A 56,189-nucleotide genomic window follows, 5' to 3' on the forward strand; every position below is an offset into this window, starting at 1 on the left:
CTGGCCGTCGTGGGCTGGCGGCGGCGCGCGCGAGACGGCGGGTTGATGTTCTGCGTGGCCGCGTCCGGTGTCACCTACGCGCTGGCGTATTTCCCCGTCAGCGTGAGCGCCGAGTTCCGGTTCTACTACTGGACGGTCATCGCCACGTTCGCCGCCGGAGCCCTGTGGCTGGCCCAGCCTCCGTCGCGCCAGACGTGACGGCGTGTGTGGGCTTCGGGACGTCTTCCCAGGGAGACCCGGACTCACAGTGTCGAGCCGTGCGCGGTGAGCCTGGCAGGCGCTCCCGCTCGGGCACGACGCGCTTGGATTTACCAGCCTGGCCTGACAGGTTCCTCGCGTACTTTTTCACGATGAGGGCGCGTCACCATGGGGATGGAAGTTCGGCCAGTGTCGGAGTCGGAGCAGGCGGCGCCTGTTTCAACTGAGCCTCATTCCCAGGTCGAGGAGGTCGCTTCCGGCAACGCGCCCGTCGGGCGGCGTCTGCTCGAGGCGTTGGGGCACTGGCATGTCCGGCTGTTCCTGACGCTCATCTGGGGCGTGCTGTTGTTCGTGGGTTTCCAGCCCGGACTGATGTCGAGCGACTCGCTCAACATGTTGTGGCAAGGGCGGATGGGGGAGTACTCGGACTGGCATTCGCCCTTCGTCTCCTTTCTGCTGGGCAAGGCCTTCCTGCTGACGGGTTCGACGTGGCCGGTGCTGGCCCTCCAGCTCCTGGGGCTTGCGCTGGGACCCGTCGCATTGCTCGGGGGCGTCGCGGGACGACGCGGGCTGGCCGCGCTCATGCTGCTGGCCGTGTACTGGGTCATTCCCAGCACCTGGGCGGTGGGGGTGACGCTCTGGAAGGACGTGTTCAACGCGGTGGCCCTACTGTGGGCAGTGGTGCTGCTCGCCCGCGGGCGACCGGGCTGGGCCTTCGCGTGCCTCATCGCCGCGACGTTGACGCGGCACAACGCCATCACCGCCAGCATGATGCTGGTGCCCATGGTGGTGGCGCGCGTGCCCATGCTGATGAAGGACCGGGTCCGACCTGTCATCGCCGGCGTGTTGCTCCTCGCGGTGCTGGCGGGTGCACCGGGCTTCGTCGAGCGCGCCGCGAGCGTGCAGAAGACCTGGATTGGCGGCGCGCTCCTGGTGTTCGACGTGGCGGGTGTCTATGCGCGCGAGCCTGCGGCGATGGAGGGCTCACCCCTCGTGGCGCGATGGAAGTGGGATGCTGCGAAGCTGGGCTACTTCTATGAGGCGCGCTCGGTGTCGCCGATGCTGTGGGGAGACCCTGAGCGGGGCGCCCTCACTCCAGGGGAGGTCCTCGCGGCGAAGGAACCCCTGACGCGGGAGTGGCTCCGCCTCGTGCGCAACTACCCGGGAGCCTATCTGCGGCATCGGTGGGAGTCGTATATCTCGACCCTCGGCCTGGTAGGCTTCTCCGACAATTACTACTGGGAGCGCGGGAGCTACCACCGCCTCATCGATCCGAATGACCTGGGCCTGAAGCTGCGAACGCACACCGCGGTCCACCTGGGCCTGGTGGCCATGCGAGAGGCCTGGCCTGATGTCGTCGCGCGTGGAGCGCTGTGGCTGGTGCTGACGGCGGCACTGGCCGTCGTGGGCTGGCGGCGGCGCGCGCGAGACGGCGGGTTGATGTTCTGCGTGGCCGCGTCCGGTGTCACCTACGCGCTGGCGTATTTCCCCGTCAGCGTGAGCGCCGAGTTCCGGTTCTACTACTGGACGGTCATCGCCACGTTCGCCGCCGGGGCCTTGTGGCTGGCCCAGCCTCCGTCGCGCCAGACGTGACGGCGTGTGTGGGGCTTCGGGACGTCTTCCCAGGGAGACCCGGACTGGCAGTGTCGCGCCGTGCGGGGGCCGTGGGCTCGACTGAATAGGCGGGAGGAGGCCCCGTCAGACTGTACAGAACGCGGCGCAACCCGCTGCGAAGGAGGTCGTCATGTACAGCAAGCTGATGCGCGTCCTGGTGGTGTGCTCCCTCACGGTGGCTTCTCCTGTCCTCGCGCAGTCGGTGCATGGTGCCTCCCCTGTCACGACCCCGGGCGTCACCGAGTGGGTTCGCGACCAGCGCCTGGATTCGCGTTCGAACTCGGAGCGTGCGCGGCTGGAGCGCGACCGGGCGGAGCGGGAGCGGCAGGTGCGGCTGGAGCGCGACCGGGCGGAGCGGGAGCGTCAGGCGCGGCTGGAGCGCGAGCGGGTGCAGCGCGAGCGTGAGCGGCAGGCCCGGGTGGAGCGTGAGCGCATCGAACGTGAGCGGGCTCGAATCGAGCGCGAGCGTCTGGTTCGGCTGGAGCGTGAGCGGGCGGAGCGCGAGCGTCAGGCGCGGGTGGAGCGGGAGCGTCGTGAGCGGGCGGAGTGCGCGCGCTACGGGCATGCGCGCTGCGGCGCATACTCCCGGCATGGTTAGGTGGCACCGCGTCATGAAGGCCGGGGGTTGAAGTCACTCGCCCTCGGTTGACGCACGGAAGGAGCAGGCGTCTGCTTGCCCCATGTCAGACCCTGCTTCTTCCGCGCCAGTGCAACTCGCCGATGCCCGCCCGGTGGACACCTCCGAGCGGGTGACGCTGCTGGATGCGCTGCGCGGGTTCGCCCTGTGCGGCGTCTTCGTTTCCAACAGCGTCTCCTGGTTCAGCGGTCGGGTGATGATGCCCCGAGAGCAGGCGCAGGCCCTGGCGGCGCCGCTCCTCGAGACGGTGACCACGGGCCTCTACCAGTTCTTCGTGAACCAGAAGTTCGTGACGCTGTTCTCGTTCCTCTTCGGGCTGGGCTTCAGCATCCAGCTCGCCCGAGCCGAGGCGCGAGGCTCCTCGATTGTCCGGCTCTATGCGCGACGCCTGCTGGTGTTGCTCGCGATAGGGCTGACGCACCAGTACGCCATCTGGTGCGGAGACATCCTCCACACCTACGCGATGGTGGGCTTCGCGCTGCTGTTGTTTCGGAACCGCTCCAACACGACGGTGCTCATCTGGGCCGTGGCGTTGATGGCGGTGGTGCCGCTGTTGATTCCGGCCCTGGAGCGCTTCGTCCCCATCTGGCTGCACGGCGCGGAGGCGGCGGGCGAGGCGGCGAAGGCGGCGCGGGCCTTGGAGACGGCGTCGCGAACGCGGCTGTTGGAGGCGCTCTCCAGTGACTCGTTCTGGACGGCGCTCGTGGGCACCGCCCGCTTCAACAACGAGTCCTACCTTCGCATCAACAGGCTCGTCTGGATGAGCCTCATCCTGGGGCGGTTCCTCTTCGGACTGCTCGCGGGACGCCTCTTGTTGCTCCAGGACCTGGACGGCAATCGCCGCCTGCACCACCGGCTGTTGTTCTGGGGGTTGTTCCTGGGCGTGATTGGCAATGGGTTGGGGTTGCTCGTCTGGCGGCTGCGCGCGATGGGAATGGGCGACTTCGTGAGCCGCGACTGGATGATGGTGCTGACGGTGGTCCAGGAGCTGGGCTGCTTGACGCTGGCCGCGGCCTACGTCGCCCTGTTCGCGCTGCTGTCCCGCCGTGGCTGGGTTCAGCGCGTCTTCAACGTGCTGATGCCCGTGGGCCGGATGGCGCTCTCGAACTACCTGCTGCAGTCGGTGGTGAGCGTCTGGGTCTACAACGGCTGGGGTCTGGGGCTCATCGGAAAGCTGCCACCTTCACGGAGCATCCTGCTGGCACTGGGCATCTTCGCGGTGCAGATTGTCCTCAGCCACCTCTGGCTGGCCCGCTTCCGCTTCGGTCCGGCTGAGTGGCTGTGGCGCTCGCTCACCTATGGCCGGGCCCAGCCCATGCGACTGCCCGCGGGGCACGGCGAGGTGGGGGCGGCGCCTTCTTGAGCGGACCGGGTGGGACTCGGGCATTCGGGGCGGGTGGAGACATGCTGCTATCGTGTCGGGGCCACCCGTCCTCCCGTCGCCACAGCCAGGCCCGCTCCATGAGAGACGCTCACCCGCGACGCTGCCGGAGCCCGTGACACATCTCATCGTCCCGGCGGCAGGGGGGCTTCTGGTGGGGCGGTTACGGAGAGGTGCGGTGGAGGGCGTGGTGACGCGAGGCGCTTTCCTGGCGCGTCCGGGAGTTCCCGGCGTGCCCTGACGTGGAGGTCGTGCCATGACGCTGCGAACGCGAGACGTGGTGCTGCTGCTGTCTGTCGTGGGGCTCGTTGCGTGTGGAGGCTCGGTGGAGGGGCCTTCCTCGCCTCCGCCCGAATCGCCGGGAGTCATTGAGGCCGCCGTCGTGCCACCCTGCACGGGGACCAATGCGTGGGCCACGATGGGGCATGACGCACGTCGCTCCTTCACCTCGGATGGTTGTGCGTGGCATCCCTTGCGCAAGCTCTGGGAGTTCGCGCCCACCGCGGGGACGGGGCGCTCCGTGCAAGGCGTGGAGCGGGCGGTGGCGGACACCGACGGCGTCTACCTGGCATGGAACTCCAATCCCAACTACGTCGGCTCTGGTGGCAGCCCCGCCCTGGAGAAAATCGCCCCAGCAACGGGCGTCAGCGTGTGGAGCGTCGACCGGCAGCTCAATGACAACCGGGGACATTGGCCCTCCTTCTTCGCGTATGAAAAGCTTGTCGGCGGCGGTGTCTATGAGGCACGCGACGGCGTCGTCCGCAACGACGACGGTATCCGGACCTGGAGCAAGCAGTTCGGCGCGAACTACTATTCCGGTGGCACCACGCCGTACGCGGAACAGGAGCAGGCGAACAACGACAGTTGGGGCCAGTCGCTGTCGGACGGCACGCGCCTGTGGGTCTACAACCAGCTCCACTACCACGGCCCCAAGCTGGGCCTGCGCTCGCTGGACAAGCGTGGCAACCTGCTGCTCGAGCTGAACACCTACGGTTACTACGGCGGCACGCGCGTCTTTCCGCAGCACCAGTGGGACACAGCGGAAGACCGCCTGGGCTCCATCGCCACCGACAACGGCTTCATCTACCTGGCCGCCATCTACAACTTCCAGTGCTCCACGAACTGCGACGTGAACGAGCCCCGTCCCTTCGCCTCGGGCCTGTTCGGCTGGGACCTGGCCACGGGGACGCCTCGCTGGCCTCGAGTCGCGCTGGAGCCCGCCAGCAACATCAGCGTGTCGGGCAATCGCATCTACCTGCTGGAGCGCGATCTGGGCACTGGCACGGTGACGTTCAACATCCGCAACGCGGGCTACAACGGCGCGAGTCTCTTCCGGTCCCCGCCGTTTCCCAGCTCGCAAGTCACCGGCTATCAGGCGCCCGTGCTGGTGGCGGGCCGGGCCATCGTCGCCGCGCAGGAGAGCTCCGGTCCCAACGCCGGCACCGTGCTCTATTCCTTCGATGCCCTCTCCGGTGGCACGCCGCTGACGGCGACTCTTCCGGGCGTCTACGATGTCATCGTTCCCTACTACGGACGTGACCTCCTGGATTTTTCCACGACGCCCTTCGCGGGCAAGCGCAGCACCTCCATCGCCGCGGCCTCGGGGACGAAGGATGCGTCCGGTGTGAGCATCCCCACGCTCGTCATCACCTCGCGTATGGGTTTGCACGTCGTCGCCGTCTCGACGCTCTCCTCGCTGTGGAGCGCCACCAAGCTGGCCCTGGTGGGGACGTCGGATGGCGGCTCGCTCAGGGACCCTGTCATCGTGAAGGACCGGGTCTATGTGGTGGACCGGAACAAGGTATACGCCCTGGGGCTGTAGCCGAGGCGATGTCGCCCGGACGGATGAGAGGAAGCACGATGCGACGGTGGGTGTTGCTGGTGTTCTGTGTCTCCACGCGCGTGTGGGCGCAGGACTATCGGGCTTGCAAGGAGCTGTTCGTGTCCCCGCTGGCTGCGAAGGTCGGGACGACGAACTCCAGTGGCGCGTCCTGGGACGAGGGCTCCGCGCCGGACCCGGAGCTGTCGGCGATGGCCGTCGACGTCGAGGGGGCTTCGCCCACCGTCATCGGTCCGAAGCAGGAGGACGCCGGCACCCTGCTGTGGAACAGCCTCTTCCTGGAAGAGACGCGTTCGGGAGCGTGGCTGCCCGTGGGAGTGGGCGGCTCGCTGAGCCTGCTGCTCACCGACTCGGACGAGGGCATGTCGGACTTCATCGGGGCCTTCACCGTCACGGTGCCGGAGTCGCTCGCGAGCGCGGGCATGGCGTTCCTCACGGTGCCCTCCAGTGGCGCGCAGCAGGTGCCGCTCGCGCTGCGCATCTCCGCCTCCGATGGCAAGCGGCCGTGCGCGGGGCTGGAGAAGGCGGGGCCGGCCCGCTACGAGCTGCCCACGCCTTCGTTCACCGCGCGGGTGGACTCGGCCCTGTTGGAGAAGCTTCGCGGGGCCCAGCGCTGCAAGGCCGGGAGCACCCAGGCCGAGTGCAAGGCGGAGAGCTATGAGGTGCTCTACACGCAGGAGCTGCTCAAGGACACCTGGGTGACGCTGGTATCCGGAGGGCCGTTCGACGGCAACCCGGGCAAGGTCTTCGCCGTGGCGCTGGGCATCGAGCCCGCGCGTCGACAGGTGGCGCACGTGGGGCGCTGTGACGCGGTGAAGAAGGCGCCCTCGCTGGGTGACGCGCTGGTCTGCCAGCTGGGCACCAAGGGAACGGTCATCTCCGTGGAGAAGGGCAAGGCCCGGACGCGGCCCGCCACCGCTCGGGAGCTGGAGGCGGTGAAGGACGACGCCCCAGCGCCCGCGCCTGCTCCCGCGCAGTGATGTCGTCGAGGTGAGCGCCGAACACGACGGCCGGAGCGAGTGGCTCCGGTCGTCAACGCTCCGTCAGGGTTCAGACAGGCTTCAGGCTTGTGGCCGCATCGTGGCGAGCACCGCGCCGATGCCGATGAGCGCGATGCCTGACAGTCGCTCGCGCCAGACCAGGGCACGTGGTGAGCTGGAAACCCGTCCGCCCGCGACACCCAGCCAGGCGTAGACGGCGAGCACGGGCACCTCCACCACGATGCAGGAGATTCCGTACACGGCGAACTGCAAGCCCGCCCGTGGGCCCGGGTGGATGAACTGCGGAAGCAGCGAGCCGAAGAACAGGATGGACTTGGGGTTGGCGAGTTGTTTTGCGAACCCCTGCACGAAGGCCCCGCGCCACAGGGGTGGCTTCGGACGCTGCTCCAGCGTGAGAGCGTACTTCGCGGCGAGCAGCGTCCTCACGCCGAGGTAGACGAGGTATGCCGCGCCCGCATAGCGGATGCCGTAGAAGGCGAAGGAGGAGGCGGCCAGCGCCGCGCCCAGGCCGGCGACGGAGATGAGGAAGTACACGGCATTGCCCGCCTGAATGCCCAGCGCGGCGCTCATTCCCGTGCGAAAGCCTCGCGACATCGCTTGGGAGACCACCAGCAACACGGCGGGGCCCGGGGTGATGGCGAAGAGGGTCATGGTCAGCGTGAAGGTGGCCCAGAGGGTGAGGTCCATGGAGTGGCCGCGTGACCGGAAGACGCTCCGGCCCGGACGAGGCCACCCTACGGACGGGACGGTGTCACGGCAAATGACGCGTGCGTGACGCCCGAAGGGCGGGCTCCACGGTGACACAGGGCCGGCATGCCACCGTTCTTGAAGCGGCGTCGGAATGACGACGTTTCACGGAGTGTCATCCACGGATGACCTGAATCGCCGCGGCGAAATCCCGGCGTTGAATCAAGCCGCACTCATGGTCTGCTCCGGCTTCGGATGAGGCCTGGGCTCGTCATGAGGAGCGTCACACGTGAAGAAGACGTACGTTGGGAGCTGTCACTGTGGGGCGGTCCGTTATGAAGCGGACGTCGACCTGAGCCAGGGCACCTACAAGTGCAACTGTTCCATCTGCACCAAGGCGCGGCTGTGGCACGCCATCATCGGGCCGGAGGACTTCCGTCTCCTGGCCGGTGAGTCCTCGCTCTCCGAGTACCAGTTCCACACCAAGCAGCTCCATCACCTGTTCTGCAAGCACTGCGGCGTTCATTCCTTCGGCTGGGGTGACGACGCGGACCTGGGGAAGTTCTACACCATCAAGGTCAACTGCCTCGACGACGTGGACCTCGACGAGCTGCTGCGCTCCCCCATCACCTACGTCAACAAACGGGACAACGACTTCAAGAAGCCGCCGGCCGAGGTCCGTCACCTCTGAACCTGCTGGCTCGAACGGAACGCTGCGCATGAAGCTCTATGACGAACTGGCGGAGTGGTGGCCCCTGGTCTCTCCTCCGAGCGACTACGAAGAGGAGGCGTCCGAGTACCGCCGCTTGCTTCATGCCGGCGCGACGGGCCCCTTGGTGACGGTGCTGGAGCTGGGCAGTGGTGGTGGCAACAACGCCAGCTTCCTCAAGCGCGACTTCCGGCTCACGCTGGTGGAGCCCTCGGAGGGCATGCGCAAGCACAGCCGCGAGCTCAATCCCGAGTGCGAACATCTGCCCGGTGACATGCGGACCGTGCGCCTGGGCCGCGAGTTCGACGCCGTGTTCATCCACGACGCCGTCGAATACATGACGACGGAGACGGACCTGCGCTCGGCGCTGGAGACGGCGGCGATGCACCTGCGCCCAGGTGGAGTCGTCCTGGTGGCGCCGGATGCGACGCAGGAGAGCTTCGTGCCGGGCTCGAGCACGGAAGGGGGCGACGAGCCCGAGGCTCCGGGCCGGGGCTCGCGCTCCCTGCGCTACCTCATGTGGACGCTGCCGCCGAAGCCGGGGAGCAACACTTCGGAGACCCACTTCGCGATGTTGCTGAAGGAGCGTGACGGCAGCGTCCGCTCCGTCCACGACGTGCACCTGAATGGCCTCTTTTCGAGGGCGACGTGGCTGCGCCTCTTCGACGAAGTGGGGCTCGACGCCCGCCTGGAGACGCGCACCCTGGAGGGCGCGCCGTACGACACCTTCGTCGCCGTGAAGCGGCGCGAGCCGCGCGATGCCTCGTCCTCGCCCGGAGTTGGCTCACGGCGCGGGACGTGAGGACGGGGGCATGAAGACCTCTTCGTCGTAGCGAAGCCGGAAGGTACGCCGAGAGAACTTCCAGTGTCCGTCCTGCTTCACGAACTGGTCGGAGTAGGTGCCGACAATCCTCCGGTCCAGCCCGGTTTGTTTGAAGCGCAGGACTTCGTCCAGGGTGGACCTCGCGGTGGCTCGCTCCGGGCTCTCGACGTGGACGACGATGGGGGTCACGCTCTGGACCCGCAGGTCGATTCTCTCGGCATTGGCGGCCATGCCCTTTCGGATGGCGTCGCGTCCCTCGAAGGTCCAACCCAGCGGTGGGGGCGCGAGGACCTCCCACACCGCGTCCTTCGCGAACATCTCCTCCGTCGCGGCCCAGTCCTGGTGATTCGCCGCGTCCGCGAAGCGCTCGATGAGCGAGCGCAGGGCGAGGTGGTCGATGGGGTACTCCTCGACATTCGAGACGCCCGCGGTGGCGATGCGCGAGGACATGGCCGAGCCCTCGTGGGTGCTCGCGCAGCCGAGCAGGGTGAGCAACGACGCCGCGAGCGGCGCGAGTTTGTGCGTGTGCATGGAGAGTGTCCTCGGGTCGGTGCGAAAGCCCCGGGGTGGAGCGCGAGGGTGACCCGGACCTCGCGATATCGGGGCAGGCACGGCGGAATATGTGAGGGGGCATCGATTCGGTCGAACGCGTTGTTCCCGTCAGATTGTTAAGGCAGGCTGAATCGATGCCGAGCCCGCTCGTCGAGACCCGACATCTGCTCCTGCTCTCTGCGCTCGAAGAGGTGGGCAGCCTCAACGCGGCCGCACGCAAGCTGCACCTGTCCCCATCGGCGCTCAGCCAGCAGCTCCGGGAGCTGGAGGACCGGCTCGGAGGCGCGCTGTTTCATCGGCAGTGGAGGCGCCTGGTCCTGACGGCGGCGGGCCAGCGGCTCACGGAGGCCGCGCGCTCCGTGCTGGGGGAACTCACGCGCGCCGAGGCCGAGACGCGCGAACTCCTGCGCGGCGCGAGTGGCACGCTGCGAGTGGCGACGGTGTGTCTCCAGTCCTATCGCTGGCTTCCGGAGCTACTGAAGTCCTTCTCGCGGGACTGGCCCGGGACGGAAGTCACTGTGGTGACGGAGGCGGGGGTGGCGCCCGCCGAGTGGTTGCTCGCGCGCAAGCTCGATGTTGCGCTCGTGGCGGGGGAGGTCCGAAAGAGCCCCCGCATCCGCATGGAGCCGCTGTTCCGGGACGAACTCGTCGCGCTGGTGGGACGGGAGCACCCCTGGGCTTCCTCGCGTCAGCGGCAGATCGACGTGCGGACCTTCGCGGACCAGCACCTGTGGCTCGATGAGGGCGCGCTCCGAGCCGATGCACCCCTGGGGAGAGCGCTCGCGAAGGCGGGGGGCCTCTCGCCTCGCAAGGTGACGCTCATCCCGATGACGGGGGGCCTCCCTGTCGAGATGGTGCGTGCGAACCTGGGGGTCACCGTGCTGCCTCGGTGGGCCGTGGCGCCCCAACTGGACGATGGCGGCTTGCGGGCCTTCCGTATCGGCCCGCGTGGGCTCTGGCTGGACTGGGCCGTGGCCACCCGGGAGGGAGAAACGGAGCCCGCGCTCACCGCTTTCGTGGCGGCCCTGCGCGCGCACCACCCGGGGCCTCGGGGCCGGCAGATCCACCGGCGGTGATACATGGCTGAGACAAGTCACTGAAATCACGAGAAAGTGAAACCTTCTCGCAACACGGAACTCCCTCGTGGCGATAATCCCGAAGCGCGCCGTTCACGCTCTCCATCGGGATCCCCCACCATGGCCTCCAAGATCAGCGACCCGCCTCGTCCACTCCCTACCGCGACGACGCGAACCCCGGCCGCGAAGGCTCCCCAGCCCTCGGAGACGAACAAGGTCAAGACGCCCGACCTGAAGTGGAACAAGGACTGCTTCGAGCCGGGCAACGCCCAGCCGCTGCCGCTCCCCAAGCCCCCGGTGTCGCTGCCCCTGCCGCTGCCCAAGCCTCCGTCGCAGCTGCCGACGGACCCGAAGCCGCTGCCGCTGCCCCAGTTGCCGACGGACCCGAAGCCGCTGCCGACGGACCCGAAGCCGCTGCCGCTGCCCCAGTTGCCGACGGACCCGAAGCCGCTGCCGACGGACCCGAAGCCGCTGCCGCTGCCCCAGTTGCCGACGGACCCGAAGCCGCTGCCCACGGATCCGCAGCTGCCTACTGACCCGAAGCCGCTGCCCACGGATCCGCAGCTGCCTACTGACCCGAAGCCTCTGCCGACGGATCCGCAGCTGCCGACGGACCCGAAGCCTTTGCCGACGGATCCGAAGCCCCTGCCGCTTCCCGAGCCCGGCCCCGTGGAGCCCGCGCCCGAGCCGAAGCCCGAGCCCTCCATCACCGACTCGGACCCGATGACGCACATCGCGTACCTCGCCTCGGACGAGCTCCAGGGCCGTGACAGCCCGTCGGCGGGACTCGACGCGGCCTCCGCGTACGTTCAGGCGCACGTCGAGAAGTACGGCCTCGTCGGCCCCAACTCGAACAACGCGGAGAACCCTTTCCAGCAGAAGTTCGACGTGTTCTCCTTCGTCGGCAAGCCGGAGACGTCGGCGACGGGTGACGCCCGGGAGCACGACCACGCGGCGCACAAGGAGTTCGGCCACCAGCTCTTCCAGGAGGGGTTCTACCTGGAGGACGGGATGCCCCGCGAGACGCTGGAGATGCTCAACAAGAAGTACGAGAGCACGATGAAGGCGGAGGGGCAGCCGCTCGCGCCTGCTCGCAGCGGAGACCTGCGCAGCGTCGAGGAGCTGCGCGCGCTGGCCACGGCGTCTGGCCAGGCGGTGAACACGATGGCGCTACTGCCCGGCACCGGGCCGCACAAGGACGAGGTCATCGTGGTGATGGCCCACCTGGACCACGTGGGCACGGACCGTCGCGGCAACGTCCACAACGGCGCGGACGACAACGCGTCTGGCAGCGCGGTGCTGATGGCGGCGGTGCCGGAGCTGGCCGAGGCGCAGAAGCGCGGCGAACTGGACCGCTCCATCCTCTTCATCTGGACGGGCGCCGAGGAGAAGGGGCTGGTCGGCTCGCAGTACTTCGTCGACCACCCGATTCCGGGGCTGAGCACGGAGCAGATCTCCGGCGTCGTCAACGTGGACATGGTGGGTCGCTGGGATGACCAGCGCCTGTCCGTCGTGGACACCGACCGCAGGGGCCAGGCGAACTACTTCCGCGACGTGGTGGACCAGGCCAACGCGCAGCTCGCGGACCCGTTCGACCGCATCAACCGCGACATCAACGTGTACCGGGACCGCCAGGACGGCGCCGTCTTCGGCCGCAAGGGCGAGGACGTCCTCTTCCTCTTCGAGGGCCTGTCCAATCCCAAGGGCGGCGGCGACCTCATCCCCGAGTACCATGAGCCCGAGGACGACATCGACCTCATCCTCCGCGACAACGGCGGCGAGAAGCCGCGCCGGGTCAAGGACCTGATGGTCAACGTCATCGAGCTGGCCGCCAACCGCACCACCGCCAAGGAGTAGCGCCCGCTCGGGCGTGAAGGCGCCGGCCTCGAAGTCCTCGGGGCCCGGCGCACACTCCAGGGGGCTTGTCCCCAGGCCATCACCCGCCGAGACTCGAAGCCATGTCCGCAGGTACTCCTCCGCCGCGTCCGTGGTTCGCCTTCTCCGTCGACCTGTCCCCCGCGACGGCGCGTGAGCGCCTTCCAGGTCTCCCCTCCGCGCCCGCGTTGCCTGATGGCGAGCCGGCCGAGGCGCTGGACGTGGACGTCGTCTACGACGTGCCCTCGCTGGCCTGGGGCGGCAAGGTGGCCCGGCTGGTGGACGCCCCGGGCAAGACACTCCCCGGGCTGCTGCGGCGCGTTTCGCCGGAGACGTGGGACGCCGTGAGCCGCCTGGAGTCGGTGCTCGCCGAGGCCACCGCGTCACGGCCCGTCAAGGTGCGCACCGCCACTGGCGCCGTGCTCTCCGCCCACGCCTTCACCGCTCCGGCCCGAAGCGGCCCTCCCGCCACGGGCCCCATCAGCGAGGCCTTCCTCGTCACCGTGGCCCTGGCCGCCGAGCGCACCGGCCTCCCCGCCGACTACGTGGAGCGCCTCCAGGCCGAGGCCCACATCGTGGGAACGATCCAACAGGCGAAGGCGGACGCACGCTCCGTCCCAGGCCCGTCCGCGAAGAAGCCGTGATCGCAACTTTCTGGAAAAAAGGCGGGGCGATGACGCAACCCGGTGTCGCCTCCGACCGACCATAGCTCTACCAGGGCCTCACTCCGTTCCTCCCCTGGGCGGCCCAAGGATGCCTTCCGCATGACGACGCTGCGACCCACTGCTCGTGCCAGCACCCCGTCCCCCGCCACGGTCGCCACGGCGGACGCCGCGCCCACCAACGTCGTGGCGCCGAAGGGGGGCAGCTGGAACCGCTCCACCGCTCGCGAGGTCCCCATCGCCGAACTCCAGGCGAAGTTCGGCTGGACCGAGCAGAGCTGGGAGACCGGGCTGCTGAAGGCGGCGGATGCGGCGGGTACCAAGACGCGCGGTGGCAACGGCCAGGTGTCCGCAGCGGAAATCCAGGCCTACCTCTCCGCGCCCACGGACGGCAAATACCTCACCTCCACGGCGCTCCAGGCGGGTCGCTCCGCGGTGGAGGCGAAGGTCGCCAAGGGCGGCGGCACGCCCGTGGACGTCGACGCTTTCGACACCAAATGGCAGGACGGGCTCGCCAAGCGCGCCGACCTCCTGGGTGGCAACAGCGATGGCAAGGTCAGCCAGGATGAGCTGGCGGCCTACATCCAGAAGTCCAAGGCCAACCATGTGGACGGCACGCGGTGGGTGCCGGACCAGCAGATGGCCGTCATCCAGAGCCGCGTCGCCGAGTCCGCCGGAGAGGTAGACCCGCTGCGTCCCACGGGCGGCGAGGGCAAGGGGATGGAGCTGGTGAAGCAGTACTCGCGACTGACGCTGGATGAGGGGAAGAACCTCCCCACCTTCGTGAGCTACATGCTGTCCGCCGCCGACATCAAGGAGACGCCCGCCGAGGTGAACCGCACGAAGAGCTCCTTCGTGAGGGACCCGCTGCTGGGCGCCAACGGCGTCTCGGACTCCGACTACGACCACACGGGCTTCGACCGTGGGCACATGAAGCCCGCCGATGACTCTCCCAACCAGGAGGCGATGAACGAGAGTCACCAGATGACCAACATCGCCCCCCAGTACGGCAACCACAATCAGCAGGTGTGGAAGACGCTGGAGCAGGCCGTGACGGGGCTGGTGAAGGAGACCGGTGGCAAGGCGCACATCATGACCGGCAACCTGTTCCTGGACGCGGACGGCAAGCCGCTGCCTCAGGAGTCGGTGCAGACGACGGGCGCCAAGGACCGCAAGATTGGTGTGCCCACGCACAACTTCAAGACGGTGCTGCTGGAGCTGCCCAACGGCAACGTGACGATGTTCGCGTACATGGTGCCCAACGTGAAGGACGGGCCCTCGAAGAAGGACGCCATCATCCCGCTGCTGGAGTCCTCGCGCGTGCCGGTGGACCAGCTCGAGAAGCTGCTGGGTCAGGACCTGTACGCGCAGCTTCCCAAGAGCGTGCAGGCGAAGCTGGAGAAGGACACGTCGGCCCCTGGCGCCTTCCAGCTCCAGGGCAGCAAGTACGAGTCCGCCACGCTGCTCACGAAGCGGTAGTCCCTCCCGAGCACCGGGCCCTCTCTCACGGGCCCAGTGGCGCGCTGTCTCCGCCCTCAGGGCGCGGGCAGTGAGATGTAGTGCCTGCCCAGCTCGTTCAGGACGCCGGGCGCGCCCAGGAGGCTCGCGAAGCACGGGTCATTGGTCCACCGTCCGGTGAACCACGCGTAGCGGAACACGTCCGCCCGGCGCTCGCAGACGGCCACCATCTCCGTCATCTGCGCCTTCGCCTTGGCGACCGAGTCAATCTGCGCGCCATCCTGTTGCTGGTGGCAGTTGGCGAACTCGGTGACCCAGAACGGTTTGCCGTACTTCGTGAGCCGGTTGAGCTGGCCGTCGAGTCCGTAGTCGTACCAGTGGAACGCCAGGTAATCGATGCGGGGCTCACGGTTGGCGTTCTCCGCGCGGTAGGCGGCGTAGAACGCATCCAGCCAGACCACCGGGTCCGAGTACCCCGACATCGTTCCCCAGTTCATCGCCGGGCCCACCAGCTTCACGCCCGTGTTGGCGGCGACGCTCTCGTACCGGGGCCACAGCCGCGCGGCGGCCTGCGGCGACATGTTCGCCTGATCCGTCAGGTTGGGCTCGTTGAGCAGCAGCAGGTATTCGATGTGGGGATTGTCCCGGAGCATCGTCTCGGTGCGCGCGGCGTCGAATTCGCCGTTCCAGAGCATCGGGATGAAGTCCATGCCGTAGCGGGTGCGGAAGTCCGTGGGCACGTTGGTATGGGGACGGGGGCTCCAGTTGTACCACCAGCTCACGCCCGGAGAGACGGCCGCCAGGTCCTCGGGCGTCGCCAGGTCGAAGGCGATGCCGCGCTTGGCGCTCTTGATGAGCGGAGGCGTCTGGGTGCCCGCATCGTCCGTGGAAGGGCGGCCGGGTTTGATGGGGTCCGCCGGGTCGCAACCCAGGAGCAGGAACAACGCGATGTAGGATGGCGCGAGCCAGCGTCTCATGTGCCGTCACCTCCGCCCGCGAGGGCGCGTGGAGACGGTCATCCTAGTGCGAGGAATGGCGCGGTGCGGCTCTTCGATGACGCGGCGACCTGGGCGGGTGTGCCGGCCGCGACGATGTGGCCGCCTTCATCCCCGGCGCCGGGCCCCAGGTCGATGACCCAGTCGCTCGCGACGACGACGCGCATGTCGTGCTCCACGAGGATGACGGTGTTGCCCGCCTCGACGAGTCCATCCAACTGCGCCATGAGCTTGTCCACGTCCGCGGGGTGCAGGCCGGTGGTGGGCTCATCCAGGACGTAGAGGGTGTGGCCTCGCTGGGTGCGTTGCAGCTCCGTGGCCAGCTTGATGCGCTGGGCCTCGCCGCCGGACAGCTCCGTCGCGGGCTGGCCCAGGCGCAGGTAGCCCAGGCCCACCTCGCGCAGGACGCCCAACGCGCGCTGCACGTGGGGCTCCTCGGTGAAGAACGCATGGGCGGTGTCCACCGTCATGCCCAGCACGTCGGCGATGTTCTTCCCCCGGTAGCGAATCTCCAGCGTCTTCGCGTTGTAGCGGGCTCCATGGCAGGTGGGGCAGGGCGCATAGACGCTGGGCAGGAACAGCAGCTCCACGCTCACGAAGCCCTCGCCCTCGCACGTCTCACAGCGGCCCTTGGCCACGTTGAACGAGAAGCGCCCGACGTCGTACTTGCGAGACCTCGCGGCCGGCGTCGCGGCGAAGAGCTTGCGGACGTGGTCGAACAGGCCCGTGTACGTCGCGAGGTTGGAGCGTGGCGTGCGGCCAATCGGCTTCTGGTCCACCCGCACCATCCGGTGGATGTCCTCCAGTCCCTCGGTGATCTTCCCGCCCGTGGTCAGGACGAGGGTGCGCTCCAGCGGCTCGCCGTCCTCCTCTTCCTCGGGAGGCTCGTGGCCCAGGTGCGCGGCCACCAGCTCTACCAACACCTGACTCACCAGGCTCGACTTGCCGGAGCCGGAGATGCCCGTCACGGTGGTGAAGACGCCCAGCGGAAAGTCGGCGCTCAGCCCCTGCAGGTTGTTGCGGGAGACGCTTCGCAGGCGCAGCCACCCCTTGGGAGTGCGCGGGGGGCGGGGACGAGAGGGCTCGGCTCCGAAGAGGTAGCGCCGCGTCTGGGACGCCTCCACGCCCTTGAGCCCGTCCAACGGACCGCTGTAGAGGACCTCTCCGCCTTGCTCTCCGGCGGCCGGGCCCACGTCGATGACCCAGTCCGCGTGGCGGATGACGTCCATCTCGTGCTCCACCACGAAGAGCGAGTTGCCGGAGCCCTTCAGCGCGTCGAGCGCCCTGAGCAGCGCCTGGGTGTCCGCGGGGTGCAGGCCCGCGGAGGGCTCGTCCAGCACGTACACCACGCCAAACAGGTTGGAGCGCACCTGGGTGGCCAGCCTGAGCCGCTGCAGCTCACCCGGGGAGAGCGTGGGCGTGCCGCGCTCCAGTGAGAGATATCCGAGGCCCAGCTCCAGCAGGACGTGCAGTCGCTCCACCAGGTCCTTCGCGATGCGCTCCGTGACGAGCGCCTTCTCGGGGTGCTCTCGCGTGAGCTTCTTCAGGGGCGACGCCGTCCCCTCCGCGTAGGGCTGGAGCAGGGTGGCGACACGCTTGAGCGGCAGGCGCGACAGCTCTCCGTAATCCAATCCCGCGAAGGTGACGGACAGGGACTCAGGGCGCAGCCGCTTGCCGTGGCAGACGCGACACTCGCCGCTCTCCATGTAGCGCGACACCCGCTTCTTGATGAGCGGGCTCTGCGTCGTGGCGAAGGTCTGCAACACGTAGCGCCGGGCGCCGGTGAAGGTCCCCATGTAGCTGGGCGCCGTCTTGCGCTTGAGCGCCTGACGCGTCTCCGCGGGAGTGAAGCCCGCGTACACCGGGACGGTGGGCTGCTCGTCCGTGAAGAGAATCCAGTCGCGGTCCTTCTTGGGCAGGTCCCTCCAGGGCGTGTCCACGTCGTAGCCAAGCGACACCAGGATGTCGCGCAGGTTCTGCCCGTGCCACGCGGGCGGCCACCCGGCGATGGCTCGCTCCCGGATGGTGAGCGAGTCGTCCGGCACCAGGGTCCGCTCCGTCACCTCGTAGACGCGGCCCAGGCCGTGGCAGTTCGGGCACGCTCCCGCCGGAGTGTTCGGGGAGAAGGCATCGGAGTCGAGATGCGGCTGATGCGGCGGGTAGGTGCCGGCGCGCGAGTACAACAGGCGCAGGGAGTTCGACAGCGTCGTCACGCTGCCCACCGACGAGCGTGTCGTGGGGGCGCCCCGGTGTTGCTGAAGCGCGACTGCGGGGGGAAGACCCTCGATCGAGTCCACCTCGGGGATGCCTGCCTGGTCGATGAGGCGCCGAGCGTACGGGGCCACGGACTCGAAGTAGCGCCGCTGGGCCTCCGCGTAGAGCGTCCCGAATGCCAGGGAGGACTTGCCGGAGCCGGAGACGCCCGTGAAGACGACCAGCGCGTCGCGGGGCAGGTCCACGTCCACGTGCTTCAGGTTGTGCTCGCGGGCACCCCGGACGCGGACGAAGCCCGTCCGGGTGTCACCGGACGGTCCTGCGAGGTGAAGACGGCGGGGTCGGCTCATGAGGGACGCTCCTCCGGGCGTCCTACCGAATCTGGTGCCGGGAGGCGCGGAGGAACAGGCTCCGACCGACGGAGCCCGTGCTCGAGTCTCTGCGCGGGCCGCCGGGAACGTGCGCCCTAGCCATGCCGGAGGCGGTCGACGGCGTTCCTCCACCGCCCTATCACCCAGCGGACAAAGATGGCGCCCAGCGCCAGGGCTCCCGAGGCCATGACCGCGCGGATAGGCATGAAGATGAGGGCGATGGCGGCCTGGGCATCCTCGCCCACATGGCTCCAGACCAGAGTCTGTCCGGCGAGGAGCAGCACGGGCGCGCTGACGGCGCCGGTGAGAAGCCCCCAGGTCACCGGAGGAGTCCTGGGCACTCCGTAGGCAACGACGACACCCACGGTGACGAAGCAGACCAGCGGGACGGCGACATACGGGGCGAGCATGAACATGGCGCCCTGGTTCTGAGGACCGATGTCCGAGAAGAGGCGGGCCAGCTCCGCGCCCAGTGGATTGACGATGACGCTGAAGAGCGCGGCGGCGGCCAGTGCGAGCAGCGATTTCATGGGTCCCCCTTCTTCCTTCGGGCGACAGCCACCGTACCGGGCTCCCATGAATTCCGTTGGGAACTAATCGAGCCTCGGTCAATCACTCCCTGTTATCGATGACGCCGGGGAGGAGGGCGCTCGTGGGGCCACGGCTCCTGACGGAGCCGCCTGCCGTCAGTCGAGCAGCTGCATCAGGTCCGCGCGGGTGATGGCGCCGCCACCGGAGGCTCCACCCAGCGCGGACTCGAACAGCGCGCGCTTCTTGTCCTGGAGCGTGAGGATCTTCTCCTCCACCGTGCCCTGGGACACCAGCCGGTACACCATGACGGGGCGCTGCTGGCCGATGCGATGCGCGCGGTCCGCAGCCTGGTTCTCCACGGAGGGATTCCACCACGGGTCCACCAGGAACACGTGGTCCGCCGCCGTGAGATTCAAGCCCGTGGCGCCCGCCTTGAGCGAGATGAGCATCACCGGCGGACCCTTGGGGTCCTGGAACGACTCCGCCACGGCGCCGCGATTGGACGTGCTTCCGTCCAGTCGGATGAAGCCGATGTCCGCTTCCTTCAGCGCCGGCTCGATGAGGTCCAGCATGGACGTCCACTGCGAGAAGACGAGCGCCTTGTGTCCGTCCTCCACCGCCGTGCCGAGCGCCTCCAGGAGCGCCTGGACCTTGGACGACGTCTTCGCGTGTTGCCCCGGGACGAGCGCGGGATGACACGCGGCCTGACGCAGCCGCAGCAGGGCCTCCAGCGCCTTGAGCACGCTGCCGCCCGCCTCCAACTGGGACACCACCTCCTCGCGGGTGGCGGAGTACACCGCGTCGTAGACGGCGCGCTCGTGCTCGCTGAGCGTGACGTGACGCACGGACTCCGTGCGCGGAGGAAGCTCCGGGGCCACGTCCCGCTTGAGCCTGCGCAGCACGAACGGACGGATGCGCGCGCGCAGTCGCTCGGCGGCGCCCTTGTGGTTGTCACCGACGGGACGGGCCCAGCGCTCCTCGAACTCCTTGCGCCCGCCGAGCAGTCCCTGGTTGGTGAAGTGCATCAGGCTCCAGAGTTCCTCGAGCCGGTTCTCGATGGGCGTGCCGCTGAGCGCCAGGCGGAAGGTCGCCTCCAGCCCGTACGCCGCGCGAGCCACCTGGCTGTCGGGATTCTTGATGGCCTGGGCTTCGTCGAGCACCACCATGTCCCACGTCTTCGCGCCGAGGACTTCCGCGTCCAGCCGCATCAGCGCGTAGGTGGTGAGCGTCACGTCGGCCGTCTCGTCCAGCGAGCGTCCGGGGCCGTGGTACACGGACACCTTCAGCGAGGGACGGAAGCGCTTCACCTCCGCGTGCCAGTTGGGGAGCACGCTGGTGGGCGCGACGACGAGCGTGCCCTTGCCCACCATGCAGATGGTCTGCAGCGTCTTGCCCAGACCCATGTCGTCCGCGAGCACGCCGCCCAGGCCCGCCTGACGCAAGAACGTGAGCCAGCTCACGCCCTGGAGCTGGTAGGGCCGCAGCGTCGCGGTGAGGTCCGCCGGGAGCCTCGGGTCGGGGAGCTTCTCGAAGCCCTGCACCAGGGGCGCCAGCCGCTCCAGGCCGGGTGGGGACGGGTGCTCCAGCGCCTCGCACAGGTCCGTGAGCTGGGGGATGGCGTGGTTGGCGAGCCGTCCATCCGAGCCGCGCGCCGCCAAGAGGTCCGTCACGCGCTGGCCATGTGACTTCAGCCACGCGGTGGGAAGCGGAGCCCAGCCACCTCCCTGCAGGGGCACCAGGCCGAGTCCTTCTTCCCACGCCTTCATCACCGCGCCCGCGTCCACCGTGCGAGGCGCATCCGGTCCCGCGCCCTCCACCTGGAAGTCGAACGAGAAGTCCACGCGCGGGGCACCCGCCTCGGTGGTCCCCGCCTTCACGTCGAGCATGGGGCGCAGCTTCACGTCGGGGCTGACGAAGCGCGCCGCATCTCCGGTGAGCCCACCCCGCCAGCGCCGCAGCTTGTCGGCGAGCTGCAAGGCCTCCTGTCCCTGCACCGTCACCCGGCGACCGGGGACCATGTTCAGCTCGTCGCGCAGGCCGTGGATGAGCTGCTGCTCCGCGGGCTCGTTGCGCACGGGCACCGCGCCGGTGAGGTACACCATGCGCCCGTTGTCGATGCGCACCGTGGGCGGTGAACCGTACACGAGCGTGGGCAGCACGGAGAGCCCCGTGCCCAGCGGGTCCAGCTCCAGCGAGATTCGCGGCTTGAGCGTGCGGTCGATGCGCGGCAGCCGCTGGCTCTTCACGTCCACGGGCAGACGCCGCGCCATCTCCGGCAGCACCTTGCCGGTGAGGTCGCCCATCTGGTCGGGCGAGAAGACGCGCTCCTGGGGTAGGTTCTCCCACCGCGAGCCGGTGAGCGACTGCTCGCCCATGCGGAAGAGGATGCCACCGCCCACCGCCACGCCGGGGCTGACGACTTCGGTGGCGCGTGGGTCGCGGTCCACCTTCAGCACTGTCTGCTCGCCCCGGTCCTCCACGGTGACGCGAGGCAGGAGCAGCTCGCTGGATATCGAAACCAGGTTACCGTCGAAGAGCACCGTGCGCGCGGGCTCCAGCGCGCGCAGCAGCGCCTCCAGTCGCTCGGGTGGCAGGGCGCCGCGCGTGGGCTTCGCGAGCAGTGCGTCAGCGACGCGGTCGCACGGCTCCACCTGGATGCGAGCGGCCTCCACGGGGTTCGTCAGCAGCGAGGAGAGGCTGCGCGCCAGGAGTCGGGCGGTGTTGTCGGGCCGGACCACCAGGCGCTCGAGCTGGAGGCCCCCGTCCACGCGCTTGAAGCGGTACACCATCCGCTCCGGCTTGGGCGCTGTGCCGGGACGCGGGGCGGAGGGGGCTGTTGCGCGCGTGGGCGCGGAAACGGGTGGACGCGCGGGCGCGGCGGGGCGGGCTGGCGCGGCCTTCTGCGAGGAGTGGTGGAGGAAGAGGGCGGCGGCGACCACATGCTCACAGGGGTCCACCTTCCCCTTGCAGTCGCACTCCCAGATTTCGTCCTCGGGATAGAGGACGGTCGTCACTGGCGCGGGACGGCCGGTGGCGCGCACGCGCAGCACCGTCTCCTCTTCACCGACGGACTGCACCGAGACGGCGCCAGCACGAGCGAGGCCCATGCCGGCGGACCAGGTCTCCTGGCGCGCTTCCTCCTGGATGGCTTCGAGCAGGTCGGCGGTCGCGGACATACGAGGACCGCCTCCCTAGCTCCGTTGGAGGACCCGGCGCAATGCTCGCCTGCGCCGGGCCTGTAGGCGCGTGGCTACGGGTAGGTGTCCAGGTACGCGCGGTGGCTGTTGGAGAACTCGAAGTTGGTGAACTTGTCCCAGTTGATGGACCAGGTCATCAGGCCCTTGAAGCCGGGGTAGCCCGCGGTGTTGCGCAGGACGTACGTGCCTCCGAAGGACTGGCCCTTGAGGAGGTAGTCGAGCGCCTTGTGTACGTTGGCCGGAGTGGTGTACCCGCCGCCCGCCGCCTGCGGGGAGGAGGGCAGGCCGATGAGAATCTGGTCGGGCCGGAGCGCGGGGAACATCGCGCTGGTATTGCCGCCGACGGGGAAGCCTCGCAGGAGCATCTCCGCCATCGCGACATGGAAGTCCGGCGTGCTCTGCGCGTAGGCCCGGCCGTCGAGCGCGGTGACAGTCCCGGTGTTGTAGTGCTGCACGTGCAGGTACGTCAGTCTGTCGCGCAGCGCGTGGATGACGGGCAGGTACGCGCCCCAGGGGCCGCCGTATGCGGCCATGCCACCCTGCACATAGGCCGTCTCCGGCGCCATGGTCAGGATGAAGCCGGAGCCATTCTGGTTGAGCAACTGGCGCGTGGCCTGGATGAGGTTGGAGATGCGCGGCGTGGTGGGATTGCGGAAGTCGGTGTCTCCGCCATTGAGCGACAGCGAGCTGCCCTCCAGGTCCAGGTCGAACCCGTCGAAGCCGTAGGTGTCGATGAGGCCCTGCATGGTGGTGACGAAGTTCTGCCGGGCGGCGGCGTCATCCAGGTGCACCGTGCCATTGGCTCCGCCGATGGAGATGAGCACCTTGCGCCCCTGGCTCTTGAGCAGGGCGACGTCCGCCTTGAAGTCCGCGACGCTGGAGTTGTACGGCGTGAAGGCCATGTTGCCGGAGCCGGCGCCGCCCACGGGCTCGGCGAACGCGACCTGGATGACGTTGAACTTCGCGGAGATGTCGCGCAGCCGGATGTTCGTCGACCCGTTGTCGAAGTTGTGCCAGTAGCCGACCAGAATCTTGTTCCCCACCGGCTGCGTGCCCGTCGTCGTCGCGGAGATGCTGTTGCTCGCGGTGGAGCGGTTGCCCGCCGCATCGCGGGCCTTCACGGTGAAGGTGTACGTCGTGTTCGCGGCCAGCCCCGTCACCGTGACGCTGGTGGCACCGGAGGTGGTGGCGGACGCGGACGCGCTTCCATTGACGAACACCTCGTAGCCGGTGACACCCACGTTGTCCGTGGACGCCCCCCAGGACAGCGACACGCTGCTGCTGCTCACGCTGGTGGAGGCGAGGTTGGCGGGAGTGGAGGGCGCCACCGTGTCGTTCGCCGGGCGGGGTGACGTCGTCACGCTGTGCGCGGTGCTCGCGGAGGAGCGGTTGCCTGCGGCATCACGGGCCTTCACGGTGAAGGTGTACGTGGTGTTCTCCGCGAGGCCCGTCACGGTGACGATGGTGGCACCGGACGTGGACGCGGACGCGGCGGCGCCGCCGTTGGTGAAGACCTCGTAACCGGTGACGCCCACGTTGTCCGTGGATGTGCCCCAGGACAGCGACACGCTGTCGAAGGTCTTCGCCGTGGACGTGAGCGAAGGTGGCGTGGAAGGGGCCTGGGTGTCGGGTGGTGGATTCCCCGTACGCTCCAGCCACAGGGCCAGGACGTTGGGGGGCTCCCAGCCCACGAGGGAGAAATGGGACTGACGGCAGTCGTAGGCCTTGCCTCCATAGGAGGCGATGTCGCCCACGGTGTACTGCGTATTGGGGGCCCAGGCCCCTCGGTCCGCCGCGAAGGCGGAAGCGGGAAGCAGGGTGCTGAGCAGGGTGACGAAGGCCACCAGGGCGATGAGTGCCGCCCGGGGGAGGTGTCCTGGAAGCTGCATGGCGTCTGCCTTTCGGCTGGGAGAGAACGAAGAGAGCGGACCGCCCCATTTTTCGGGTCAATCCCTTCTTTTCGTTCTCTTCCCTCACGCCGCGCGCGGCCTCGTGGTTATCCCTGAGGCGTGAGGGGCTTGCCGGCTTCCTGGAGGTGGTCCCGCATGCGCGCGTTGGCGTCCTTCAGCTCGGGTGTGGGCCCGGTGTCGAAGTCCGACAGCTCGTACACGCGACGCAGCTCCAGTTCGACTTCGCCGCGCCCGTCGATGGAGGGCCAGCGCTTCAGCCACTCGATGGCTTCTTCCTTCGACCGCACGTCAATCATGGTGAAGCCCGCGATGAGTTCCTTCGTCTCCGCGAAGGGCCCGTCCAACACCCGGGGCTGGCCGCCCGAGAACTTCACGCGCGCACCCTGGGCGCTCGGATGGAGTCCCTCGCCGGCGACGAGGATGCCGGCCTTCATCAGCTCCTCGTTGTATTTCCCCATCGCCGCGAGCAGCGCCGCGTCCGGCACCTCACCGGCCTCCGTGCTCGCGTCGGCCTTGCGCAGAATCAAGAATCGCATCGTCGTCGGTTCCCTCGTGGCGGGACGGTGGGGCTTTCGGGCCTTCCGTCTCGGGTGGTGCTGGAAGAACGAACGGACGTTGGTGAAATCGACGCGCGCTGGCGCCCCTCGCTTCAGGGGAGGGATGCGCTCCTCGCCACCGGACCGGGCGAGCGACCGGCTCCATGATTTCTGGCGACGCACGCCCCAATTTCCAGAGAAGGACGCGGGGCGGCCTGTCATTTCACGGGGTTGAAGGCGGCGCACAGAAAATTAAAAGGCCGTGTCGATCTCCCGCGAGCCTGTTCGACGAAGAAGTAGAGCCCGGGACAACGGGCACGAACGAACCTCGGGAACCCGAAGGAGTCCGACATGCGATTCATGGTGCTGGTCAAGGCGACGAAGGACTCGGAAGCCGGAAAGATGCCGGACGAGAAGCTGCTGACCGCGATGGGGAAGTACAACGAGGAGCTGGTGAAGGCGGGGGTGCTGCTCGCGGGCGAGGGACTCCACCCCAGCGCCAGGGGCGCGCGGGTGCGCTTCTCTGGAACGAGCCGGACCGTGGTGGATGGCCCCTTCACGGAGACGAAGGAGCTGGTGGCCGGCTTCTGGCTGTTCCAGGTGAAGTCGAAGGAAGAGGCCATCGAGTGGGTGAAGCGCTGCCCGAACCCGATGTACGGCGAATCGGAGATTGAAATCCGCCAGGTCTTCGAGATGGAGGACTTCGGTGCCGAGCTCACGCCCGAGCTGCGTGCGCAGGATGCGCGTCTGCGTGAGCAGGCCGCGAAGAGCTAGGCACCCCGCACCGCTTCCCCACACCCCCGCTGGACACGCACGAGGCCCCACTTTGATGGGGGCTCATGCGAGACATTCTATTCCCCGGTGTGAATGGCATGGTCCGTGCCGCCGGGAAAGCCTGTCGCGAGAGCCCTCGGCTTGAGCGATGGATGTGTTTTAAATCATTGATGCCACTCCGTCAGGTCTTGTATGGCCATGGAGGGGAGACGTGTGTCTGGAGGGGTTCGCGTGCGTGTGTATTCCGCGGCGTGCTCATTCCCTCGCCGTGGCGTTCTCGAGGAATTCCTCCCAGCGCTGACGAGAGCGAACGCGCGCGGTGAGTGATTCATTTTCGCGGGTGCGTATTCCCGCGAGTCTGTTTGTTCCTGATTGCGTGTCGCATGTGGTGGGTTTGAGAGGCAATGTCAGACCCCTGATGCACAACGCACGTGGCTCATTCATCTCCATGCGGTTCTTGAATTGTGAGGGTTCAGAATGTCCCCGTCATTTCATCAGGGTTCCGGGTCGCTGACTCAGGTCCTGGAGCAGATTCGTCGTTGCGCGGCGAGTGTCACGCGGTATCCGCTCGACATCCTCACGGCGGAGGCCCAGCTCGAGGATGAGCTGGGTATCGACTCGGTGAAGCTCGCTGAGATTGCCGCGGTCGTCGCGCGGGAGTTCAACCTCGCGGCCGACCGACTGCCGCGCGGAGCGAAGGCGCGCACGCTGGGCGCCATCTCCGAGCGCGTGGTGGAGTTGCTGGCGGAAGGGGCGCCCGCGTCGGTCGTCGCGCCGATTCCACCAGTGGCCACTGCTCCCGTCGCGGCGCCCGCTCCCGTTGCTGTCTCTCCTCGGGTGGTTTCCCCCGCGCCCAGGGAGTCGTCGGACCTAGAGTCCCAGGTGCGGTCCGTGTTCGCGCGGGTGACGCGCTATCCGGTGGAGTTGTTGACCTTGGAGGCGGACCTGGAGGACGAGCTCGGCATCGACTCCGTCAAGCAGGCGGAGGTGCTGGCCGTGCTCGTCAAGGAGCTGGGGCTGGAGGTGGGCCCCAAGCCCTCCCAGCGACTGCGGACGCTCTCCGCCATCTGCGAGGCGATTCGTGCGTCGCGAGGGACGGTGACCGCTCCTCGTCACCCGGTAGAGGAGTCCGTGCGGGCCTCGCCGCCGCCTGTCGTGGCTCGGCTTCCGTTCGAGGGGAAGGTCGCGCTCATCACGGGCTCGGGCAAGGGCATTGGCAAGGTGGTCGCCATGCGGCTGGCCAGCGCGGGGGCGACGGTGGTCGTGAACTCGTTCCACTCCCGGGACGAAGGGGAGCGGACGGCCCAGGAGATTGTCGCGGCGGGAGGCAAGGCGCTGCACCTGTGGGGGTCCGTCGCGCAGGAGGAGCACCTGGAGCGGTTGTTCTCCTCCATCGAGGAGCGGCTCGGTGGATTGGACTTCCTGGTGTGCAACGCGTCCAACGGCCTGATTGGACCGTTCGACCGGATTGCGCCGCGCGACTGGGACAAGGCGTTCCGCACGTGCGTCACCGGCACCTACGAGTGCGCCATGCGGGCGCGTCCGCTGATGGCGCGGCGAGGAGGCGGGGCCATCGTCACGATGTCCACGTCCATGTCCCAGCGGTACATGCATGACCTGGGCTGCCAGGGCGTGGTGAAGGCGGGCGTCGAGTCCCTCACGCGCTACCTGGCCGCGGAGCTGGCGCCCGAGGGCATTCGCACCAACTGCGTGTCGGCGGGGCCGGTGCACGGTGAGCTGCTGGGAATGTTCCCCAACGCCCCTGGCCGCGTCTCGCGCTGGGAGGCGGCGACGCCCGGCGGGCAGCTCTGCACGGCGGACGACGTGGCCGACGTGACGGAGCTTTTGCTCGGACCGAAGACGCAGCGGGTGAACGGGGCCATCTGGGTGGTGGACGGCGGGCTCTCCGGCACGGTGGACGGCCTGTTGCCCGTCGGCCGGCAGCCCTCCAACGGACACGATGTACGGGCGCTGCTCGCCCTCGACTCCTGAACACCTTCGACGGGGAGAACGCCATGGGTTACTTCGCTGTCCCGTACGTCATCCACTTCGATGACACGATGGCCTACGGGAGCCATCACTTCCTCACCAACTTCAAGTTCCAGTGCGCGGGGCGCGAGCACCTGCTGTTCAGCCCGCACTTCTTCGAGGTGCCCGAGTTCCGTCGGGACTTCGACCGGGTGCTCCTGCTCACGTACGAGGGGTACTCGCGCAACCTCGCGCCCGCGAACCTGGGTGACAGGTTGGTGGTGCTGACCTCGTTCGAGGAGCGGGGCGAGGTGTCGGTCCGCTTCTGCTTCCGGACGTTGAAGCAGGACGGCACGCCCGTGGCCTGCGGCTACCAAACGGTGCTCTGCGCCGACAAGGAGACCGGAGCCCTGTGCCCGTTCCCTGAATCGTTTCGTCCGTGCTTCGAGTCGCTGGCTGGCATGTTCGAGCCCGCAGCGGCGATGAGCTTCCGTGAGCGCGCGCTCAAGGGAGGCTCCGCCATCGCGGAGCTGTTCTCGGAAGGCGTCCGGGGGCTGGCGAAGCAGTTGCTCGCGGACGCGGCCACGTTGGGGGCGGCCCGCCTGGTGGATATCGCGCCAGCAACTCCAGAAGGTTGGAAGGAAGCGCCGACGTTGGGGCTCCTCGCTGGACCGGTCACGGTGGGTGCGGCCCGCTCGATGGACGTCGCGCTGGCGTCCCATGGGGCTGCTCCGACGGCTCGGACGGAAGTGCCGACGGCGGGGCTCCGCACTGGTCAGGCCGCGTCAGGCTCTGTCCGCCCGATGGACGTTGCGCTGGCGCCTCATGGGGCTGCTCCGGCGGCTCGGAAGGAAGCGCCGACGCTGGGGCTCCTCACTGGCTCGGCCGCGTCGGGCTCTGTCCGCTCGATGGACGTCGCACTGGCATCCGAGAGGTTCGCTACAGAGGGGCGGAAGGAAGTGCCGCCCTTGACGCTCCCCACGGGGGCCACCGCGTTCCTCTTCGCCGGGCAGGGCTCCTTCGAGCCTGGGTTGTTCGCTCGACTGAGGCTCTTGCAGCCGGAGCTGCGCGACGAACTCGCGGCGGTTGAGGAGGCGGCGAGGCGTCACGGGTTCGACGCGGGGCCCCTGCTCGCGGCGCGCGACGCGGACGAGGTGCGGCGTGCGCTGGAGAAATCGCCCCGGTTGGACCAGCTCGGCATCTTCCTGGCGGGGGTGCTCGGTGCCCGGTGGCTGATGCGCGAGGGGCGGAGCCCCGACATCTTCGTCGGGCACAGCTTCGGGGAGATTGCCGCGATGACCGCGGCCGGAGCGCTGGACCTGCGTGGGGGCGCGGAGGTGGTGTGTCTGCGCAGCCAGGCGCTCCAGATGGTGTCGGACGACCTGGGCACGCTCGCCGCTCTCGCGCTGGGAGAGGCGGAGACCGCGCGCGCCATCAGCGATTGTGGTGCGGCCGGGCTGGTCATCGCGGGACGCAACCACGCGAAGCAGACCGTCGTGGCGGGGGCTCGCGCGGAACTCGAGCGACTTCGGTCCTGGTTGGAGCAGCAGGGTCAGGGGTTCACCTTCGTCGTCAGTCGGTATCCGTTCCACCATCCAGGGCTACGGCTCGCGGCGGAGGCATTTCGCACCGCGCTCGCACGCGTCGCGATGAAGGCGCCCCGCGGGCCCATCTATTCGCCGATTGAGCGACGTGTGTATGCGGGCGCACCGGGCGAGCTGGCGGAGGCCCTCGCGTCACATCTGATGCATCCGTTCGACTTCCTGGGCGCGGTGGAGTGGTTGTCGCGCTCGGGCTGCACCCGCTTCCTGGACTGCGGAACGGAGGGGCGACTGGCGCGCATCGTTCAGCGCATCCTGCCCTCGGCATCCGTCACCGAGGTCAGCGCTATTTCCGGAATGCTGCCTTCCGAGGGGGCTCCCGTGGAGCAGGCAGGTGCTCGGGGTCAGGCGCTGATGCCTCTCTCGGAGGCTGCTGCCATGGGGCAAGCCCATGCAGGTGGAGAGGCGCGGATGCCTCCTTCGGAGGGGACTCCTGTGGAGCAGGCTGGTCGTCGTGGCGAGGCGCTGATGCCACCCTCGGGGGCTGCTCCCTCGGCGCAGACCCGTGCGCGAGGTGAGGCGCGGATGCCTCCCTCGGAGGTTGCTGCCATGGAACAGGCCCAAGGGCGCGGCGAGGCCGCAGGGGAAGACCCGGCGATTGCCATCGTCTCCCTCGGGTGTTTGTTCCCAGGCGGCGCGACGGACCCGGAGGCGTACTGGCGCAACATCCGGCAGGGCGTGAGTGGCATCGTCGATCCGGGCGCCAACGAGCCTTCCTTGATGACGGACTTCGTCGGACCCACGGGGACGCCGGACCGAGCCTACACACTGCTCACGGGCGCGGTTCGAGACGCTGACCTGGTGGCACCGCGAGGCATCGATTCGGTGCGCTTCCAGCGGTACGTCCGGGAACAGAAGCTCCTGGCCATCGCGCTCGCACAGGGGATGGTGGGGCTGGAGGAGTTCGCCGCGCGCTCACCCGCACGCATCCAGTGCCTGCTCGGCTCCACAGCGGAAGGGTCCTCCGAGTACGACGCGGCACTCAGCCTGGAAGCGGGCGAGTCCCTTCTCCGCGCGAAGGGGATGCTGGGGCCGGACCTCGCGTTGCTGGCGCAGGCGGCTCGCTCGGTGATGGGCGTGACGGCCCGGTCCTCCGAACTCGCGCCACATCCGACCCTCCAGACGGTGGTGACGGATGTGGTCGGGCGCGGAGTCTCCACGGTGTTGCTCGATGCCGCGTGTGCATCATCGCTCTACGCCATCGCGCTGGGGATGAAGTCGCTTCAGCAAGGGGATGCGGACCTCGTCCTCGCCGGTGGCGTCTTCTCGCCGGGACCCGGCAACAGCTGCCTCTTCTCCCAGTTCAATGGACTCTCCGCGACGGGGAGCCGCCCATTCGACGAGCGCGCGGATGGCGTCATCTTCGGCGAAGGCGCGGGCGTGGTGGGCCTGATGCGTCTGTCGGATGCGCTCTCGGCGGGACTCCAGGTCCGCGCCATCGTCCGGGGCACGGGGCTCTCCAGTGATGGTCGCAGCAGCTCCGCGAACGTCCCGCGCGTCGAGGGACAGGTGGCGGCGATGACCGCCTGCTACACGACGGCCGACATCGACCCCGCGACCATCCAGTACCTGGAGGCACACGGCACGGCCACGCCAGCGGGTGACGCCACCGAGCTGAAGTCGATTGCGCGCGTCTTCGGAGGCAAGCGCCAGGGCATCCAGCTCGCCAGCGTCAAGGCGCTGATTGGCCATGTGGGCTGGGCGGCGGGAGCGGCCTCGGTCATCAAGCTGTGCAAGGCGCTGGAACATCGACTCATCCCCAGGCAGGCGAACTTCGAGCGACCCGGCGCGGAGCTGCGCGCACTGGGCCCCGACTTCGAGGTGAGCCTGAGTGAGAAGCCCTGGCCGGAGAACGGAGCGCATCCGCGCCGCGCCGCCACGAATGGCTTCGGCTTCGGGGGAACGAACGCGCATCTGGTGCTCGAGGAGTACCGAAGCGGGCCCGTCGTCCCGAGGTTCCCTGCGCGTGCTGGCAAGCGGAGCGAGCTGGTGGTGGTGGCCGCCGAAGGAGTGTTCCCGGACTCGAACGGCGTGGCGCGAGTCGGTGTGCCATCCGAGGTTGGTACTCGCTTCAACGGAGGGGATTTCCGTCTGCCGTCGTCAGTGCGGCTGTTGCCGGATATCTCCGAAGACATGGACCTGACGCAGGCGCTCGCGCTCACCGCGGCCAGCGCGCTCGTCCAGAAACTGGCGGGCTTCGATGGGCTGCGCACGGGAACGGCCATCGTGCTGGGGCTTGAAGGAAAGACCCGGCGAGGGGTGGAAGCCATTCAGCGCGTGCTGGCCGCCTCCACGCGCCGCAAGCTGCGAGAGCGTGTCCTCCAGGCTCCCGGGCAGGCCGCGTTGCTACCGTTGGCGGAGCGCTTCCATGACGTGGTGACGGGAACGCTGCGTCCCTCGGGGCCCTACACGCTGCAAGGGATGATGGCGAACGTCACGCCGGGACGGGTGGCGGGGGCGCTGGACGTCAAGGGGCCCAACTTCGTGGTGGATGCCGGAGGCGCTTCATTGGCCGCCGCGTTGAAGGCCGCGCGCGGAGTGCTGGAGACGGGCTTCGAGCTGGTGCTCGTGGGCGGCGCGCACGTCCTTCGGCCTGGGGCTGTCGCCAGTGGGTCCCAGCCAGAGGAGGGCCTGACGTTGCTCGCGGTGACCACCGCCGAGAAGGCCGCCCAGCGAGGGCTCAAGGTGTTGTGCCGCCTCCGGATGTCGGAGGCCACGGACTCGAGAGAAGATGCAGGCCAGTCGTTGCCACCGCATTCGGCACGAGAGGCCCTGGCGGTCCTGCGCGCCGTGCAGACAGCCGCGGAGGGACGCCCCACCACGCTGCGCTTCCATCCCGAAGCCGCGAGCGGTGCCCGCCTGGAGCTTCAGCTCCTTCCGGAAGCGTCCATCCACCCCGTGGAGTCCAAAGCCGAGGCGCATCTGCCTCTGGCACAACCGCCCCCGAAGCCTGGTGAGGTGGCGACTGACGAGTCGACGAGTGGTTTCGACCACAGCGCGCCGATTGGGTACTACACGCCAGTGCTCGTCGAGCAGCAGGTCCGGTCGACGCGGCCCGTGCGGCTCGAAGGGCGTCGGGTCCTCTTCATCGCTGGGGACGAAGCGCAGGCTCACGAGTTGGAGGCGCAGGCGCGCCGACTGTGTGGGCCCGAGTACTTCGTGCTCTTCGCGGGCGCCTCGGAAGCAACGGGGCGGGTTCGCGGCATCGACCTGACACGCGAAGAGACGGCCGACGCGGCACTGGAAGCGCTGGGTTTCTCGCCCCAGCTCATCCTCGCGGTCAGTCGAATCGAGCCGGACGCGAGCGAGGCCGAGGTGGTCTCCGACACGGCGCTGAGCCATGAGGCGCTGGAGTTGCTCTTCCTCGCGGCGCGGCGCTCCTACGAAGGACTCCTCGCCGGTGAGGTGGAACTCGCGAGCCTGTGCGTGGGAGGCGTGGGCCCTCGGCGTGTCCTGCACCCGGTGACGGGACTGTTCGCGGGAATGCTCAAGTCGATTGCTCGCGAGGTGCCGGCGCGAAACGTCCGGGCCATCGCCACCTCCCAGAGAACGTTGCCGGAAGCCCTGGCGCAGGCCCTGTCCGAACTGGTCTCGGACGCAGAGGGCGGTCCGTCGGTGGAGGTCTGCTTCGACGGCGTGACTCGCTGTGTCCGGAGACTCCGTCCGTCGGCCACGCCCGCGAAGGGCGCTTCCACGCTCGATGCCAGCTCCGTGGTCCTGCTGACTGGCGGCGGGCGAGGTGTCACGGCGGTGCTCGCCGGAGCGCTCTTGAAGCGGTACGGATGCACGGTGGTGCTCCTGGGACGAAGCGACCCGGAGGCCGCTCCCGAGCGAGTGCTCCACGCCTTGGAGGAACAGCTCCCCGTCGTGGAGCGGGAGTTCTACGCCTCGGAGCTCGCGGCGAAGCCGGGCACGCGGATGCCTGAGCTGCGAGCGCGCTTCGAACGGCACCTCGCGGTCCGGGAGCTGCGCTCCACCCTGGTGGGCCTCGCGCGGCTGCCAGGCCGGATGGTCTACCGCGTCGCGGACGTCACGAGTCCCGGCGACGTCGCGCGGGTGATGGACGAACTCACGCGAGAGCACGGGCGTCTGGACTTGGTGGTCCATGGGGCGGGTACGCAGACGTCCAAGAAGCTGAACCGTCGGCGCCTCGCGGAGCTGCGGACGAACCTGGACACCAAGCTGCTCGGGCTCCGCAACCTGCACGCCGCCTGCGCGAGCCGCTTCGCGCGTCCCGTGCCGTTCCATGTCCTCACGTCCGCATTCAGCTTCATCGGCAATGACGGACAGGCGGACTACGGAGCGGCGAACGAGGCCCTGGACCGGCTGTGTGCCTGGTCCAGCGACGCCCATCCCGACGTGCCCTGGTGCAGCGTGGGGTGGCTGGCCTGGGATGGCATCGGAATGACCCGAGGCTCCGAGTACCGCGTGCTAGGCGCCAGCCGGAGGCTGCGTGGGATTCGCGCGGAGGAGGGCGAGGCACTGTTCCTCCAACTCCTCGAAGGCCCCCTGCGTGAGTCCATCCACGTGCAGCTCACAGAGAGCGAGCGTTCCTACTACGGCCTGGAGTTGCTGCCCGCGGAGCCCCTGCCGGCGACGGAGCCGTCCGCCGTGCTGAAGGACCTCATGGTCGATGCCGCGAGCGTGCCATGCCTGGAGGACCATCTGGTCCGAGGCACGCCCACGCTGCCCGGAGCCTGGGCGTTGGACTTGATGCTGCGGGCCGCGTTGGGAGACGGACGACCGGAGCTGCGCACCGTCACCATCGAGGATGTGAGGTTCTCCCGCTTCATCCGCGTGAAGCCCGGTGGACATCAGGCCCTGCGGGCCGAGTGCACCCAGCTCACCGACGAGCCCGGTCGTCACTGCGTGCGAGTGAAGCTGCTGGGCGACATCGTCCATGCCTCAGGCGTGGTGCTCGAACGAGACCTCGTCTTCGCGCAAGCCCGCTTCACACTGTCGGCCCAGCCGCCCCGAGGCACCCCGGGGCTCGATGCGGCGACACCCTCGGGGCGTGGGCTGTCCGCGGAGGATCCCCACTGCGCGCGGGGAGGGCCCATCGAGCTGTCGAAGATGTTCGACTGCCTGGAGGACATCCGCCTGGAGCGCTCGGCGCGCTTCGCGAGCGTGGGGCTGCCAGCGCGGCGAGAAGACGCGGGGACCGCTGTGCCCGCGCTCGTCCTGGACGCGGCGCTGCGCCTGAGCGCGATGCACGTGGATGGTGTGTCGAGCGCCGTCTTCGCGCCCATCCAGTTCGAACGAGCCACCTTCGACCGGGGACTGGTGGGCAAGACGGATGCACCGCTGCGACTGTCATTGAAGGCGCTGAGTCCCCGGCTGGACGGGGACATCCTCCAATGCGGCACCGTCGCGGCGGTCGACGAGGCGGGACGACTGCGAATGCTGCTCGAGGGCGGCCTCGCGCGTCCCATGGCTTGAACCCTCTCTCCATCGGGTGAACACAATGCACTCCACCGCACTTTCGACGGCGACCCTGCCCATCGATGACCCCAAGCCGCTTCGCGCGGAGCTTCGCCGGGTGATGCCTCCCGAGTCCTTCGAGCCTCAGCCCCACCGGGGCGTCATCGCACTGGCGCTGGTGCCGGTGATGATGGCCCTGATGGGGCTGTTGGGCTGGGGCGGCCTTCCCTGGTGGCTCTGTCTGCCGCTCTCGTTCCTGCTCGGGCAGATGGTCACCACCGTGGGGCTGGCCGCGCACGAGGCGCTGCACCACGCTGTCTTTCGCAGCCGGCGCTGGGAGGAGGTGCTCGGGTGGGCGGGCTTCAGCCCGTTCCTCGTCACGCCCGGCAACTGGCGCGCCTGGCACGTCCAGGCGCACCACAGCGCCGCGAACATCCACCAGAGGGATCCGGACATCCTCCCGCGTCAGCAGGACCTGGACACCCAGCGGTTCGCGCGCCTGTTCCACGCGATTTCACCGGGCTCGGGCACCTGGGTCAGCTACATCAGCTTCGGCCTGTTCTTCACCGCGCAGGGACAGGCGTTCCTGTGGCACCACATCAACCAGCCCCAGCTCCAGCACGTGCGCATGAATCGCACGAAGGAGCGGCTCCTCACAGTGCTCGTGACAGGGGGTTGGTTCGCGCTGGGCTGGGCCATGGGGCCGCGAGGGGCGCTGTTCGCGCTCGTCATTCCCCTCATCGTCGCCAACGTCACGCTGATGATCTACATCGCCACCAACCACTGGCTGCTGCCGGCGTCCGAGGACCGCGACAACCCCTTCGTGAACACCGCCAGCGTGGAGACGCACCCGGTGATGAACTGGGCCCATCTCAACTTCAGCTATCACCAGGAGCACCACATCTTCCCGGCCATGAGCCCGCGCTTCGCACCGCTGTTGCGTCAGCGACTGCGGGAACTCCATCCGGGAGCCTCCGCCGTCTTCCCCCACGTCCACGCCTTGCGCACCCTGTACTCGCGCCCGGCGCTCTATTCGCCCACCGAGGGGACGATGCTCGTGGGCAGGGACGGAACGCCCGCGGTGAGCACGGACGAGCTTCGAAGGCGGCTCGAAGCCCCCCGGGGTGTCGCGTCGTGAGCCGCGATACCCTGGTATCTCCGATACAATAGAATCGCGAGATACGATTTGCCGGTCCGGGAGTGGGGGGCGTTGACGGGCTTTGACTCGGGGCTGCCCTTTTCGCGCAACCAGACGGACAGCAGGACTCGATTGTTGGCGTCGGGGTCCTTGGACTCGCCGGAGCCCCTTGCCTGGGGCGCCCGGCGAGGTCGAGTTCACCATCCCTCGAAATCTGTCCACGACTCCGCCCCCCGCAGCCGGCATGGGAGGGCACTTGCCTGCCCGGTCGGGTGCTGGCCTGCTGGCATGCGAAAATCATCGCGAGGGAAGCGACGGCCCCGCGCACCAGGCATCCGAGGGCCCAGCCTCCTCTGGCTCACACGTGGGAGATGCACCACATGGCAGGACTGTTCGACCCCCTGGAACTCCGTGAGAATGTCGTCGCGCGCAACCGAATCTGGCTCGCGCCGCTCACGAACCAGCAGAGCCACGCCGATGGCACGCTGTCGGATGCTGAACTCCACTTCCTGTCCCTGCGCGCGGACGGAGGCTTCGGGCTGGTGGAGACGTGCGCGGCGCATGTGGAGCAGGACGGCAAGGCATGGCCCGGCGAGCTGGGAGTTCACGACGATGCGATGTTGCCGGGCCTGCGCCGTCTGGCCGCGCGGATCCACCAAGGGGGCGCGCTCCTGTCCGCGCAGCTCTTCCACGGAGGACTGCGCGCGGACCCCGCCGTCAGCGGGCTGGAGCGCTGGAGCGCGAGCGCGCACACCGACGCGGCGGACCGGTGCCGGGAGGGAACCGAAGAGGACATCCAGGGCGCCATCCGTGCCTTCGCGAACGCGGCGAGCCGCTGTGCCCAGGCGGGCTTCGACGGCGTGGAACTCCACGGCGCGCATGGCTATCTGCTGTCGCAGTTCCTGAGCACCGTCTACAACCGACGTGAGGACCGCTGGGGCGGCTCTCTGGAGAATCGCTCGCGACTCATCCGCGAGACGGTGGCCGCCGTCCGGCGCGCGGTGCCCGAGCGCGTGCTCGCCGTCCGGCTGTCGCCCGAGGACTTCGGGCAGGCCAAGGGCCTGGACCTGGATGAGACGCTGGAGGTCGCGCGGATGCTCGCGGACGGCGGCATGGACGTCCTCCACCTGTCGCTCTGGCGCTCGGCGCTCAACACGAACAAGCGGCCTCAGGAGCACGCGACGGCGCTCTTCCGCGCGGCGGTGCCCTCGCGGGTGAAGATTGTCGTGGCGGGCGCCATCTGGACGAAGGAGGACGCCGAGGCGCAACTGGCGCTCGGCGCGGACGCAGTGGCCCTCGGCCGCTCCGCCATCGCCAACCACGACTGGCCCGAGCGCGTCCGGCGGGGCGATGCCATCCAACGCCCACCCTTCCCTGGAGCCGTGTTGCGTGCGGAGGGCGCGTCAGCGGGCTTCGTCGACTACCTGCGCGGCTGGAAGAACTTCGTCGTCCCCTGAGGGCGGCACCGTCCGGGAGCGCACGGGACGGGGCTCAGGAGGGGCCGGGTCACCTGGAACCCAGCACTTTTGTGGCCTTGTTACTTTAAATATGTGACGAGGACGTGCGTCTTAATGCGCGTCCGACACCTTGAGGGTGTGGGGCTCAACTTCTCACCACTTCTTTTCGGGACCCTCGTCATGAAAAGCCGCACCCAGATGATGCTGTGCTCTCTGTCCTTTGCGCTCGTTGCTTCTCCGGCCCTGGCTGGCGAGACCTTCCAGATGCAGGATGACTCCGCTCAGGAGGGTTACTCCGAGGAAGGTTATGCCAGCGAGGAGTCGGCGGCGGACGACTCTGGGGGCGGCAAGGGCTTCGCGCTGGGACTGAGCTTGGGGTACGGCGCGCCCTACGGCGAGCTGGGCTCGGTTCAAGCGGACGACGACGATACCAACAAGGTGAGTGACCTGGTCACGGGCGTCATCCCGATTCAGTTGGAGGCCGGTTACTTCTTCAACCCCAACGTATACCTGGGCGCGACCTTCCAGTACGGCATCGCGAGCTTCAATGACGAGAACGCCAATTGCGAGGACCAGGGCGCCGTCAGCGTGAGCTGCAGCGCGAGCCAGCTCCGCCTGGGCGTCAACGTGGCCTATCACTTCAATGTCACGCCCAAGATCGACCCCTGGGTGAGCGTGGGTGTCGGCTATGAGTTCCTCAACACGGCCGTCAAGGGCGAGCAGAGTGGTGAGTCCATCACCGCCAAGGCCTCCGTGAAGGGCTTCGAGTTCGTCGCCGCCCAGGTGGGGCTCGACTACCGCATCTCCCCGAAGTTCTCGGTGGGTCCGTTCGCCACCGTCACCGCGGGCCAGTACTCCTCCACCTCGCTGTCCGTCGATTCGAGCGTGGAAATCCCTGGCAGCGACGAGCTCGATGAGACCGAGGACCTGGAGACGAAGAAGATCCACGGCTTCATCTACGGCGGCGTCCGCGCGCAGTACCGCTTCTAGTCGTCAGCTGTGAGACGTCGGGCCGGGACTCACCGGCCCGACGTTCCCCTGTTCGGGACGCGGCCTCAGATGTACTCGTCGAGCCAGTCGAACATGCGGTGATTGGCGACGGCCTGAGCGCCCTCCTGGCAGTGCAACAGTCCGGTGTCCTCCTCCGTGAAGAGCAGGTAGTCCTTGGGGCACGTCAGCGCGTCGTAGAGCTGCTTCGCCTGTCCCCCCGAGTACGCCTCCGCGGTGCCGTCCATGACGAGCGTGCGGCAGCGGATGCGGTGGACCACGGGCTCGTTGTTGAACTCCCGCAGCTTGTAGAGCAGGTCCGACGGTGAGCTGGCGCCGTGCTTGGACATGGCGTCGCGCATGTACCAGCGGTACAGGAACACCTGCGACATGAGCTCGTAGAGCGCCGCGTCGAACGCCGCCGGGTCCGTGTCGAGCAGCTTCATGATTTCAGGGAAGTAGCCGTTGAACTGGTCGAACTGCGACTGGCCCCAGTTGAGGACGCCCGGGTTGGGGATGAGAATCTTGAGGCGCCGCTCGAACGCCGCCGCGCGTGGCACCAGCGCTCCGCCCATGCTCCAGCCCAGCAGCGCGAGCCTCCGGGAGTCCACGCCGGAGATGCGCACGGCGAAGTTGATGACGGGGGTGATGACCTTTTCCCAGTCGGGACGGAACGGTAGGTGTTGCTCCCGGATGGCCATGCCCTGTCCTGGCGCATGGACGATGAGGCAGTGGTAGCCCCGCTCCAGGGCGGCATCAATCACATACTTGGACTCCTCCGGCCACGCGTCGCGTCCCTGCTGGAAGATGAGCAGTGGCGCGGGCCCCCGCGTATGGGGGGCGCGGAAGAAGTAGCCGGGGAGGGTGGTGTTCTCGTAGGGAATCCGCACGGGAGTCGCCGGAATCCGCAGCAGCGTCAGCGCCTTGTCGTAGGCGTCCACGGACTTCCGCCCCGTGGCCAGCACGCTGGGGTGACCCGGCTCCGGGTGGTGAATCAGCGCGGCGCGGTAGTAATTGGCCGCGCGCAGGTAGGCGTGGCCCGCGCTTCGGGAGTGGTGGCGGGCGAGGCTCGCATCCCCCATGGCCCTCAGGCGGTCCGCCGTGCTCACCCACTCGGTGGGCCAGCTCCATTCGTCCTCGGGGTGGATGCGGCTCGCGGTGTCCAGCACCTCTCCGATATCCGCCTGGGCGCTGTACGTCGCGGCCAGGAAATGCAGGAGCTGGTTCTCCATGACGGGGTCCGACAGCAATCCCAGCTCATACCAGGGCCGCGAGGGCTCCTGGGCGCCGGGGGCCGGGGCCGCGCCGGGTGATGGTGCCGCGAGTGAGGATGGCGCGCGCATGAGCGCGAGACCTCCGGTGAGACCCAGGCTCGCGTGGAGCAGGGAACGGCGATTCAGGGTGAAACCCATGGTGTGCTGCCTCCTGATGAGGGATTGAAGGCTCGAACACCGCGGGTCTTTATTTCTGTCATCGCGGACTTCAAATCACAGACACCGAGAGGGCCAGGTCTGCTGAAGACAGACGAAGGGCCGCGCGCCTGAAGCACGAGAGGGCAAGGCCGGGCGTCAGGTCTCGCGCGTGCCCGTCGAACCGCGGGCACACCGAGAGCCTCGTGCAGAAACACGCGCGAAGCTGGGAAGGCCACGGGGTGTCCCGTGCCTTCCGAGGATGAGTCAATCGTCTGATTGAATCGTGCGATTGGTCCGCGTGATTGTCAAGGGGACCGGCGCTTCGCGCGGGCCGGGCTCACTTCCATGCGCCCGAGGCCGCGGCCTGCGCGGCGTAGGTCTCGAAGGACTTGGGCGCGTGGCCGGTGACGGCGCGCACGGTGTCGGTGGGCGTGGCGTCGCCTCTCTTGAGCAGGGCGCCATACGCCTTGATTTCGCCCTGGATGGCCTCGTCGGGTCGGCCCAGGGCCCGCTGCTCGGAGAGATAGGTGTCGGCGTCTCCGGCGAAGCGCACCTGTCGTCCGGCGGCGCGGCCGATGATGGCCGAGGCTTCGCCAAAGCTCAGCGCGCGAGGTCCGCTCACGTCGTAGCTCTGGCCTTCGTGGCCGTCCTTCGTCAGCGCCACGGTCACCACGGCGGCGATGTCGTCGGCGTCGACGAAGGCCTGCTTCGTCTCCCCGACGGGGAGGGTGATGCGTCCGGCGAGGACCGCGGGCTTGAAGAAGCCCTCGTCGAAGTTCTGGTTGAACCAGTCCGGGCGGACGAGGGTCCAGTCCACGCCCGAGCCGCGCACCAGGCGCTCGGCGGACATGAGGCGCTCGTCTCCCATGATTTCGATGCCCTGACTCGACAGCAGGACGATGCGGCGGATGCCCTTGGACACGGCCAGGGACACGAAGGCGGGGTCGATGGGTTGCTCGTGTGGCGCCATGAGGTACATGCGCGACGCCGGGCCCACGGCCTGTTCCCAGGTGCCGGGGTCCTTCCAGTCGAAGCGCACGTCCGCGTGTCTCGACGCGGCCCTTACCGAGTGACCTTGTGATTGGAGGAGCCGGGTGACGCGTCGTCCGGTGGTCCCGCTCGCGCCCAGGATGAGGATGCTCGAAGTGGTCATGGCGCGACGCAAACACGCGCACCTCACCCGGCTGGGGAAAATGCTCGGCGTCCGTGCGGATACTCAACACGTCCCGAGCATTCCCGGCGCCGGAGTGTTCGCTGTCCGTCGTCGCGCCAGCCTCACGCAAGTGCCCGGAGGCTGGCGCCAGGCGTCAACTACGGCGTGGTGAACTGTTTCAGCCAGTCCAGGTTGGTCCGCAGCGACCAGGGCGCGGAGCCGGTGCGCCAGGTCGAGTCGAGGAACAGCCCGGTGCAGCCTCCCGAGCGCATGTAGCAGTGGTCCGCGTTGAGGTCGCCGAGCTGGATGTCCTTGATGATGTACCAGCCGCTGTTGTTGCTCGCGAAGCAGGACGTCGCCAGGGGGCAGGACTGGCCCGTCGTCTCCGTGTTTTGAGAGCGGACGGAGGACTCGGTGGGGCCGACGAAGATGTCCTGCTCGCCGTTCACGATGCGCAGGCGGCTGCTCGGCAACGCCCGGTTGCCATTGGCCACGCAGGAGCGCAGGTTGTAGATGGAGTATTGGACGCCGGCGCCCAGTCCGTACGCGGCCTGGACTCGCGAGTCATGGTTCTTGGCGAGGATGGCCATGATGGAGCCCTGGCTGAAGCCCGCCACGACGATGCCCTTGGAGCAGTCCGCCTTGGCGCGGGCACACAGCGTGCCGACGGCGCTGGTGGCCCGGCTCCCGTCATAGATGCACTTGGAGCGGGTGGTCATCGACGAGCAGGTGCCGAACGTCGCGTTGTCGTACTCCACGGTGGCGGCGACATAGCCGCGCGACGCCATCTCCTCCACGGCGGCCAGCGCCGAGGAGTGCTCGTACGGCTCCGTGGTGCCCACCGTGTAGATGAACACCGGGTACTTGCCCGAGGCCGACGGCTCCTGGCCGCGCAGGTTGTACGTGGAACTGCACAGCGACGTGCCGCCGCCCCGGTATGTCGCCGTGAAGCTGCTCAGGGACTGCGCTCCTGCGGTGGTCGTCCAGGCCAGGGTCAGGAGCAATCCGAGACGGAAGGTCAGCTCTCTCTGCTTCATGACTTCTCCTCGTGGGTGACGTGGGACTTCATGCCCGGGGCATGAGGCACCCGGACCGACGTGAGCCGACGCTGCATTCACAGGCGGCCCCGTTCTCACGATTAAGACTCCGAGGATGTCTTCTCGTCTATCTGATTTTTCGTACTGTTAGGTTTTTCCTCGTTTTGTTCCGCGACGCGAAACATGGTTGTCATTGTTTCGCGGGGCGGAATGTCATTCGAGGTGTTCAAGCTCCAAGGGGGCAGGGCCCACGGCGATGGCGAGGAACTCCGGGAGGCTGTCGAACTCCCAGGACAGGGTGGTTCCGCACCGCGGACAGAAGGGGAAGGTGGCGCGGCCGCCGTTGGCACTCCAGGCAGTGACACAGGGAAGGCGCGATGGGCGGGGAGTCATGATAGACGCGGCGCCCCATGTCTCCTGTGCTCTTGTCTTTGTCGTTGTTTTTCACCCTGGGGCAGGCTCCCGAATCACCCCCGGCGGAGCGGCCCTTCCAGGCGCGACTCTCCTTTCTCGCGGGTGACGAGGATGTCGACACCGCGGGCTCGTCCGCCCTGTGGAACGCGGCGCTGGACGCACACACTCCCGAGCTGACCTCGGGTCTGCGCGCCGAGGCGGCGCTGTCGTTCTTCCTCTCGTCGAGTGGTGCCAGTCGGGGGGCCACCTTCGTGGACAATGGCAGTGCCTTCCGCCTGCGCTACCGGCCTTCCAGTTGGGCCGCCGATGAAGGCCTGGCGCTGGGGGTCTATCCGCTGAGCTCCATCCGGCTGTACCTGGGCTCGACGTACCCCGTGACGTGGGGGCGGGAGGCCTTCCCGCGCCGCCCGGGGAACGAGCCGGCGCTGGAGCTGCGGCTCGCGCGGCGGCAGTGGGGCGTGTTCGCGGCGCTCAAATCCGCGGTCGTCAACGAGGTGCTGGGGGACTCGGGGCGCTACTACGCGCTGCTCGCGGGTGGCTTCGTGGACGTGTCGCCCCAACTCCAGTTGGAGCTGAAGGGCATGTCCTGGAACCAGGGGGAGAATCCGACCGCCGCGGCGAGCGGGGCGGAGCTTCCCATGACCATGAGGGGAGCCTCACTTCGGGCCTTGTGGCACCACGGCGAGCCCATCGGGAGCAACGTGGACCTGTCGCTCTATCGAGGCGACCCTGTCTTCTTTGAACGGTTCTTCACGGCCGGGACGTATTCCGCCGGGTTCGCCGCCTCGGTCTCCCTGGAAGGCAGCCTGGTGTCGCAGGACCTCCTGGATCCGGAGGTGTGGCCGGCTCAGCGGCGTCGTACCCAGAGCGCCAGCGCCGCGGCCCTGGAGGTTCGGGTGCGGCACGACTTCCTGCGGGTGTACGGACTGGCCTACTACCGGACTCCGAGCTTCATTCAACTGGACGCTCCGTGGGTCTTCCCGAACGAGGCCTTTCGTCGCTCCGCGGAGCCCCGGGCGGAAGTCTCGGGTTCGCTGGGCGCCGACTACCACCTCGAGCGCTGGGGCCTGACGCCAGGATTCCTTGCCCGGCTCACGCTGCCCGCGGTGCTCAATGCAGGGGGACTCCTGGGGCCGAGCCAGTCCAATCACCTGCTGCTCCGAGGGCCCCATCAGATAAGCGTCCTCCCGGCAGGCGAGGACCGGATGACGGTGCTGACGTTGAAGGCCACGACCCGGTGGGACCTGGGCTCGCTGGCGGGCGTCGTCGCGGAGATCTCCTACTCGAATGACCCGAACAAGGTGGAATTCGTCGACGACGAGAACGGCGTGGCGGTGCCTGTCTTCAAGGATGCGAGCACCTTCGGAGCGACGGTGATGCTCCAGGCTCGTTACTGAGCGAGGCGAGTGTTTGCGCGGTGTTCTGGAAATCCAGACGAGATGAACACCGCGCTCTCGGGTCGCGAGAAATACTTTCCTGGTGATTGATACATGTGACTGGGTGGGTGTTTCACTCGGGTTCCGTGGCCCTGGATGTGTGCCTCATGGTCCTCTGTGAGACATGCGTACCCTTCTGTGCATGCTCATCGCGGTTCCCTTGTTGGCGGGTTGTGGTGGTGACGACGGCGAGTCGTGTGGTGATAACGAGTCGCCCGAGACGTACAAGTCGGCCAAGCGGGTGCACTGTTCTGGCACCAGCGACGCGGACGTGGCGTGTTGTGGCTATATGGGCGACACGTGCAACTACACGCTGTGTCGCAAGAGTGTCTGTGGGGACTGGACCGAGGAGTCCTGGACCTGCCACTGAGCGCAAAGGCTCTCAGGCGCAGCCGGCTTCAAACCCGGGGGGAGTAAACAGGCTCATCCCTGTCGTGTGTCACGCGGGGATGAACCCCGCGCTCCCCTCGGGTGTCCCGACTCGCGAGGAGCGAGACGTCTGCCCGGGTGCAGCGCGGGGTCCTGAGACAGCCTTCAGTTGCGACGCTTGGTCGCGAGGAACTCCGCGGCCCAACGCTTCACGGTGTCCGCCGCGTCGGCGCCCTCGGCCGGGCGCAGGGTGGGGAGGATGGACGGTGCGGAAGGGCCCTCTTCACCCTGGGGGCCCACGGACTGCGTCTGGCCCTTCTTGCGGACCCACACGCGGGGACCGCTCGGAGCGGGAGTCGCGGTGCTCGCGGGGGTCGCCGCCGAGCTGTCCGAGCGACGACGGCGAGACAGGATGACATCCGGAATGGAGTGGGGCGCGGCGTGCTCGACCCAGGCGGCATGGAGCCGACCGGTGGCCACCATCTGCCGACGCTTCTGGTAGTGCGCCGAGCAGTAGCCGAGCGTGCGGACGGGCTGTCGACAACCGATGACGGCGCAGGCGACAGGCTGCTCGACGACGGCCTGCACCTGGGGGGGAGGCTGTGGCGCGGGGGCCTTGCGCTGCTGTACGGGCGGGGCGGAGTAGGGCTGGCCGCTCAGTCGCTCGGACAGGCGGCGCATGGCCGTCATCAGCGGGGCGAACGACTCCTGCACGGCGCCGTGCACGATGGCCTGGAAGGCCTCATCCAGTGACGGCGTCGCCGAGGAAGCGCCGCGCGCGGGAAGAGAGCGAGGGGTTCGGGGGGAGGGGGTGACGCGACGGGCTCTGGGCATGTGGAGCCCGGCGTAGCACGGCTCAGGTTGTTCGACCATCCGTGAATCCAACCCCCGCCCCCTGGGGGGTTGTCCGGGCGAGGAGCCAGGCTGATTTCAGGATGCGTCGTGGATGCGTTCACCCCGTGGAGCGAGCTGTGTGTCCGCTCCAGGTCAGGGTTGAGCAGGCGGGTTGCTGACGACATGCGTCGAGCCCCCCGCGCTAGCTGGCCTGCTTTTCCCCGGGGGCCGTGAGGTTCCACGACTCCTGGAGCGACTGGGGGATGCGGAAGGATACCCGGCTGCCACCCGTCTCGGAGGAGTGCAGCCCCTCCAGCAGTTCGCGAGACAGGGAGGCGGAGATCTTCGCCGCGAGGCCCGATTGGTCCTGCGCCTCGTCCGACAGGGAGAACATCCACCGCATCGGCCCCAGCAGATGGCGCGTCCAGTCCGACTTCTCCAGCCCGACGGCATCGGCCACCGCCTCGCTGCACAGCTCACGCATCATCGCCACCGCGATGCCGTCCATCATCGTGCCGGGGATGCGCGTCTTCAAATAGTCGACGAGCGCCTTGGTCAGCGCGGCCCCCTCCACCGAGGGTTTCACCTGACGCTGCTGGATGGCCTCCCAGAGCTGCTGGGCATCTTCCAGGTCTCGGGGCAACAGCGCGGGGTGGATGCCCAGGAAGTGCCCAATCACTCGCCAGCAGTGGAAGTAGGCGTCCTCTTCCTGCGGGGTGAAGTCGAGCTGGAGCCGGGTCAGGACCCGGGGGACCAGGGCCAGCGTCAAGAGCGTCGCGACATGGTCCTCCTGATTGGCCGGAGTCCCCCACTCGGAAGCCTGCCACCTGGCATCTCCGCCGACGTGGTAGCGGATGGTGGCATGCAGCAGGCGGATCTTCTGCGCCGTGCGCACCCCGAAGCCCTTCGGCCCCAAACCACCCTCGCCCATGACATCCAGGACGAATTGCGCCGTCTCGATGATGCGACGATGCACGTGCTTGTCGATACCGCCCGTCCAGGTCAGCACCTTGGCCGCCTTGGCCCAGGCGTAGCAGCAGGGCAGGGACCACGTGAAATAGGCCAGGGTCATCTGCATGCCATAGCGCTGGAAGAGCCGCTGGCCCAGAAGGACCTTCTCCGCATCGGCCCACTCGGGCCAGTCATCCGTCTGATTCAGGTACGCCTCCACGGCGTCTGGCATCTCCCCTGGAACGAGGTGCACATTCGACTGGATGCTCTGGAGGATGCGGTTGACGGTCGCTACCTCGTTGTTGGCGAAGACCTCCTGGATGACCGCGTCCGCCACGGGCTCGCCCATGAAACGAAAGGGTTCGAGCACCTCATCTGTCCAGCGGCCACGGGATGCGGAATTTGAAGACATGGGGGCTTCAGTGAATCCAGGCACGAGAATGGGATTGCCCATCCCGGTGCTCAGGGATGGGCAAACGAGCGTCCCACGTTGTCCCCGCGAGTGTCGAGGCACGAGGGTCGTCGGCCGTCGGCGTGGTTGCCCCGCCCGGAGCCCGAGCCCACGCACGTCGTGCGCTCCATGGGAGGCAGTGTGCGGCGACTACCGCGTGAGGTTCACGTTGTACGAGCCGTCGCCCGACGTGGCGGTGCCCGTCACCGTGGTGGTGCCGACCTTGCGGCGCACCTTGCCGGTGCCGTCGTCCTCGATTTCACCGGCGAGGGTCAGGTTGAGGGTGACCTCGCCCTCCAGGTCACCGGTCATCTGGAAGGGGCCCGTGAGCGCGCCGGAGAAGGTGCCGTTGGGGATGTTGCGAAGCTGGAGGTTCAGCTCCGGCTGGGTCGCCGTATCGGTGGTCGACGCGTAGGTGATGTTCACCGGCTCCTCGTCTTCGCCCACGACAATCTCGCCGTCGGAGTAGGTGGCCATTCCCACGCGCAGTCGCATCCCCTTGTTGTTGGAGGCCCCCTGGTCCACCTGTCCGGAGATGAGGAGCGTCCCGGACACGTTGCCGGGTGCCGACTGGGCCGGGATGTTGGCGCTCGAAGCGGCGTTGAAGCCGGCGAAGCCGAGCTGCAGGGCTTTGCTGACGGACTCATCGAGTCCCAGGTATGCGCGTCGGGCCTGTTCGTCGGAGCTCACCTCGTCATCACCACAGGCTGTCAGGCCAGCGGACATGAAGAGAGTGAATGCGACAGTGGTCACGACACGAGAGATGAATGGGTTCATTCCGTCTGTCTAATCCAGACACCTCACGCTATACCACTCGCTCCGCGATACGAATAAAGCGGGGCCCTGTGTGTGGCCGAACGGCGGTACGGAGGGTCCATTTCCGTGTACAGCCTCAGGGATGAGGACGCATGTCTCAGGGCCAGTGGCAGCGGATGCTCTTGGCATCAGTGCAACGCGCCATCGAGCGAAGCCTGACACCTGATGACAGGGACGACGTCTATAGGCGCGGCGAGGTACACGAACAGCCGCGACAGCCGTATCCGGACACCGCGAGGCAAGCTGTGGCACCTCGCCGGTGGTGAACCTGCTGCTCATCAGGAAACACCGCGGCCTGACCCATGTCGGTGGTCGTGCCGATGCGCCCCCTGGGAGCCCCCGTGCGTGCTGTTCGAGGAGAGGGCCTTCCTATCTCGTCTCGCGCCCCGTCCTGTCTCGTTCTAGAGAACCGTCCATGTCCCTGCCGCTGCCGCCCTACCTTCAGGCTGCCCCCATCGCCGGCCTGCCCGTCGCCCACCGCTGGGGTCCGGGCGAGGCGATGTCGGCCTTCGGTAGCACCCACCGCACGGTCGAGGGCCACCTCGCGCATCTGTCCTTCCGGGCCCTCCTGGGCTTGGCCGCCGCGTTAGGCGAATGGATGCACCGCCGCTTCGAGCACCTTCACGACGACCACGAGATGCGGCTGGCGGTTGATGCCATGTGGGCCGCGTCCATCGACATCCGCTACTTGAAGGTGGACGCGATGCAGTTCCCGCAGGACACGGCCAGCGCCATCCACGGGCCACTGCAGGCGCTCAAGTGGGAGTTCGTGAACGCCGCCGACATCTACGGCGAACTCGATTTCGGGCTTGTGCGCTACCTCCGCGGCGACGCCAACCTCGTCAACTTCACGCTTCCGGACAACAAGGCCTTCCAGGCCTGGTTCAAGGCGGTGCTGCCGCGCCTGGCGCCACTGTCCGCCCCGTCGGCCCGCGATGCGGCCCACGGCGACCCGGACGACGCCTCCGACGGACAGGCCGGCACGGACCCTCTGCTGTGGGGAACGCCAGTGCCCCGCGAGGCCTTCGACCCGGCTTTTCCGCTGGCCACGGCCGACCGCGTCGCGCTCATCGACACGCTGCTCGCCTCCGTGTCCGCCACGCCCAACCCGTTCCTGCGCACACCGGCGGAACTGGCGGCGGCCGGTTTCCACGGTGCCCCCTACCGCTACACGGGCCCGTGAGGATGCCGGCACGGCGCGCGCCCACCGACGAGGCGGGCAGCGCGCAGCCACGCCTGCGATTCCCGTGGGACGAGTGGCATGTCACCGCGCACTTCCTCGACATCGACGACGCCCTGCTCGCGCGGGTGGTGCCGCTGTGCCCGCGGCCCCAGCGGGCGCTGATGGTGCCTGGGGGACGGGCGGTGGACCTTCCGGGCTCGGTGGGGATGCACTCAAGGGGCACCGACACCTGCGCGGCCCCTCCGTGTTCTGCCAGCCCCACGTCGCGCCGGAGGCCCGGGAGAGCGCGGTGCAGCAGATCGAGCGACAGATCCCCCTCCAACGCCACGCGGCTCCAGCCAACGACGCCCGAGGGGGCACGCTGAGGGCACATGGGGGGAGGAAAAAGAAAAGCCCAGCAACCCCTAAGGATTGCTGGGCTCTCAATGGCGAGGAGTACGGGACTTGAACCCGTTCCGTCGCGCGCAGTTCGCGCCGGTCTGACGCTTTCTCCCTCTGAGGCGCCCTCTCCGACCCGCAGCCCGGCGCAGCCTGCGCCGTTCGGCCGTACCAGCGCTGGTACGGCCGCCCTGATGCCGACCGCAGCCATCCGCTCCCAGGTGGGAGTGTTGAGGAGCGGGGCAGGGCGGGAGTTGAAGGACGCCGCCACCCTGGTGATTTCCGCCGCCGCCGATGCGCTCGACAGGGTGCTCGCGGTGGCGATGCCGAGCCACCACGCCACCCACGCAGTCAGCGAATCCCACACCGACTGGCGGTCCTGCTCCGCGTGCCTCGCGCTGGTTCGCGGGGAGCCCGTGGCCGTCGCCTCCTGACCATCGCGGCACCGCCCAGTCACGCACTCTCCGTGATGGTGCCTTCACGCCCGGAGTTCCGGTTATGCCTGATTTGATTAGCCGTAGTTCTAAGTCGAAGAAGTCGAGAAATGTCACGACCGCTGCTCTTTGTGCTTGTAACTGCCGCGTGGTTGGTGGGGGCCGTCATGTCGGCTGCTCGCGAGCCGCTGCATCTGCCGCTGCGGACGCTCCGTCCAGGTCGTGGACGGCCGCCGAGCAGCGGGCATCGGCCCTGCGCGCGACGGTTGCTCCGACGCCTGGATGCGTCGGCTGCGATGCCGCAAGCCTGGGCGGCCCGCTGCCGTGCTACCGGCACGTCCTGGAGGCGCTGCTCGCGGACACCCAGCCCTGCGTCTGCGGGGCCCTCGGGCTCGCGCGGTGCCTGCCGTGCCGCGTCCGGCGCATGGACCGCGACCTCGGAGCGCTCGACGCGGTGTCCGAGGCCATGTGGGCGCTTCAAGAGCGCTACTGCGACCAGGACGGGATGCCCACGGAGGTCTTCTCCGGCGCAGCAACGATGCTCAACGGCGCCGTCCGAGCCGCCCGGCAGCGCAGGGAGGTTGAGGGCGCCGACGACCGGGTGCCCTCCGCTCTCAGGGGGCCCGTCACGCCCAGTCAGGTGGTCCCTGACTCATTCCGCCTGGAGTGCTCCAAGGGCACGGATGGCCAGTGGTCCGTCGAAGCGTCCTCTGCGGAGCGTGGCCGCACCGATGCCGCCGCCAATCACATGCTCTCCTCGGCCATCGCTGAGGCCCTCTCTACGCACGCGAAGGGCGGTGCCCGGTGAGTGGCACCCTCAAGTTTCAGGAGGGGCTGCGGCCCATCACCACCGCCACTGCATCTGGCCCCGAGTCCCACCCCTGCGTGTTTCGTCGACAGGGGCTGGCCATCGCCGCGATTGAGGTGACGGAGGGCACCGCCTACAGCATCACCCATGAGCAGTCGGGGCGGCTCATGGCGCCGCTCACCCTCAACGGCACGCACGCGCTCGTCACCGCTGCTGCGCTGCTGCACCTGCCCCTCGACTGGACGTGCAGCGCCGACGAACTGCGCGCCCAGATGATCGGGTTGAGCGTGGAACACCAGTCGCTCCTGGTGTGCATCCGGGACGGCCGCACCCAGTTCGTCAACATGGCGAAGGCGGCGAAGGCATGAGCGCCACCACCTTCGCGAGCATCAGCTGTGTTGGTCCGCTCGGGCACGTCGTCACCCTCCGGGGGACGGACGTCGAGGTGGAGGCGCACGCCCCCACCCGACAGGAGGCCGAGTCGGACGCGTCCCTCGCCCTCACGCGTGAGCGGCGGCGACTGGAGGCCGAGCAGCGCCGCGGCGTCCACCGCACCCTGAGCATGCGGCGCCCCGTGAGCCGGACCGAGGTGCCCCATGTCGCCTGCTGAGTTCATCGGCGCGGCCCTCTACGTGTTCGGCGGGCTGGTCCACCTGGGATGCGGCGCGCTGGTCCTGCTCGCGCACCGCTCCGCGCGGAAGGCCCCGCCCAAGCAGCGCACCAGCTCGCGCGGCATCGCGCAGCAGCCGCTTCGCGTCCTTCCGGGTGGGCGCTCCACCACCGGAGGCACCCATGGGTAGCGTCAACCTCGACGCGCCGTGCTCGAAGTGCGGGCACGTCTACCAGGAGCACAACGACGGCAGCCCCTGCACGTACCTCGTCCCGTTCTGGGGGGTGCAGACGGAGTGCGGCTGTCGCGAGTTCACGCCGCTGCCCGTCGGCGGCGACTTCGCCGAGCCGAAGCCCTGGCACGACTGCCCCGCGTGCCCGAGCTGCAAGGCCCGTTGTGGAATTCCCGCGCGGCTCGCGGACTGGAACCACCGCGCCGCGCCGACGGACACGCTCGTGTGCCCCTCCTGCGGTGCCGGATGGGTGGGGACCGCTGGCGACGTCGCCCAGGCCGAGCGCGCGTACATGGCCTGGGCTGCTGAGGAGCTGTCGCACGCATCGGGGGTGGGCCATGCGTGAGCGACCCATCCTGTTCGCCGGGCCGATGGTTCAGGCGCTGCTTGCCGGGCGAAAGACGGTCACGCGGCGGGTGGTGACGGAGCACATCCACGCCCGCGCCGACGCCTTTATGGCCCACCCGTCTGGCCGATTCGAGGTGCTGGTCGACGGTCGGTCCGTCGCGGACCTTCGCAACCACTACGGCCAGCCCGGGGACCGGCTCTGGGTGCGCGAGACGTGGGCCTCCCTTGGCGCGCTGAAGTCGGGCCCCTACGTCTACCGAGCCGACACCGACGGAGAGCGCGTGCGGGTTGATGCCGCGTGGCGCCCCTCCATCCACATGCACCGTGCGGCGTCGCGCCTGACGCTGGAGGTGACGAGCGTCTGCGTCGAGCGCCTGCACGACATCACAGAGGAGGATGCCAAGGCGGAGGGACTGCGGTGCCTCTCTAAGGACGGCGGCACGACCTGGAAGTACGGCATCCCGGACCGCGATGGACTGCCCGGTACCGAAAACACCGGGTGGCCCTGGACGGACTGGGACAAGAGCCCGCGCGTCGCGTTCTGCCATCTCTGGGCGTCCATCAACGGCATCGAGTCGTGGGCGGCGAACCCCTGGGTCTGGCGCATCGAGTTCAAGCGGGTGTCGCCATGAGCCCGCGCGCCAAGGCCCTCGTCGTCACTGGCATCACAGCGACGTGCGCTGTCGTCGCCCTCGTCCTCGCGTGCTTCGAGGAGGACGGCCGCCATGCTGTCGGCCTCGCTGCGGTCGGCGTCTTCCTCGCCTACGGCACCCGTCGACTGGTGTGGGCCATCTACGGCCGGGGGCGCCGCCCGTGAGCCGGGACCTCGTCCTCCTCTTCGCGCTGGTACTGGCGCTCCGTGCACGGGACTGGCGATGGGCGCGGGTCAACCGCTCCATCTGGCGCGGCACGCACGACGGCCGCGACGCCGCGCTCGGCTTCACAGAGGCCACCGAGTGCCTCGGCGCGTGGTGCTCCCTCTGGCCACTCGGCGGTGCGGCATGAGCCTCTCCGTCCTCCGCGTCACACCGTGCCCTGTGTGCCACCAGCCCTGGCGCGGCGAGGAGTTCACCGCGCTCGGCCGCCGCGCATACCACTCGGCCACTCCAGCCCCAGCTCATCGCCGCGAGTCGCCGAGCTGGCCCCGTTGCGAGCACGGCCTCCCGTACCGCGCCGGGTGCCTCACGCAGCCAGTGCCACCGGACTGCTGCTCGCAGGTGACACCGCTGGCGCCCGCTATCCCCACCACCCCGTCCGACACCTCTGGAGTCTCCTGTGCCCACCCTCACGCCTGACGCGGATTGCCGTGCCCAGGTCGAGGAGCTGCGCGCCGCGCTCGCGGAGGAGCGCCGTGCCCGCACCTACGCCGAAGGCTTCGCCGAGGGGCTGCGCCAGGCGCTGGCCATGGCTCTCGCCGGCCGCCTTGCCGTGCCCGCCCCGACAACGGCCCCCGTCACGCAGCCCAGCGTGACGTCACGCAAGCGGAGCGTGACAGCCAGCGTGACACAGGAGGGGGAGAAGGCAGGGGAGGACGAGAAGGCTGAAAGAATCCGGGCAGGTAACGCCGCTCGACAGGCCGTGAAGCGCCAGCGTGACGGCTTGCGTGACGTCACGCAGCCCAGCGTGACGCAACTCCAGGTTTCTCCCCCTCCCCCCTCCTCCTCTGCCTCTGTCCGGAGGGGAGCGCTCGCAGTCGTCACGGTGGCCGCGCGTGACGTGCGTGACGTCCAGCGTGATGCGCCTCGGGACCACCGCACCCCGTCGACCCTGCCGGCCAACGTGCAGGAGCTGAGGGAAGCCTGGAACACCATCGTCGCTGCCCATGGCTTCTGGCCCTGGGGGGAGCGCACTTCCCGCCAGCTCCTCGAGGACGCCCTCACCGCGCTTGAGGCCCGGCCGCTGGAGGAGTGGCGGCGGGTGTTCGCCCTCGTCCCGCGCTCCCCGGTGTGCCGCGGCGAATTGCAGTCCCGCACCCGCGCCAACGTGGTCCGGGTGCTGCGAGGGGTGACGTCCAGCGGGCACGAAGTCGCCGAGCAGCTCCTGTCCGGCGCGTGGAGCGTGGACCCGGAGCCCGAGGTGGTGCCGCCTCCGGAGGAACCCGGCGCCGTCATGTGCCAGGAGGGCATCCCGGAAGGCACCGAAGCGGAGCGCGCGTGGCGCCACGTCGTCACGTCCATCCGCGGCGAGGGCCGGCAGTACGCGGTGGAATGGTTGGAGCGCGCCCGCCCCAACAACCTCGACGACGGCACGCTCGTCCTGGAGTGCCCCGACAGGTTCTTCCTCGCGTGGGTCGAGGACAACTACCGCGCCCTCCTCGACGAGCACGCCGGCCTCACCGGCCTCGTCGGCATCACCCTCGTCACCCTCGACGAGAGCACGTCCTGAGCCCTTTGCCCGGTGCGCATGCACGGCATCGGGTCCACCGCAGCACCGCCGTCCCCACAACAAGCGAGGTCGTCATGAAGTCAGTCGTGAGAGTCGTACTGCTGGCGCTCGTCCTGGGTTTCACCGCTGCCCGCGCTGAGCCAATTCCACATGGGCTCACCGAGACGGAGTGGGCGCAAACGCGCAACAAGGCGAAGGCGCATGTCCAAGACATTTTCAACCGCTACGGCGGACGGGTGGGCTACCCCGAGGGGTCGAAGCTCGACGGCACTGACTCGAATTGCATGATGATGGTCGCTGCGGAGGCCGTCATCGGCGCGTGGCGCAACACGCTGCCGGCGGGGGCTCCCGACGTCGTCAGGCTTGACCGCGCGGCGACGTGGCTTGCCGGAGCCGTGGAGTTCTGGTGCCGGAAGAACGGGCCGCCGCCCGGGAACCGGGCGCTGCAGATGATGTTGCTGACGGGTCAGACTGCGAAGGACCGGCTGAACCGAAAGCACGACGAACGCCTGCCAGCCAACTGGCGGCAGCAACTCGACGCGCTACTGAAGAAGGACGAGTGGACGCCGGGAGAGGTCGCGCTCGTCGGGACCATCGTCTTCGTCGTGCTCGCGCGTGAAGCCGTGCCGATTCCGTAGTGCCGAGCCAGGGGCCCGGCACCCACCGGGCCCCGTCTTCTCCGTGGAGGTGCCAGATGCTTCGCTTTCGTCGCACGCTCAGCAGCGCCCTCATCAGCTCCCGATTGCGGAGGTGCTCGTGACGTTCCCGGGCCTACTCCATGTCGTCGCGTGGGCTGTGGTGATGACGGGCACCCTCGTCTGCCTCGGCCTGTGCTTGTGGCTGTCTGTTGTTGCACTTCGCGCCGTCCTCAAGTGGAGCGGCTGGTGGCGCGACTTCTTCGCTTTCGTGGTGTCCCGTCGCAAGGGTCGCCGAGCCGCCCACGGGAGGTCACAGCGATGACGTCAGAGAACGACCCTGGTGTGGACCTGCGGCTGCTCGCGCGGGAGGACCCGGACGAGGCAGCGCGTCTCCGGCGGCGGGCACAGGAGTACATCCGGCGCGGTGCTGACGTGCTTGCGGTGCATGCCGAGACCTACGTGCGGTTGAGCACCCTCTACCAGTGGGCATCGCGACAGCGGAGGCAGGCCGTCACGAGCACCGCGCGCAAATCACAGTCCACTGCTTGCGGTGCCGGCCGGCACGCCGCGTCTCGCGCAGCGTGAGGCATCCCTCGCCCGGAGGAACATGGGCACCGCACCGACACCGCCCGGCCCGGCGGTTGGGGCGGCGCCCGGCGCTGGCTTCGCGGCACTCGCGCTCAAGGTGGCGAGTCCCTGTCGCTGCCTCGAACCAGCACAGCTCGCCACGGAGGATGCGCCCGCCACACCCAGCCGCCGTGCATGTGCCCGGCTTCTCCGCGACGATGACGGGCACCTCACGTCCCCTCGCCGAGCGCCAGCAACGCCATCTGTCCCTGTCGCGGACGCCGCACGCTACGCGCGCTGGCGACCTCGCGGCGACGCACCTCGCCCTTGTGCGGGCCCGTCGACTCCCCCGGCCCGAGCCCCTGGGCGTTGAGGTGCTCACGCAGGCGCGCCAGCCCGCTCTCGCGTAGGCGGGCCACCTGGGCCAGCGACAAGCGCAGCTCGACGGCGAGCGTGCGTGTCGAGGCCTCCTGGCCGTCGGGCCGCCCCAGCCCCATGGACGCCTGCACCACCTGGCGCTCCAGCCTCGGCAGTCGGTACAGGGCCCAGAGGACGGCCTCCCGCTGGGCCACCGTCGCCAGCCGCTCGGCGGTGTTGTCCACCAGGGACAGCGTCAACTCCACGCTGGCGCGGACACCGCCACGCCGGTCCACCGCAGCGTCCCGCGAGTCAGCGGTGGACTCGCGCGAGGCCAGGAGGGCGTCGAGAGACAGCGGCGCCGTCACGGTGCCCTCGCCGAGCACGTAGGTTGCGGCGGCCTCCAGCCCCTGGCGCCGCAGCACCGAGGAAACGGCCACGCCTTCGGCAGCTGCCGAGCGCTTCGCTCTGCGCACCGCCTTGCGCGCGTGGTCGGTGAGGTGGACGGGGCTCGACCAGGTGGCCGCCGCGCGCTCCATGGCCTGTCGGCCCAGGCGCATCGCCCAGGCCGGGAAGGCGCTCCGACCGGCACCAGCCAGACCCGGCTCGAAGGGGTGCGTGCGCTGGCGAGCCATCACCGCCACCAGTCCCTCCTGGACCAGGTCCTCGGCGGGCACCTTCCAGGTACGCGCGACGGCGCGGGCCACGCGGACCATGTCCGGCATCACCAGCTCGGCGAGCTGGGACTCCGCGCGGCGGGCCGCCGCGCTTCCGGTCGGCAGGGCGCGCAGCTGGCAGAGCAGCTCCTCGAGGACGAACTCCCGAGCGAGGGTAGGCACGGTGCGCTCGTTCATTCGTCGTCCCTCCGCTTCGGCAGACGGAGAGCCGGGGACAGCCGAACACCTGCCCTGGCCTTCGCCGCCCGGTTCCGGTTCCGCGTCGCCCTGGCCTTCTGTGCGCGCGCTGCGCGGGCGCGGCGGTGGGCATCCGCCTCCTCGCGTGTGGCGTGCCGCTCGGCCGTGGCATGGAGCTCAACCCGCGGTGCCGCCGCGTCGTCCTCGCGCGAAGCCTCGATGTGGATGACCTGGTCGTCGTCGAGCCATGCAACCTCGTTCAGCGCGTCGTTGAGCACCTTCAACGTGTTGTCGAGGTCCCCTGACTTGCGCGGGCGGTACACCGTGGCGACCATCCGCACGGGTCCGACCAGTGGCAGGACACGTGCGTGCATCGCAGCGCGAGTGACGGCGGCTTTGTACGCGGTGGCCTCGTCGGACGGCACCAAGCCGCGCCCTCGGGAGGGCTTCCAGTAGGTGTTCGCACTGGGGGGATACGGCAGGACCAGCCGCACCTCCGCGAGCGGCTGGCCACCAGTGGATGTGATGGGGGTGGACATGCCTCCGGGTACCATCGAAACCTGACAGCGCTCGGCACGGCACATGCTCTCCCGCGAGGCATGAACGACTGGTATCGGCGGGAGGCGCTCGCACAGCGCCTGGGGGCAGCAGAGAGGGAAATGCAGGCGGTGGTTGAGGCGCGGGACGGCAGTCCAGAGTGGAGGACTCGGTACGCCCGCACGAAAGCCGAGTACCGGATGGCCGAGGCCGCAGCGCTCGCCGAACTCGGGGCGCGGGACGCACTGGCGCTGGTGGAGAGCCGACAGTCGCACGCCGAGCTGGGGTAGAAGCCCCGCCGTGCCGCACGACAGCAGGAAGACGCGCCCGGAGCGCCGCAAGGCCCCAGCTGGCTCAACCGTCCGGATAGAC

49 protein-coding genes and 1 pseudogene (1 of these 50 only partly in view) are annotated in these 56,189 nt (G+C 68.7%); 33 read left to right on the plus strand and 17 right to left on the minus strand.

Features of this window, described 5'->3' with window-relative positions; all coding sequences use genetic code 11:
• The 6 genes and pseudogenes from HUA74_RS02340 to HUA74_RS02365 all read left to right on the plus strand — a co-directional run.
• Positions 1-198 (plus strand): annotated as a pseudogene (locus HUA74_RS02340) (hypothetical protein); the annotation flags it as partial.
• Between the two features lie 168 nt (positions 199-366).
• A complete protein-coding gene (locus HUA74_RS02345; RefSeq protein WP_174453238.1) occupies positions 367-1,791 on the plus strand; it encodes a hypothetical protein in 1,425 nt (474 codons plus the stop codon).
• A 151-nt stretch (positions 1,792-1,942) separates the two neighbouring features.
• Positions 1,943-2,410, plus strand: coding sequence for an ATP-dependent DNA helicase (locus HUA74_RS02350; RefSeq protein ID WP_174453239.1), 468 nt, complete (start codon positions 1,943-1,945; stop codon positions 2,408-2,410).
• Positions 2,411-2,492: 82 nt separating this feature from the next.
• Positions 2,493-3,812, plus strand: coding sequence for a DUF418 domain-containing protein (locus tag HUA74_RS02355; RefSeq protein ID WP_141646911.1), 1,320 nt, complete (start codon positions 2,493-2,495; stop codon positions 3,810-3,812).
• Positions 3,813-4,086: 274 nt separating this feature from the next.
• Positions 4,087-5,652 carry a hypothetical protein gene (locus tag HUA74_RS02360; RefSeq protein WP_174453240.1) on the plus strand — a complete coding sequence of 522 codons (1,566 nt, stop codon included), beginning with the start codon at positions 4,087-4,089 and terminating at the stop codon, positions 5,650-5,652.
• 38 nt (positions 5,653-5,690) lie between these two features.
• Complete coding sequence (locus HUA74_RS02365) at positions 5,691-6,650, plus strand: hypothetical protein (protein ID WP_174453241.1); 960 nt, start codon at positions 5,691-5,693, stop codon at positions 6,648-6,650.
• An 81-nt stretch (positions 6,651-6,731) separates the two neighbouring features.
• Here HUA74_RS02365 and HUA74_RS02370 read toward each other — a convergent pair whose 3' ends face one another.
• Positions 6,732-7,358 carry a LysE family translocator gene (locus tag HUA74_RS02370; RefSeq protein ID WP_174453242.1) on the minus strand — a complete coding sequence of 209 codons (627 nt, stop codon included), beginning with the start codon at positions 7,356-7,358 and terminating at the stop codon, positions 6,732-6,734.
• Positions 7,359-7,647: 289 nt separating this feature from the next.
• On the opposite strand from HUA74_RS02370, the gene HUA74_RS02375 reads away from it, so the two are divergent.
• Both HUA74_RS02375 and HUA74_RS02380 read left to right on the plus strand, forming a co-directional pair.
• Positions 7,648-8,049 carry a GFA family protein gene (locus tag HUA74_RS02375; RefSeq protein WP_141641014.1) on the plus strand — a complete coding sequence of 134 codons (402 nt, stop codon included), beginning with the start codon at positions 7,648-7,650 and terminating at the stop codon, positions 8,047-8,049.
• A 28-nt stretch (positions 8,050-8,077) separates the two neighbouring features.
• Positions 8,078-8,869, plus strand: a complete 792-nt coding sequence (locus HUA74_RS02380; RefSeq protein WP_174453243.1) for a trans-aconitate 2-methyltransferase — start codon at positions 8,078-8,080, stop codon at positions 8,867-8,869.
• On the opposite strand, the gene HUA74_RS02385 is transcribed toward HUA74_RS02380, so the two are convergent.
• Entirely contained in the window at positions 8,852-9,421 is a 570-nt protein-coding gene (locus HUA74_RS02385) for a nuclear transport factor 2 family protein (RefSeq protein WP_174453244.1), read from the minus strand. The two genes, HUA74_RS02380 and HUA74_RS02385, sit on opposite strands and share 18 nt — an antisense overlap.
• Before the next feature lie 155 nt (positions 9,422-9,576).
• Between HUA74_RS02385 and HUA74_RS02390 the strand changes: the two genes are divergently transcribed.
• The 4 genes from HUA74_RS02390 (at position 9,577) to HUA74_RS02405 (ending at position 14,534) form a co-directional block, all read left to right on the plus strand.
• On the plus strand, positions 9,577-10,518 hold the full coding sequence (locus HUA74_RS02390; RefSeq protein ID WP_174453245.1) for a LysR family transcriptional regulator: 942 nt from the start codon (positions 9,577-9,579) through the stop codon (positions 10,516-10,518).
• Positions 10,519-10,638: 120 nt separating this feature from the next.
• Positions 10,639-12,375 (plus strand): M28 family metallopeptidase, encoded by a 1,737-nt coding sequence (locus tag HUA74_RS02395; protein WP_254624867.1) that lies wholly within the window; start codon positions 10,639-10,641, stop codon positions 12,373-12,375.
• A 101-nt stretch (positions 12,376-12,476) separates the two neighbouring features.
• Positions 12,477-13,037 carry a gamma-glutamylcyclotransferase gene (locus tag HUA74_RS02400; protein ID WP_174453246.1) on the plus strand — a complete coding sequence of 187 codons (561 nt, stop codon included), beginning with the start codon at positions 12,477-12,479 and terminating at the stop codon, positions 13,035-13,037.
• A gap of 120 nt (positions 13,038-13,157) precedes the next feature.
• Positions 13,158-14,534 carry a DNA/RNA non-specific endonuclease gene (locus tag HUA74_RS02405; RefSeq protein ID WP_174453247.1) on the plus strand — a complete coding sequence of 459 codons (1,377 nt, stop codon included), beginning with the start codon at positions 13,158-13,160 and terminating at the stop codon, positions 14,532-14,534.
• A gap of 56 nt (positions 14,535-14,590) precedes the next feature.
• Here the strand turns inward: HUA74_RS02405 and HUA74_RS02410 are convergent, their stop codons facing one another.
• From HUA74_RS02410 to HUA74_RS02435, 6 genes are all read right to left on the minus strand, one after another.
• On the minus strand, positions 14,591-15,490 hold the full coding sequence (locus HUA74_RS02410) for a glycosyl hydrolase (RefSeq protein WP_174453248.1): 900 nt from the start codon (positions 15,488-15,490) through the stop codon (positions 14,591-14,593).
• A 38-nt stretch (positions 15,491-15,528) separates the two neighbouring features.
• Positions 15,529-18,072 (minus strand): excinuclease ABC subunit UvrA, encoded by a 2,544-nt coding sequence (uvrA, locus tag HUA74_RS02415; protein WP_174453249.1) that lies wholly within the window; start codon positions 18,070-18,072, stop codon positions 15,529-15,531.
• 116 nt (positions 18,073-18,188) lie between these two features.
• Positions 18,189-18,623, minus strand: a complete 435-nt coding sequence (locus HUA74_RS02420; RefSeq protein ID WP_174453250.1) for a hypothetical protein — start codon at positions 18,621-18,623, stop codon at positions 18,189-18,191.
• A gap of 156 nt (positions 18,624-18,779) precedes the next feature.
• Positions 18,780-21,800 carry a DEAD/DEAH box helicase gene (locus HUA74_RS02425; protein WP_174453251.1) on the minus strand — a complete coding sequence of 1,007 codons (3,021 nt, stop codon included), beginning with the start codon at positions 21,798-21,800 and terminating at the stop codon, positions 18,780-18,782.
• A gap of 74 nt (positions 21,801-21,874) precedes the next feature.
• Entirely contained in the window at positions 21,875-23,710 is a 1,836-nt protein-coding gene (locus tag HUA74_RS02430; RefSeq protein ID WP_174453252.1) for a fibronectin type III domain-containing protein, read from the minus strand.
• Positions 23,711-23,817: 107 nt separating this feature from the next.
• Positions 23,818-24,267, minus strand: a complete 450-nt coding sequence (locus HUA74_RS02435) for a YciI family protein (protein ID WP_174453253.1) — start codon at positions 24,265-24,267, stop codon at positions 23,818-23,820.
• 351 nt (positions 24,268-24,618) lie between these two features.
• Between HUA74_RS02435 and HUA74_RS02440 the strand changes: the two genes are divergently transcribed.
• From HUA74_RS02440 to HUA74_RS02460, 4 genes are all read left to right on the plus strand, one after another.
• Positions 24,619-25,041, plus strand: a complete 423-nt coding sequence (locus HUA74_RS02440; RefSeq protein WP_174453254.1) for a YciI family protein — start codon at positions 24,619-24,621, stop codon at positions 25,039-25,041.
• A 477-nt stretch (positions 25,042-25,518) separates the two neighbouring features.
• On the plus strand, positions 25,519-27,033 hold the full coding sequence (locus tag HUA74_RS02445) for an SDR family NAD(P)-dependent oxidoreductase (protein WP_174453255.1): 1,515 nt from the start codon (positions 25,519-25,521) through the stop codon (positions 27,031-27,033).
• Between the two features lie 23 nt (positions 27,034-27,056).
• A complete protein-coding gene (locus tag HUA74_RS02455) occupies positions 27,057-34,049 on the plus strand; it encodes a type I polyketide synthase (protein WP_254623529.1) in 6,993 nt (2,330 codons plus the stop codon).
• A gap of 25 nt (positions 34,050-34,074) precedes the next feature.
• The gene (locus tag HUA74_RS02460) at positions 34,075-35,169 is read left to right on the plus strand and encodes a fatty acid desaturase (RefSeq protein WP_174453256.1); all 1,095 of its coding nucleotides are present in this window, start codon (positions 34,075-34,077) and stop codon (positions 35,167-35,169) included.
• On the opposite strand, the gene HUA74_RS46765 is transcribed toward HUA74_RS02460, so the two are convergent.
• Positions 35,061-35,294 (minus strand): DUF6766 family protein, encoded by a 234-nt coding sequence (locus HUA74_RS46765; RefSeq protein ID WP_371817197.1) that lies wholly within the window; start codon positions 35,292-35,294, stop codon positions 35,061-35,063. The genes HUA74_RS02460 and HUA74_RS46765 overlap by 109 nt on opposite strands.
• Positions 35,295-35,549: 255 nt before the next feature.
• Here HUA74_RS46765 and HUA74_RS02465 point away from each other — a divergent pair, with 255 nt between their 5' ends.
• On the plus strand, positions 35,550-36,626 hold the full coding sequence (locus tag HUA74_RS02465) for an NADH:flavin oxidoreductase (RefSeq protein ID WP_141641031.1): 1,077 nt from the start codon (positions 35,550-35,552) through the stop codon (positions 36,624-36,626).
• A 180-nt stretch (positions 36,627-36,806) separates the two neighbouring features.
• Positions 36,807-37,616 (plus strand): outer membrane beta-barrel protein, encoded by an 810-nt coding sequence (locus HUA74_RS02470; RefSeq protein WP_174453257.1) that lies wholly within the window; start codon positions 36,807-36,809, stop codon positions 37,614-37,616.
• A 65-nt stretch (positions 37,617-37,681) separates the two neighbouring features.
• Here HUA74_RS02470 and HUA74_RS02475 read toward each other — a convergent pair whose 3' ends face one another.
• The 3 genes from HUA74_RS02475 to HUA74_RS02485 form a co-directional block, all read right to left on the minus strand.
• Entirely contained in the window at positions 37,682-39,025 is a 1,344-nt protein-coding gene (locus HUA74_RS02475) for a S9 family peptidase (protein WP_174453258.1), read from the minus strand.
• 337 nt (positions 39,026-39,362) lie between these two features.
• Entirely contained in the window at positions 39,363-40,178 is an 816-nt protein-coding gene (locus tag HUA74_RS02480) for an NAD(P)H-binding protein (RefSeq protein WP_174453259.1), read from the minus strand.
• A 158-nt stretch (positions 40,179-40,336) separates the two neighbouring features.
• The gene (locus HUA74_RS02485) at positions 40,337-41,215 is read right to left on the minus strand and encodes a S9 family peptidase (protein ID WP_174453260.1); all 879 of its coding nucleotides are present in this window, start codon (positions 41,213-41,215) and stop codon (positions 40,337-40,339) included.
• Positions 41,216-41,625: 410 nt separating this feature from the next.
• Here HUA74_RS02485 and HUA74_RS02490 point away from each other — a divergent pair, with 410 nt between their 5' ends.
• Positions 41,626-43,026: a hypothetical protein gene (locus HUA74_RS02490; protein ID WP_174453261.1), complete on the plus strand. Its 1,401-nt coding sequence runs from the start codon at positions 41,626-41,628 to the stop codon at positions 43,024-43,026.
• Between the two features lie 163 nt (positions 43,027-43,189).
• Positions 43,190-43,435, plus strand: coding sequence for a hypothetical protein (locus HUA74_RS02495; RefSeq protein WP_174453262.1), 246 nt, complete (start codon positions 43,190-43,192; stop codon positions 43,433-43,435).
• Between the two features lie 164 nt (positions 43,436-43,599).
• Here HUA74_RS02495 and HUA74_RS02500 read toward each other — a convergent pair whose 3' ends face one another.
• The 3 genes from HUA74_RS02500 to HUA74_RS02510 form a co-directional block, all read right to left on the minus strand.
• Positions 43,600-44,268, minus strand: a complete 669-nt coding sequence (locus HUA74_RS02500) for a cell wall protein (protein ID WP_254614258.1) — start codon at positions 44,266-44,268, stop codon at positions 43,600-43,602.
• Between the two features lie 202 nt (positions 44,269-44,470).
• Complete coding sequence (locus HUA74_RS02505) at positions 44,471-45,631, minus strand: oxygenase MpaB family protein (protein WP_174453263.1); 1,161 nt, start codon at positions 45,629-45,631, stop codon at positions 44,471-44,473.
• Between the two features lie 189 nt (positions 45,632-45,820).
• Positions 45,821-46,360 carry a hypothetical protein gene (locus HUA74_RS02510; protein WP_174453264.1) on the minus strand — a complete coding sequence of 180 codons (540 nt, stop codon included), beginning with the start codon at positions 46,358-46,360 and terminating at the stop codon, positions 45,821-45,823.
• A 541-nt stretch (positions 46,361-46,901) separates the two neighbouring features.
• On the opposite strand from HUA74_RS02510, the gene HUA74_RS02515 reads away from it, so the two are divergent.
• From HUA74_RS02515 to HUA74_RS02570, 12 genes are all read left to right on the plus strand, one after another.
• On the plus strand, positions 46,902-47,669 hold the full coding sequence (locus HUA74_RS02515) for a hypothetical protein (RefSeq protein WP_174453265.1): 768 nt from the start codon (positions 46,902-46,904) through the stop codon (positions 47,667-47,669).
• A gap of 572 nt (positions 47,670-48,241) precedes the next feature.
• On the plus strand, positions 48,242-48,481 hold the full coding sequence (locus HUA74_RS02520; RefSeq protein ID WP_174453266.1) for a hypothetical protein: 240 nt from the start codon (positions 48,242-48,244) through the stop codon (positions 48,479-48,481).
• Positions 48,482-48,905: 424 nt separating this feature from the next.
• Positions 48,906-49,289: a hypothetical protein gene (locus tag HUA74_RS02525; protein WP_174453267.1), complete on the plus strand. Its 384-nt coding sequence runs from the start codon at positions 48,906-48,908 to the stop codon at positions 49,287-49,289.
• On the plus strand, positions 49,286-49,657 hold the full coding sequence (locus tag HUA74_RS02530) for a hypothetical protein (RefSeq protein ID WP_174453268.1): 372 nt from the start codon (positions 49,286-49,288) through the stop codon (positions 49,655-49,657). The genes HUA74_RS02525 and HUA74_RS02530 overlap by 4 nt, the downstream gene beginning before the upstream one ends.
• Positions 49,654-49,899 carry a hypothetical protein gene (locus tag HUA74_RS02535; RefSeq protein ID WP_174453269.1) on the plus strand — a complete coding sequence of 82 codons (246 nt, stop codon included), beginning with the start codon at positions 49,654-49,656 and terminating at the stop codon, positions 49,897-49,899. Before HUA74_RS02530 ends, HUA74_RS02535 begins: the two co-directional genes overlap by 4 nt.
• Positions 49,886-50,089 (plus strand): hypothetical protein, encoded by a 204-nt coding sequence (locus HUA74_RS02540; RefSeq protein WP_174453270.1) that lies wholly within the window; start codon positions 49,886-49,888, stop codon positions 50,087-50,089. Before HUA74_RS02535 ends, HUA74_RS02540 begins: the two co-directional genes overlap by 14 nt.
• Positions 50,082-50,477 carry a hypothetical protein gene (locus HUA74_RS02545; RefSeq protein ID WP_174453271.1) on the plus strand — a complete coding sequence of 132 codons (396 nt, stop codon included), beginning with the start codon at positions 50,082-50,084 and terminating at the stop codon, positions 50,475-50,477. The genes HUA74_RS02540 and HUA74_RS02545 overlap by 8 nt, the downstream gene beginning before the upstream one ends.
• Positions 50,470-51,111 (plus strand): hypothetical protein, encoded by a 642-nt coding sequence (locus tag HUA74_RS02550; protein ID WP_174453272.1) that lies wholly within the window; start codon positions 50,470-50,472, stop codon positions 51,109-51,111. The genes HUA74_RS02545 and HUA74_RS02550 overlap by 8 nt, the downstream gene beginning before the upstream one ends.
• Positions 51,108-51,296, plus strand: a complete 189-nt coding sequence (locus tag HUA74_RS02555) for a hypothetical protein (RefSeq protein ID WP_174453273.1) — start codon at positions 51,108-51,110, stop codon at positions 51,294-51,296. Before HUA74_RS02550 ends, HUA74_RS02555 begins: the two co-directional genes overlap by 4 nt.
• 458 nt (positions 51,297-51,754) lie before the next feature.
• The gene (locus HUA74_RS45345; protein WP_254624868.1) at positions 51,755-52,864 is read left to right on the plus strand and encodes a DnaA N-terminal domain-containing protein; all 1,110 of its coding nucleotides are present in this window, start codon (positions 51,755-51,757) and stop codon (positions 52,862-52,864) included.
• A 74-nt stretch (positions 52,865-52,938) separates the two neighbouring features.
• Positions 52,939-53,502, plus strand: coding sequence for a hypothetical protein (locus tag HUA74_RS02565; RefSeq protein ID WP_174453274.1), 564 nt, complete (start codon positions 52,939-52,941; stop codon positions 53,500-53,502).
• Positions 53,503-53,820: 318 nt separating this feature from the next.
• Positions 53,821-54,087, plus strand: coding sequence for a hypothetical protein (locus HUA74_RS02570; RefSeq protein WP_174453275.1), 267 nt, complete (start codon positions 53,821-53,823; stop codon positions 54,085-54,087).
• 212 nt (positions 54,088-54,299) lie between these two features.
• On the opposite strand, the gene HUA74_RS02575 is transcribed toward HUA74_RS02570, so the two are convergent.
• Together HUA74_RS02575 and HUA74_RS02580 are read right to left on the minus strand one after the other, a co-directional pair.
• A complete protein-coding gene (locus HUA74_RS02575) occupies positions 54,300-55,280 on the minus strand; it encodes a hypothetical protein (RefSeq protein WP_174453276.1) in 981 nt (326 codons plus the stop codon).
• A complete protein-coding gene (locus tag HUA74_RS02580; protein WP_254624869.1) occupies positions 55,277-55,819 on the minus strand; it encodes a RusA family crossover junction endodeoxyribonuclease in 543 nt (180 codons plus the stop codon). Before HUA74_RS02580 ends, HUA74_RS02575 begins: the two co-directional genes overlap by 4 nt.
• Before the next feature lie 298 nt (positions 55,820-56,117).
• Here HUA74_RS02580 and HUA74_RS02585 point away from each other — a divergent pair, with 298 nt between their 5' ends.
• Positions 56,118-56,189 carry the start of a hypothetical protein gene (locus HUA74_RS02585; RefSeq protein WP_174453277.1) on the plus strand. It continues 270 nt past the right edge of the window, so 72 of the gene's 342 nt are visible here — the first part of the coding sequence; it begins with the start codon at positions 56,118-56,120; its stop codon lies beyond the right edge, outside the window.

This window comes from Myxococcus sp. CA051A, from assembly GCF_013336705.1.
Classification (GTDB): Bacteria; Myxococcota; Myxococcia; order Myxococcales; family Myxococcaceae; genus Myxococcus; species Myxococcus llanfairpwllgwyngyllgogerychwyrndrobwllllantysiliogogogochensis.

What these genes read in the sequence shown, in the direction of transcription:
- HUA74_RS02430 (WP_174453252.1), bottom strand. Translation starts at nt 23,710, where the DNA reads ATGCAGCTTCCAGGACACCTCCCCCGGGCGGCACTCATCGCCCTGGTG.
- HUA74_RS02445 (WP_174453255.1), top strand. Translation starts at nt 25,519, where the DNA reads ATGTCCCCGTCATTTCATCAGGGTTCCGGGTCGCTGACTCAGGTCCTG.
- HUA74_RS02455 (WP_254623529.1), top strand. Translation starts at nt 27,057, where the DNA reads ATGGGTTACTTCGCTGTCCCGTACGTCATCCACTTCGATGACACGATG.
- HUA74_RS02500 (WP_254614258.1), bottom strand. Translation starts at nt 44,268, where the DNA reads ATGCCCAGAGCCCGTCGCGTCACCCCCTCCCCCCGAACCCCTCGCTCT.
- HUA74_RS02515 (WP_174453265.1), top strand. Translation starts at nt 46,902, where the DNA reads ATGTCCCTGCCGCTGCCGCCCTACCTTCAGGCTGCCCCCATCGCCGGC.
- uvrA (WP_174453249.1), bottom strand. Translation starts at nt 18,072, where the DNA reads ATGAGCCGACCCCGCCGTCTTCACCTCGCAGGACCGTCCGGTGACACC.
- HUA74_RS02565 (WP_174453274.1), top strand. Translation starts at nt 52,939, where the DNA reads ATGAAGTCAGTCGTGAGAGTCGTACTGCTGGCGCTCGTCCTGGGTTTC.
- HUA74_RS02355 (WP_141646911.1), top strand. Translation starts at nt 2,493, where the DNA reads ATGTCAGACCCTGCTTCTTCCGCGCCAGTGCAACTCGCCGATGCCCGC.
- HUA74_RS02575 (WP_174453276.1), bottom strand. Translation starts at nt 55,280, where the DNA reads ATGAACGAGCGCACCGTGCCTACCCTCGCTCGGGAGTTCGTCCTCGAG.
- HUA74_RS02365 (WP_174453241.1), top strand. Translation starts at nt 5,691, where the DNA reads ATGCGACGGTGGGTGTTGCTGGTGTTCTGTGTCTCCACGCGCGTGTGG.
- HUA74_RS02480 (WP_174453259.1), bottom strand. Translation starts at nt 40,178, where the DNA reads ATGACCACTTCGAGCATCCTCATCCTGGGCGCGAGCGGGACCACCGGA.
- HUA74_RS02395 (WP_254624867.1), top strand. Translation starts at nt 10,639, where the DNA reads ATGGCCTCCAAGATCAGCGACCCGCCTCGTCCACTCCCTACCGCGACG.
- HUA74_RS02420 (WP_174453250.1), bottom strand. Translation starts at nt 18,623, where the DNA reads ATGAAATCGCTGCTCGCACTGGCCGCCGCCGCGCTCTTCAGCGTCATC.
- HUA74_RS02440 (WP_174453254.1), top strand. Translation starts at nt 24,619, where the DNA reads ATGCGATTCATGGTGCTGGTCAAGGCGACGAAGGACTCGGAAGCCGGA.
- HUA74_RS02360 (WP_174453240.1), top strand. Translation starts at nt 4,087, where the DNA reads ATGACGCTGCGAACGCGAGACGTGGTGCTGCTGCTGTCTGTCGTGGGG.
- HUA74_RS02350 (WP_174453239.1), top strand. Translation starts at nt 1,943, where the DNA reads ATGTACAGCAAGCTGATGCGCGTCCTGGTGGTGTGCTCCCTCACGGTG.
- HUA74_RS02490 (WP_174453261.1), top strand. Translation starts at nt 41,626, where the DNA reads ATGTCTCCTGTGCTCTTGTCTTTGTCGTTGTTTTTCACCCTGGGGCAG.
- HUA74_RS02390 (WP_174453245.1), top strand. Translation starts at nt 9,577, where the DNA reads ATGCCGAGCCCGCTCGTCGAGACCCGACATCTGCTCCTGCTCTCTGCG.
- HUA74_RS02550 (WP_174453272.1), top strand. Translation starts at nt 50,470, where the DNA reads ATGCGTGAGCGACCCATCCTGTTCGCCGGGCCGATGGTTCAGGCGCTG.
- HUA74_RS02570 (WP_174453275.1), top strand. Translation starts at nt 53,821, where the DNA reads ATGACGTCAGAGAACGACCCTGGTGTGGACCTGCGGCTGCTCGCGCGG.
- HUA74_RS02405 (WP_174453247.1), top strand. Translation starts at nt 13,158, where the DNA reads ATGACGACGCTGCGACCCACTGCTCGTGCCAGCACCCCGTCCCCCGCC.
- HUA74_RS02475 (WP_174453258.1), bottom strand. Translation starts at nt 39,025, where the DNA reads ATGGGTTTCACCCTGAATCGCCGTTCCCTGCTCCACGCGAGCCTGGGT.
- HUA74_RS02540 (WP_174453270.1), top strand. Translation starts at nt 49,886, where the DNA reads ATGTCGCCTGCTGAGTTCATCGGCGCGGCCCTCTACGTGTTCGGCGGG.
- HUA74_RS02535 (WP_174453269.1), top strand. Translation starts at nt 49,654, where the DNA reads ATGAGCGCCACCACCTTCGCGAGCATCAGCTGTGTTGGTCCGCTCGGG.
- HUA74_RS02385 (WP_174453244.1), bottom strand. Translation starts at nt 9,421, where the DNA reads ATGCACACGCACAAACTCGCGCCGCTCGCGGCGTCGTTGCTCACCCTG.
- HUA74_RS02555 (WP_174453273.1), top strand. Translation starts at nt 51,108, where the DNA reads ATGAGCCCGCGCGCCAAGGCCCTCGTCGTCACTGGCATCACAGCGACG.
- HUA74_RS02400 (WP_174453246.1), top strand. Translation starts at nt 12,477, where the DNA reads ATGTCCGCAGGTACTCCTCCGCCGCGTCCGTGGTTCGCCTTCTCCGTC.
- HUA74_RS02435 (WP_174453253.1), bottom strand. Translation starts at nt 24,267, where the DNA reads ATGCGATTCTTGATTCTGCGCAAGGCCGACGCGAGCACGGAGGCCGGT.
- HUA74_RS02545 (WP_174453271.1), top strand. Translation starts at nt 50,082, where the DNA reads ATGGGTAGCGTCAACCTCGACGCGCCGTGCTCGAAGTGCGGGCACGTC.
- HUA74_RS02425 (WP_174453251.1), bottom strand. Translation starts at nt 21,800, where the DNA reads ATGTCCGCGACCGCCGACCTGCTCGAAGCCATCCAGGAGGAAGCGCGC.
- HUA74_RS02525 (WP_174453267.1), top strand. Translation starts at nt 48,906, where the DNA reads ATGGACCGCGACCTCGGAGCGCTCGACGCGGTGTCCGAGGCCATGTGG.
- HUA74_RS02465 (WP_141641031.1), top strand. Translation starts at nt 35,550, where the DNA reads ATGGCAGGACTGTTCGACCCCCTGGAACTCCGTGAGAATGTCGTCGCG.
- HUA74_RS02470 (WP_174453257.1), top strand. Translation starts at nt 36,807, where the DNA reads ATGAAAAGCCGCACCCAGATGATGCTGTGCTCTCTGTCCTTTGCGCTC.
- HUA74_RS02380 (WP_174453243.1), top strand. Translation starts at nt 8,078, where the DNA reads ATGAAGCTCTATGACGAACTGGCGGAGTGGTGGCCCCTGGTCTCTCCT.
- HUA74_RS02520 (WP_174453266.1), top strand. Translation starts at nt 48,242, where the DNA reads ATGCCGACCGCAGCCATCCGCTCCCAGGTGGGAGTGTTGAGGAGCGGG.
- HUA74_RS02495 (WP_174453262.1), top strand. Translation starts at nt 43,190, where the DNA reads ATGCGTACCCTTCTGTGCATGCTCATCGCGGTTCCCTTGTTGGCGGGT.
- HUA74_RS02485 (WP_174453260.1), bottom strand. Translation starts at nt 41,215, where the DNA reads ATGAAGCAGAGAGAGCTGACCTTCCGTCTCGGATTGCTCCTGACCCTG.
- HUA74_RS02580 (WP_254624869.1), bottom strand. Translation starts at nt 55,819, where the DNA reads ATGTCCACCCCCATCACATCCACTGGTGGCCAGCCGCTCGCGGAGGTG.
- HUA74_RS02460 (WP_174453256.1), top strand. Translation starts at nt 34,075, where the DNA reads ATGCACTCCACCGCACTTTCGACGGCGACCCTGCCCATCGATGACCCC.
- HUA74_RS02505 (WP_174453263.1), bottom strand. Translation starts at nt 45,631, where the DNA reads ATGTCTTCAAATTCCGCATCCCGTGGCCGCTGGACAGATGAGGTGCTC.
- HUA74_RS02370 (WP_174453242.1), bottom strand. Translation starts at nt 7,358, where the DNA reads ATGGACCTCACCCTCTGGGCCACCTTCACGCTGACCATGACCCTCTTC.
- HUA74_RS02410 (WP_174453248.1), bottom strand. Translation starts at nt 15,490, where the DNA reads ATGAGACGCTGGCTCGCGCCATCCTACATCGCGTTGTTCCTGCTCCTG.
- HUA74_RS02345 (WP_174453238.1), top strand. Translation starts at nt 367, where the DNA reads ATGGGGATGGAAGTTCGGCCAGTGTCGGAGTCGGAGCAGGCGGCGCCT.